The 57,671-nt window shown below is 39.7% G+C and carries 43 protein-coding genes and 1 riboswitch; of the genes, 17 read left to right on the top strand and 26 right to left on the bottom strand.

Features of this window, described 5'->3' with window-relative positions; all coding sequences use genetic code 11:
* Positions 1–187 precede the first annotated feature (187 nt).
* On the top strand, positions 188–3,775 hold the full coding sequence (locus EFY79_RS14885; protein WP_123121525.1) for a VCBS repeat-containing protein: 3,588 nt from the start codon (positions 188–190) through the stop codon (positions 3,773–3,775).
* Between the two features lie 2 nt (positions 3,776–3,777).
* Here EFY79_RS14885 and EFY79_RS14890 read toward each other — a convergent pair whose 3' ends face one another.
* The 5 genes from EFY79_RS14890 to EFY79_RS14910 form a co-directional block, all read right to left on the bottom strand.
* Complete coding sequence (locus EFY79_RS14890; RefSeq protein WP_123121526.1) at positions 3,778–5,028, bottom strand: multiheme c-type cytochrome; 1,251 nt, start codon at positions 5,026–5,028, stop codon at positions 3,778–3,780.
* A 120-nt stretch (positions 5,029–5,148) separates the two neighbouring features.
* Complete coding sequence (gene mtgA / locus EFY79_RS14895; protein WP_233578024.1) at positions 5,149–5,865, bottom strand: monofunctional biosynthetic peptidoglycan transglycosylase; 717 nt, start codon at positions 5,863–5,865, stop codon at positions 5,149–5,151.
* Positions 5,866–5,879: 14 nt separating this feature from the next.
* On the bottom strand, positions 5,880–6,431 hold the full coding sequence (locus EFY79_RS14900; RefSeq protein ID WP_123121527.1) for a hypothetical protein: 552 nt from the start codon (positions 6,429–6,431) through the stop codon (positions 5,880–5,882).
* A gap of 4 nt (positions 6,432–6,435) precedes the next feature.
* Entirely contained in the window at positions 6,436–7,077 is a 642-nt protein-coding gene (locus EFY79_RS14905; RefSeq protein WP_123121528.1) for a LysE family translocator, read from the bottom strand.
* Positions 7,078–7,145: 68 nt separating this feature from the next.
* Positions 7,146–8,672: a GH3 family domain-containing protein gene (locus tag EFY79_RS14910; RefSeq protein WP_123121529.1), complete on the bottom strand. Its 1,527-nt coding sequence runs from the start codon at positions 8,670–8,672 to the stop codon at positions 7,146–7,148.
* 504 nt (positions 8,673–9,176) lie between these two features.
* On the opposite strand from EFY79_RS14910, the gene EFY79_RS14915 reads away from it, so the two are divergent.
* Positions 9,177–9,509 carry a hypothetical protein gene (locus tag EFY79_RS14915; protein ID WP_123121530.1) on the top strand — a complete coding sequence of 111 codons (333 nt, stop codon included), beginning with the start codon at positions 9,177–9,179 and terminating at the stop codon, positions 9,507–9,509.
* 93 nt (positions 9,510–9,602) lie between these two features.
* On the opposite strand, the gene EFY79_RS14920 is transcribed toward EFY79_RS14915, so the two are convergent.
* The 3 genes from EFY79_RS14920 to typA all read right to left on the bottom strand — a co-directional run bounded on the left by EFY79_RS14920 (position 9,603) and on the right by typA (position 17,915).
* The gene (locus EFY79_RS14920; protein WP_123121531.1) at positions 9,603–11,078 is read right to left on the bottom strand and encodes a glutamate synthase subunit beta; all 1,476 of its coding nucleotides are present in this window, start codon (positions 11,076–11,078) and stop codon (positions 9,603–9,605) included.
* A 19-nt stretch (positions 11,079–11,097) separates the two neighbouring features.
* Complete coding sequence (gene gltB, locus EFY79_RS14925; RefSeq protein WP_123121532.1) at positions 11,098–15,618, bottom strand: glutamate synthase large subunit; 4,521 nt, start codon at positions 15,616–15,618, stop codon at positions 11,098–11,100.
* A gap of 488 nt (positions 15,619–16,106) precedes the next feature.
* A complete protein-coding gene (gene typA / locus EFY79_RS14930) occupies positions 16,107–17,915 on the bottom strand; it encodes a translational GTPase TypA (RefSeq protein ID WP_123121533.1) in 1,809 nt (602 codons plus the stop codon).
* A 210-nt stretch (positions 17,916–18,125) separates the two neighbouring features.
* On the opposite strand from typA, the gene EFY79_RS14935 reads away from it, so the two are divergent.
* The gene (locus EFY79_RS14935; RefSeq protein ID WP_123121534.1) at positions 18,126–18,824 is read left to right on the top strand and encodes a ComF family protein; all 699 of its coding nucleotides are present in this window, start codon (positions 18,126–18,128) and stop codon (positions 18,822–18,824) included.
* 99 nt (positions 18,825–18,923) lie between these two features.
* Here the strand turns inward: EFY79_RS14935 and EFY79_RS21620 are convergent, their stop codons facing one another.
* Positions 18,924–19,616, bottom strand: a complete 693-nt coding sequence (locus EFY79_RS21620; protein WP_233578025.1) for a TraR/DksA family transcriptional regulator — start codon at positions 19,614–19,616, stop codon at positions 18,924–18,926.
* On the opposite strand from EFY79_RS21620, the gene EFY79_RS21625 reads away from it, so the two are divergent.
* Entirely contained in the window at positions 19,609–19,956 is a 348-nt protein-coding gene (locus EFY79_RS21625) for a hypothetical protein (protein WP_199727551.1), read from the top strand. The genes EFY79_RS21620 and EFY79_RS21625 overlap by 8 nt on opposite strands.
* Before the next feature lie 2 nt (positions 19,957–19,958).
* Here EFY79_RS21625 and ileS read toward each other — a convergent pair whose 3' ends face one another.
* Positions 19,959–23,399 (bottom strand): isoleucine--tRNA ligase, encoded by a 3,441-nt coding sequence (ileS, locus tag EFY79_RS14945; RefSeq protein ID WP_123121535.1) that lies wholly within the window; start codon positions 23,397–23,399, stop codon positions 19,959–19,961.
* Positions 23,400–23,780: 381 nt separating this feature from the next.
* Positions 23,781–24,716: a helix-turn-helix domain-containing protein gene (locus tag EFY79_RS14950; RefSeq protein WP_123121536.1), complete on the bottom strand. Its 936-nt coding sequence runs from the start codon at positions 24,714–24,716 to the stop codon at positions 23,781–23,783.
* 160 nt (positions 24,717–24,876) lie between these two features.
* Between EFY79_RS14950 and EFY79_RS14955 the strand changes: the two genes are divergently transcribed.
* From EFY79_RS14955 to EFY79_RS14965, 3 genes are all read left to right on the top strand, one after another.
* Positions 24,877–25,341, top strand: coding sequence for an Mpo1 family 2-hydroxy fatty acid dioxygenase (locus EFY79_RS14955; protein ID WP_123121696.1), 465 nt, complete (start codon positions 24,877–24,879; stop codon positions 25,339–25,341).
* Between the two features lie 103 nt (positions 25,342–25,444).
* Complete coding sequence (locus EFY79_RS14960; RefSeq protein WP_199727552.1) at positions 25,445–26,755, top strand: MFS transporter; 1,311 nt, start codon at positions 25,445–25,447, stop codon at positions 26,753–26,755.
* A 39-nt stretch (positions 26,756–26,794) separates the two neighbouring features.
* The gene (locus EFY79_RS14965; protein ID WP_123121537.1) at positions 26,795–27,748 is read left to right on the top strand and encodes a 2-dehydro-3-deoxygalactonokinase; all 954 of its coding nucleotides are present in this window, start codon (positions 26,795–26,797) and stop codon (positions 27,746–27,748) included.
* Positions 27,749–27,965: 217 nt separating this feature from the next.
* Here the strand turns inward: EFY79_RS14965 and EFY79_RS14970 are convergent, their stop codons facing one another.
* Positions 27,966–30,035 carry a T9SS type A sorting domain-containing protein gene (locus tag EFY79_RS14970; protein WP_123121538.1) on the bottom strand — a complete coding sequence of 690 codons (2,070 nt, stop codon included), beginning with the start codon at positions 30,033–30,035 and terminating at the stop codon, positions 27,966–27,968.
* A 327-nt stretch (positions 30,036–30,362) separates the two neighbouring features.
* Here EFY79_RS14970 and EFY79_RS14975 point away from each other — a divergent pair, with 327 nt between their 5' ends.
* Positions 30,363–30,677, top strand: coding sequence for a hypothetical protein (locus EFY79_RS14975; protein WP_123121539.1), 315 nt, complete (start codon positions 30,363–30,365; stop codon positions 30,675–30,677).
* A gap of 177 nt (positions 30,678–30,854) precedes the next feature.
* Positions 30,855–31,706: an EamA family transporter gene (locus EFY79_RS14980; protein WP_123121540.1), complete on the top strand. Its 852-nt coding sequence runs from the start codon at positions 30,855–30,857 to the stop codon at positions 31,704–31,706.
* Between the two features lie 7 nt (positions 31,707–31,713).
* Here the strand turns inward: EFY79_RS14980 and EFY79_RS14985 are convergent, their stop codons facing one another.
* Positions 31,714–32,205, bottom strand: coding sequence for a hypothetical protein (locus EFY79_RS14985; protein ID WP_123121541.1), 492 nt, complete (start codon positions 32,203–32,205; stop codon positions 31,714–31,716).
* Between the two features lie 236 nt (positions 32,206–32,441).
* On the opposite strand from EFY79_RS14985, the gene EFY79_RS14990 reads away from it, so the two are divergent.
* Both EFY79_RS14990 and acs read left to right on the top strand, forming a co-directional pair.
* On the top strand, positions 32,442–35,429 hold the full coding sequence (locus tag EFY79_RS14990; RefSeq protein ID WP_123121542.1) for a glycoside hydrolase family 3 N-terminal domain-containing protein: 2,988 nt from the start codon (positions 32,442–32,444) through the stop codon (positions 35,427–35,429).
* Positions 35,430–35,549: 120 nt separating this feature from the next.
* Positions 35,550–37,487: an acetate--CoA ligase gene (gene acs, locus EFY79_RS14995; RefSeq protein ID WP_123121543.1), complete on the top strand. Its 1,938-nt coding sequence runs from the start codon at positions 35,550–35,552 to the stop codon at positions 37,485–37,487.
* Positions 37,488–37,520: 33 nt separating this feature from the next.
* Here the strand turns inward: acs and EFY79_RS15000 are convergent, their stop codons facing one another.
* The gene (locus EFY79_RS15000; protein WP_123121544.1) at positions 37,521–38,648 is read right to left on the bottom strand and encodes an AI-2E family transporter; all 1,128 of its coding nucleotides are present in this window, start codon (positions 38,646–38,648) and stop codon (positions 37,521–37,523) included.
* A gap of 254 nt (positions 38,649–38,902) precedes the next feature.
* Here EFY79_RS15000 and EFY79_RS15005 point away from each other — a divergent pair, with 254 nt between their 5' ends.
* Positions 38,903–40,135, top strand: coding sequence for an S-adenosylmethionine:tRNA ribosyltransferase-isomerase (locus tag EFY79_RS15005; RefSeq protein ID WP_123121545.1), 1,233 nt, complete (start codon positions 38,903–38,905; stop codon positions 40,133–40,135).
* A gap of 15 nt (positions 40,136–40,150) precedes the next feature.
* On the opposite strand, the gene EFY79_RS15010 is transcribed toward EFY79_RS15005, so the two are convergent.
* From EFY79_RS15010 to EFY79_RS15030, 5 genes are all read right to left on the bottom strand, one after another.
* On the bottom strand, positions 40,151–40,396 hold the full coding sequence (locus EFY79_RS15010; protein WP_123121546.1) for a hypothetical protein: 246 nt from the start codon (positions 40,394–40,396) through the stop codon (positions 40,151–40,153).
* A gap of 60 nt (positions 40,397–40,456) precedes the next feature.
* The gene (locus tag EFY79_RS15015; protein WP_123121547.1) at positions 40,457–40,930 is read right to left on the bottom strand and encodes a ribonuclease H-like YkuK family protein; all 474 of its coding nucleotides are present in this window, start codon (positions 40,928–40,930) and stop codon (positions 40,457–40,459) included.
* Between the two features lie 146 nt (positions 40,931–41,076).
* A complete protein-coding gene (locus EFY79_RS15020; RefSeq protein WP_123121548.1) occupies positions 41,077–42,672 on the bottom strand; it encodes a zinc-dependent metalloprotease in 1,596 nt (531 codons plus the stop codon).
* 50 nt (positions 42,673–42,722) lie between these two features.
* Positions 42,723–43,166, bottom strand: coding sequence for a hypothetical protein (locus EFY79_RS15025; RefSeq protein ID WP_123121549.1), 444 nt, complete (start codon positions 43,164–43,166; stop codon positions 42,723–42,725).
* 127 nt (positions 43,167–43,293) lie between these two features.
* Positions 43,294–43,659, bottom strand: coding sequence for a CoA-binding protein (locus tag EFY79_RS15030; RefSeq protein ID WP_123121550.1), 366 nt, complete (start codon positions 43,657–43,659; stop codon positions 43,294–43,296).
* Positions 43,660–44,000: 341 nt separating this feature from the next.
* On the opposite strand from EFY79_RS15030, the gene EFY79_RS15035 reads away from it, so the two are divergent.
* Entirely contained in the window at positions 44,001–45,269 is a 1,269-nt protein-coding gene (locus tag EFY79_RS15035; RefSeq protein WP_123121551.1) for a Gfo/Idh/MocA family oxidoreductase, read from the top strand.
* A 26-nt stretch (positions 45,270–45,295) separates the two neighbouring features.
* A complete protein-coding gene (locus EFY79_RS15040; protein ID WP_233578026.1) occupies positions 45,296–47,281 on the top strand; it encodes a 3-keto-disaccharide hydrolase in 1,986 nt (661 codons plus the stop codon).
* 47 nt (positions 47,282–47,328) lie between these two features.
* Here the strand turns inward: EFY79_RS15040 and EFY79_RS15045 are convergent, their stop codons facing one another.
* A complete protein-coding gene (locus tag EFY79_RS15045) occupies positions 47,329–47,862 on the bottom strand; it encodes a pyridoxamine 5'-phosphate oxidase family protein (RefSeq protein ID WP_123121553.1) in 534 nt (177 codons plus the stop codon).
* Between the two features lie 292 nt (positions 47,863–48,154).
* Between EFY79_RS15045 and EFY79_RS15050 the strand changes: the two genes are divergently transcribed.
* Positions 48,155–48,736: an LOG family protein gene (locus EFY79_RS15050; protein WP_123121554.1), complete on the top strand. Its 582-nt coding sequence runs from the start codon at positions 48,155–48,157 to the stop codon at positions 48,734–48,736.
* Between the two features lie 44 nt (positions 48,737–48,780).
* Here the strand turns inward: EFY79_RS15050 and EFY79_RS15055 are convergent, their stop codons facing one another.
* The gene (locus EFY79_RS15055) at positions 48,781–49,287 is read right to left on the bottom strand and encodes a CinA family protein (RefSeq protein ID WP_123121555.1); all 507 of its coding nucleotides are present in this window, start codon (positions 49,285–49,287) and stop codon (positions 48,781–48,783) included.
* Between the two features lie 164 nt (positions 49,288–49,451).
* Complete coding sequence (locus EFY79_RS15060; protein WP_123121556.1) at positions 49,452–49,886, bottom strand: DoxX family protein; 435 nt, start codon at positions 49,884–49,886, stop codon at positions 49,452–49,454.
* Positions 49,887–50,127: 241 nt separating this feature from the next.
* Positions 50,128–50,338, top strand: a riboswitch (cobalamin riboswitch).
* Positions 50,339–50,448: 110 nt separating this feature from the next.
* Between EFY79_RS15060 and EFY79_RS15065 the strand changes: the two genes are divergently transcribed.
* Positions 50,449–51,423, top strand: coding sequence for a ribonucleotide-diphosphate reductase subunit beta (locus tag EFY79_RS15065; protein WP_123121557.1), 975 nt, complete (start codon positions 50,449–50,451; stop codon positions 51,421–51,423).
* 129 nt (positions 51,424–51,552) lie between these two features.
* A complete protein-coding gene (locus tag EFY79_RS15070; RefSeq protein WP_233578027.1) occupies positions 51,553–53,229 on the top strand; it encodes a ribonucleoside-diphosphate reductase subunit alpha in 1,677 nt (558 codons plus the stop codon).
* Between the two features lie 154 nt (positions 53,230–53,383).
* Here the strand turns inward: EFY79_RS15070 and EFY79_RS15075 are convergent, their stop codons facing one another.
* The 4 genes from EFY79_RS15075 to porL form a co-directional block, all read right to left on the bottom strand.
* On the bottom strand, positions 53,384–53,836 hold the full coding sequence (locus tag EFY79_RS15075) for a PA2169 family four-helix-bundle protein (protein ID WP_123121558.1): 453 nt from the start codon (positions 53,834–53,836) through the stop codon (positions 53,384–53,386).
* A 366-nt stretch (positions 53,837–54,202) separates the two neighbouring features.
* On the bottom strand, positions 54,203–55,240 hold the full coding sequence (gene porN, locus EFY79_RS15080; RefSeq protein WP_123121559.1) for a type IX secretion system ring subunit PorN/GldN: 1,038 nt from the start codon (positions 55,238–55,240) through the stop codon (positions 54,203–54,205).
* A 20-nt stretch (positions 55,241–55,260) separates the two neighbouring features.
* Positions 55,261–56,790 (bottom strand): type IX secretion system motor protein PorM/GldM, encoded by a 1,530-nt coding sequence (gene porM / locus EFY79_RS15085; RefSeq protein ID WP_123121560.1) that lies wholly within the window; start codon positions 56,788–56,790, stop codon positions 55,261–55,263.
* Between the two features lie 55 nt (positions 56,791–56,845).
* Complete coding sequence (gene porL / locus EFY79_RS15090) at positions 56,846–57,613, bottom strand: type IX secretion system motor protein PorL/GldL (RefSeq protein WP_123121699.1); 768 nt, start codon at positions 57,611–57,613, stop codon at positions 56,846–56,848.
* Between the last annotated feature and the right edge of the window lie 58 nt (positions 57,614–57,671).

Genomic DNA, 57,671 nt, shown 5'->3' on the forward strand with positions numbered 1-57,671 from the left:
ACCAACGGTTGGAAAATCGGAGCGGTATAACGGGAGACTGTTACGTACCGTTCTAACAGAATCTCAGGCTGCGATGCCTGGGTTTACTTACTAATAATTAATACAATACTGTTTTCTTTTTTTGTTTTAAAGAGGTAAAGTGAAAGCTTTACCTCTTTATCTTTTTGTTTTGTTATAAATAATATCAATGAAATTTTTCCGGAGTTGGCTTGGCTTATTCATGATTGCAGTGATTATTTTATTAGTGTCGTGCAGAAAAAATAATACCTTGTTTAATGAATTGCCACCCAGCAGGACCGGAATCTATTTTAATAATAAAATTACAGAATCAGATACCTTGAACCCTATGGATGAAACCAATATTTACAATGGAGGCGGCATAGGTGTTGGTGATTTTAATAATGACGGATTGCAGGACTTGTATTTCGCAGGTAACCAGGTTTCAAACAAATTGTATCTTAATAAAGGCGATTTTAAATTCAGGGATGTAACGGCGGAAGCAGGGGTGGATGGCGGAGGAAGGTGGAGCAAAGGTATTTCTGTAGTCGATATTAATAATGATGGTTGGATGGATATTTACGTAAGTGTGACGATGGATAAAAATCCTGAAAGGCGGAGAAATCTTTTATATGTAAACCAGGGAGTAAACAAAGATGGCATTCCGGTTTTTAAAGAATTGGCCAGGGAATATGGTTTAGACGATACAACCTCATCAACGCTGGCCGCATTTTTTGATTACGATAATGACGGCGACCTTGATATGTATCTTTGTGTAAATGAGATTGTGCCCTCCGTTAACCCTTCAGTTTTGCGGCCAAAAGTTACTGACGGCTCATTCCCGAGCACGGGAAGGTTGTATCGAAACGATTATGATTCCATTTCGAAACATCCTGTTTTCAAAGACGTTTCAAAAGAAGCCGGCGTTACAATAGAAGGTTATGGCCACGCGGTAACTATAGCGGATTTCAATCTTGATGGCTGGAAAGACATTTTTGTAAGTAACGACTTCACACCTGCTGATCTGCTATATATTAATAACCATGACGGTACATTTACTGATAAGGCTGCTTCATATTTTAAGCATACTTCTGCAAATGGTATGGGGCAAGATGTTATTGATATCAACAACGATGGCCTCGCAGATGTAATAGAGCTTGACATGAACCCGCATGATAACTACCGGAAAAAAATGATGTTGGGCAATAATAACTATCTCACTTATCTGAACAGCGATTTGTATGGTTACCAATATCAATATGTGAGAAACACCCTGCAGCTTAACCAAGGTCCGATAGTAAACAAAAGTGATTCGGTCTGCGACCCAATTTTTAGTGATATAGGATACATGGCTGGCATTTCTCAAACAGATTGGAGCTGGTGTCCGCTTGTCACAGATTTTGATAATGACGGTTTTCGGGATATTATTATTACCAATGGTTTTCCGCGCGATATTACAGACCATGATTTTGTTGGATTCAGGATGGGGTCCTCACAGATAGCCAGCACACAATATACTATGTCTCAAATTCCGCAAGTAAAGCTTCGTAATTTTGCTTTCCGAAACAATGGCGACTGGACTTTTAGTAATCTGACCAATCAATGGGGAATCGTTACACCCACATTTGCAAATGGCGCCGTGTATGTGGATCTTGATAATGACGGCGACATGGATGTGGTGGTGAATAATATCAACGACGAAGCCTCGGTTTATCAAAATACAATTATGAATTCATCGAAAAATCCTCCCCATTTCCTGTCAGTCAAATTGTATGGAAACTCAAAAAACGTAAATGGCCTTGGAACTTTTATAGAACTTCACTATAAAGGCCAAAAGCAGGTGTACGAACAAACGCCATACAGGGGGTATTTGTCTACAATGCAAATTGAACCACATTTTGGGCTAGGGGATGTTAGCCTAATTGATTCCTTGATTGTTAAATGGCCAAATGGTAAGGCGCAAATATTAAAAAATGTAAAGGCCAACCAAATGGTGGCTGCGAGGGAGAAAGACGCAAATATACCGTACTCTTTAGAAACTACTAAACTAGATACGGAAGCTACCTTTAAAGATGTAACAAATTTTTTAAATGTGCGTTTTACTCAGCTATACAAAGATTTTAATGATTTTGCCGTCCAGGGTTTGCTGCCTCATAAATTTTCGGAGTATGGCCCTGCTCTTGCTGTTGGAGATGTGGATGGAAACGGGTTAGATGATATTTTGGTGGGAGGCGCTTTTGGATTTTCTGCACAGATTTTTTTGCAGCAGCCTGATGGCAATTTCATTCAGCGCGATTTATTGAGAGAAAATGATATTTCTTCGAAAGAAAGAGAGGATGAGGGGCTCTTATTATTTGATGCTGATGGAGACGGCGATTTAGATCTATATGTTGCCAGCGGAGGTTTCCAGGCTAAAAGTATGACAGCGGCATATCAGGATAGGCTTTATGTAAATGATGGGAAAGGGAAATTTACCGAAGATAGTTCCGCTTTACCTCCGAATTTTACAAGCAAATTTTGTGTCAAAGCCAGTGACTATGATAGAGACGGTGATTTGGATTTGTTTGTTTCGGGAAGAGTAGATGTGGGAAATTATCCTAAGCCGGTTTCCAGCTTTATTTTCAGAAACGATTCCAAGGCGGGGCACGTGCGCTTTACAGACGTAACTTCCGTGACTGCTCCCGCATTGCAAAATATTGGTATGGTAAGCGATGCGCTTTTTACAGATTTTAATAATGATGGCTGGCCCGATTTGGTGCTTGTGGGAGAATGGATGCCTGTAACTTTTTTAGAAAATCAAAATGGGGTCTTTAAAAATGTCACCATTTCTTCCGGAATCAATAATCATATTGGATGGTGGAGCTCTATAGCAGCCGGTGATTTTGATAACGACGGCGATATGGACTATATAGCAGGAAATTTGGGAAGAAATTCATTTTTTCAGGCAAGTGACAAGTATCCCGTAAAAATACTTGCCAAAGACTTTGATAATAATGGTTCTCTTGATGCAATAATGTCTTTGTTCCTTCCGACTTCAGCATCTGATACTACGCGTCGTGAGTTTCCTGCAGAATCCCGGGACGATATTTTCAGACAATTGCCGGCTTTAAGGAAAAGATACCCAAATTATAAATCATTTGCTAACAGTACCATCGATTCAATATTTCCCCTGCAGGACCGAGAAGGGGCAATAGAATTGAAAGCGAATTATTTTTCATCTGCCGTAATAAAAAATGAAGGTAAAAGTCGTTTTACTATAAATGCCTTGCCAAAGGAGGCACAAATATCAGTTTTGAATGGAATGGTAGTAAATGACTTTGATGAAGATGGCAATCTTGATGTGCTGGTCAATGGAAACGATTTTGGAACAGAACCAATTCTTGGACGATATGATGCACTAAATGGCATATTGCTCAGAGGAGACGGTAAAGGCAATTTTATTCCACTTTCTATTTTGCAGAGTGGCGTTTTTATTGGCGGAAATGGAAAAGCGCTGGTACAGTTCAGAAATAAATCTAATAAACTTTTAATAGCAGCGAGCCAGAACAAAGGGCCGTTGAAAATTTTTGAATTAAATAAGGATATAAAAATGATTCCTTTAAATCCTATGGATGAATCGGTGACGATTTATTTTAAAGATGGAAGAAAACAAAAACGTGAAGTCGGGTATGGCTCTTCATTTTTATCACAATCAGGGAGATTTATTACCGTGGGCGACAATGTAAAATCAGTACAAATAATAAATAATAAAGGACAGAAACGTTCTGTAGATCCTTAAGGTCAATCGCCCGATTCTTTCTTTTTTTCATTTTTTAAAAATTCTTTTGTTGCCGCTGGATAAATAGCAATATCATGCGTTCTTAAAAGCTGGGCAGTAGGAATTTTATTATTTTCAAGCTGGAGGACAATTGATTTTGAAGGCTGTTCCGGCATGTGGCAATCAATGCAATTAGCGCTGATAGAATTAGTTATCGGATTGATTTTGCAAAATGTTCCATGCTGTTCATTATGACAAGTCATGCATTTTTGAGAAAATAACCGGAGATTGCCTTCTTCATTTTTGTGTGGGCTGTGGCAGGTTATGCATGTCAATTGGCTGGTTTGAAAGCATTTACTTTTTTTTAAAAGACCATATTGGTTGCCATGCACATCTATCAGGTTGTTAGTGCCTAAAGTATCAAACTGGTAATATTCGCTTAGCCTGTTGCCACTCTGGAAAGAGAATGGTGGCTTTAGATTTTTTATTCTTCCCCCGTGACATACCGCGCACATGTCTAGCGACTGCGTTCTTGAAAAAGTAGACGGTTTAATTATAAACTTGCCTGATTTATCATTGGGGTTTTCCGTCTGGTAAGCTACGTGCTGCGCCGCAGGCCCATGGCATCTTTCGCAGGAAATGCCATAAATTATCTTTTTTGGATTAAACTCTTCAGGCGCATTTACCAGCCTGAATGGAATTACCTCTGCATAGCTTGTGTGGCATTGAAGGCATGTGGCGCTAACAGGGGCGTCAAAGAAAATTTGGTTGTGTTGCCCGGGATTATTGGCCCAGCTATTAGTTGAAGTGAGGTAGGAGACTGGCAGAAGTGTAAGAAGATTTCCCTGCCATGAAAGATAGGTCTGGCCCCTTTCTCCGGATCCAACTGTAATATCGAATTTTCGTGCAATTTTTCGGATACTGTCAACATATTCAACCTGGTAAAAACCACTGTCAGTTTTTTCCATAGATACATAAAGTCCCTTGCGGTAGTGAAAAGTATTTTTTCCTTCTTCAAAACTTCCTAAAATACTCTGGGCAGAAGCAGGCGTTGAGGTGGAAAAATGCCCGGTTAAAATAAAGTCGTTATACACCTGTGCATGACATTTCCGGCAAGATTCAGACCCTGCGAACTCGTTAAATTTGGTGTTTTCAATTTCGGAAGTTTCATTTTTTCTTCTTCCCCTATCAATACATTGAATCAATAAAAAACACAGGCTGATAATCGTTATTATTAAGAGATATGATTTCCGATAAGCCGGGAAATATTTCATTTGGAAAAAAAATTATGAACGTAACAGCAAAACAATACGTGTTTACAATGCAGATTGTTGAATCTCAATCTGAGGTTCAAGGTAGCATTTTTACAAAATGAATCGGTCAAATTTCAGCTATTATTTTAGCAAAGCCTGGATATCCGCATCCGCCTGTAGATTTTTCATCTGCCGGAGTATCCACGGATAACGGTAGGCTACCCGCCGGGACATCGGGTGAATGGTAAATAAAACCGGGTTCGGAAGGCAAGATGCAATCATGGCTGCTTCCTTTGGTGAAAGATCGTTGCAGTCTTCCTTAAAATAATACTTTGCGGCAGCTTGCACGCCATAAATTCCAGGTCCGGTTTGGGCTACATTAAGGTACATTTCTAAAATCCTTTTTTTACTCCAGAGCTGCTCTATCATAAAAGTAAAATATACTTCCAATCCCTTTCTAAAGTAACCACCATGTTGCCATAAAAATACATTTTTTGCTACCTGCTGGCTTATAGTGCTGGCTCCCCGCAATGACTTACTCTTCCGGTTGTGCTTCAATGCCTTTTGGATGCTTTTGAAATCAAAGCCGTTGTGATCAGGAAACAATTGGTCTTCACCGGCCATTACTGCCAGCTTTATGTTGGAGCCCATATTCGTATAATCAATATAATCTCTTCTAAGCCCATGGCCGGTTATCAAACTGTTTAACTGAGTTATTGTAATGGGTGGATTAATCCATTTACAAAACAAAATATACAGAACAGAAAGAAGAAATCCGTATAAAATAATTTTCAATAAAGTGCGGCCCAGCCTCCGAAATAAACCGCGTTTTCTCAAATAGGGCTTTTTTGATTCCAATAAAAACGATTTTGCTATTTAAGTTCTATATAGTGCAATGTATATTTTTTCCCCAATTTCATTGGTTTATTACCTGTTTTCAAAAGCAAATATCCAATCCCTGTTAAAGCCGCTGCTCCAATTACCAATTTAGGACTTGCATAATATCTCGTATTGGGTTTTGAAAAAACCCAGGTCAGCAACCCGGCCGTGGTTAGCAAGGCGCCACCGCCAAACAGCGCAGCCCCAGAACCGCTCCAATTAAATTTGTTACCTTCTTTACCCAGGGCAGTAATTTCTTTATAGTTAATTGCAAATCGATAGGAGGCCACAGTATCTGACACAAAAAGCCCTAGCATAGAAGAATACACCCTTCGTATATCGTATTGAACCAGGTAAAGCGAATCTTTTTGTATGCCGGTTATTTGTGCTTCATAATAGCGGCTATCAGTTGAAAAATCAATATTTGTTCCGGGATAAAATGATCTAACTGTTCGGTTATTTTTTTTCAGCAGCAACAAATCGTTTTGAGCAATGCAAGCCTGTGTTCCCAAGAGCAAAATCGTGAATATACATAACAGGCGCATAAGATTACATTTTTTTTACAAAAAACAAAACTCCAAAAAACAACACAGTTCCAAAAATTACCAATATCAATCCGGAAATTTTATTAATTAACCGGATATTTTTTACGGTTAATTTTTTTCTCAATTTCCCGGCCAGCGTCACTTTTGCAACATCAGCACACATATTTAAAAGCAAAGCCGTGGCAAAAATTATGATTCGCTCACGAATGGAATGGGAAACTGCTATGGCTGTGGCAGCCGTAAGCCAGAAAGCAATCACTGCAGGATTAAGGGTATTCAGAAGAAACCCTTGCAAAGCTATTTTTGCGTGGTCGCTTGTTTTCAAAGATATTGACACCTCTTCAGGATGGACGTGCACCTTTTTAAGAAAAATATAATATAGTCCCATCGCAATAAGAAAAATGCTGCCGGCAATCCCGATTTGCATTTCGAAGCTCATTACTGTGGTTACCAAGGCTGAAAAAAGATTGCTTAAAACCACCAATAAAAAATCACTTATCCAAACGCCAATTACAAAACTGAAACCACCACCCCTCCCATTATTGATGCTTTGTTTTATTACCGTGAATATTACCGGTCCCACGGAAATCACAAGTAACAATCCCATTGCTATTCCTTTAAGTATTGCTTCAATAACCTCAACCATGTAAAGGGAACAATTTTATGAATATAATATTAAAATAACGAATAAAAGTGCTTTTACTGTATTTGATGTCATGCTTTCACTTCTTCTAAAAATTTTAACCACTCTTCCAGCATTTTGCCTTTTAATACGCGGGGGAATTTATGCTGTCCGCCTACTTTGCCTTTGGATTTCATAAAGTTCATAAAAGTTTCCTCACTTAAAATGTCCACAAAAATTTCCTTTAAGGCATGATTTCTTTCCACTTCATAGTCATCATTTAATTCTTTTAATTTTTTGTCAATCAAGATTTTAAGTGATTCAGAATTTATTGAATCATCAGTGCCAATATACCATTGATGCGCAAAAAAATCTCCATAGGGAATACCGGCTACTGCAAATTCGCTTATGGAGATGTTTAAATCGTCGCTCACCAGTTTTATCGCTTTGTTCATATTGTCTACACTTAGATGTTCACCCACGAGGCTCAGGAAATGCCTGGTGCGGCCGGTAATGATAATTTCTGATTTTTCCACATCCACAAATTGAACAGTATCGCCAATCAGGTATCTCCAGGTGCCGGCATTTGTGCTGATTAAGATAGCATAATTTTTATCCTTTTCTACCTCGTGCACCATCAGCGTTTGAGGATTTGAAACCAGGTTGCCGTCGGCATCAAAGTTATTTTGGTCAAAAGGAATAAATTCAAAAAAGATATTATTGTTCGTGGCCAGCTTCATGCCTTTTGCATTCTGCCGGTTTTGAAAAGCCAGAAAACCTTCGCTTGCAAGATAAGTTTCAATGTAAGTTATCGACTTTCCCAAAAGTTTGTCGAATCCTTTTTTATAAGGTTGAAGGGCAACTCCTCCATGAACATAAAATGCAAGATTAGGCCATATTTCATGGATATTTTTCAGGCGATATCTTTCTATCACTTTTTCCATGCATAGCTGCACCCATGCCGGAACTCCTACCAAAAAAGCGATGTCCCACTCCGGCGCCTTTTCTACAATTTCATCCAGTTTCTTGGACCAGTCGCTTACTTTAGCAATTTTTTTGCCCGGCTTATACATGCCCTGAAACCAGAAAGGAATATTCTTTGCCTGTATGCCGCTAAGGTCGCCGGCATAAAAAGTAGCCGATTTCTGAAGATGCGTACTTCCCCCGAGCATAAGCCATCCCTTTCCAACGTATTTTTTGGGCACATTGTTATAGGAAGCAAGGCTTATCAATTGCCTGAAACTGGTAAGCGTATTGGCCCGGATTAATTCTTTGGTAATGGGAATGTATTTGCTGGATGCATCGCTGGTGCCACTGCTTAAAGCAAAAAATTTAATAATGCCGGGCCAACACACATCGGGTTTGCCTTCCAGCGCCCTAAACCACCATTCTTTATAAATTTTTTCGTAAGAAAAAATGGGAACTATTTTTTGAAAATTTTTAGCAGGATGCTTGCTTAGCAGAATCTGATCAAACAAATACTTTTGACCAAATTCAGTAAATCTTGCTCTTTTTAATAATTTTTGTAAAACTTTTAATTGCTGTCTTTTGGTAGAACTTACAGGAATGTGCAACGCCCGGTATAGTGATTTAGGAAATTTTATATCGATAAAAGCCATTCCTGAATAAGTTGTTGACGATAACAAATTTAGTGAATAGTTAATCTAACGCCGCCACAAATTTCACTTTATAGTTTTGAAAGTGAACTAAAAACGTACGGCACCTGTTGCTAATCCTTATTATTTTCCTGCCAATCAATCATTAAAATGCACCACCAGCTAAATACTGAAAGATAGTAATAAAAAAAGATTGAAATTTAAGCTCGCATCAAAAGCCCCAAATTTTTAAAGGTAATTCTTCAATAATAATGTGTAGTTTTTAATCAGGTAATCCTCCGCGATGGTTTGTGGGGGATTTTTTTTGTACCATTTTTGACACGACATTCCTTTTGGCTGTAAAAATTTGTATGTTTTAATTAGATGATTTACAATGAAAAAAGAGTAAATTTTTTTCCTGATAAAAAATTTACTTTAATTTTAACCGCAAGGCGGTAATTCTTATTCGTTTTTTGGCGCCAGGCCCCCGGAAGCTGAAGCCCTCCTTATATTAAAACCACTATTTAAATGTACACGCACATCTGGAAAAAGTACTTGCCAATTATCAGGATTTTATTGAAAAAATCAATCACTGAGTCGCAAGTGCTGGATCTTAACCGCATTGATTTTGAACGCGCAGGAACAGCAAGGAAAGCCGGATATAAATTTAAAATTGAATTTACAGGCGGCAAAGTCGGGAATATAATTAGCAGCTCAACGCTGGCGATGCAATTGGCCCAGATTATGATGGAAGATGCACCCACAATGGATATCCTGAATGAGCATAATTTTGAAATAGCGCTCAATACCAAATTTCAATTAGCTATCAAAAGCGCCACTCTGGAAGAGTCTTCCGATTAATTGGAGGCCGGATAACTGCTATTGCAGGCTCGCCATAGTAAAGCAACAAATAAGCGGATTTTTATTTTTCAAAAGAAATCCAAAAGGTTTTAATTAAACCACCTGGTGCAAAATATTCTGATCTTTTGAAGGCAGCAAAGAGTAGCCCATCAAATATTCATCAACTTTTCGTGCACATTCTCTTCCTTCACTGATAGCCCAAACCACCAGAGACTGGCCGCGCCTCATATCGCCTGCTACAAATATTTTAGAAATATTAGTATGGAATTCTTTATCAGATGCTTTTACATTGCCCCTTTCATCCAATTCTACATCTAATTGGGTTAATAATCCTTCATGTTGCGGATGGATGAAGCCCATTGCCAGTAAGGCAAGCTCACACGGAATTTCTGTTTCGCTTCCGGGTACCTCAACAAATCTTGCAGGCTTGTTTTCCTCGGTAAATTTCCATTCAAGATCCACGATTTTCAGCGCTTTCAAATTTCCTTTTTCATCGCCGATAAATTCTTTTGTTGCAATGGCCCAATGACGTGCAGCGCCTTCTTCATGCGAACTTGTGGTTTTAAGAACCATAGGATAAGTAGGCCATGGCATATAGGGAGTGCGTCCTGCGGGTGGCTTTGGCAACAATTCAAATTGTGTTATGGATTTTGCCTTTTGCCGGTTTGAAGTGCCTACACAATCGCTCCCTGTATCTCCACCGCCAATTACCACCACATTTTTGCCGGTTGCGAAAATGTCTTCTTCTTTTACCTTAATATGAGAGACTCTTTTATTTTGCTGTTTTAAGAAATCCATGGCGAAATGAATGCCCTTTAATTCGCGGCCTGGAATACTTAAATCGCGTGGAATAGTAGAGCCGCCTGCCAATACAATTGCTTGGTATTCCCTCAAGATATCATTGATACTTACGTTCACACCTACATTGGCATTGCACCGGATTTCTATGCCTTCTTCTTTCATAAGATTGATGCGCCTCTCCACAACCCATTTTTCCAGTTTAAAATCAGGAATTCCATAGCGGCATAAACCGCCCGGTTCGTCATCTCTTTCAAAAACCGTAACCGAATGGCCGGCCCTGTTTAATTGGGTGGCGGCTGCCATACCTGCAGGTCCTGAGCCAATCACGGCAACTTTTTTACCAGTCCTTACGGCCGGAATTTGTGGAGTTATCAGCCCTTTTTCAAAGGCAATTTCAATAATATGCTTTTCTATTTCTTCAATAGTAATCGGCGGCTGATTAATACCCAGAACGCACGCAGACTCGCAGGGTGCAGGACATATCCTTCCGGTAAACTCAGGGAAATTATTGGTGGAAGAAAGTATTTCGTAAGCTTCCTGCCAGCTTTGGCGATAGACAGCATCATTAAACTCAGGAATTAAATTGCCGACCGGGCAACCATCGTGGCAAAATGGAGTGCCACAATCCATACACCTGGCTGCCTGCTGATTCAGCTTTTGTTCTGAATACATCGCAATAAATTCCTTGTAATCATTTACTCTTTCCTCAGGAGGTCTTTTGTGAGGAAGCTCTCTTGTAAATTCCAGGAATCCTGTTATTTTTCCCATTCCGTAACTATTTCTTGATTTATTTATTGGTTACCACTTCATTTGCGGCAAAGTTTGCCTGCAACGCTTTTTTGTAATCTTTAGGAAATACCTTCACAAAAGATTTAATCTGATTTTCGAAATCATTTAGAATGAATCTTGCAACTGTACTGCCTGTAAGGCTAAATTGCCTGTTTATCATTTCATGAAGGAATTTTTCATCATTGCTATCCGGCGTATCTAAATCAACCATTTCTTTATTGCAAAATGCATCAAAATTATGCTGGGTGTCATAAACATAGGCAATTCCTCCACTCATACCTGCTGCAAAATTACGCCCGGTTTGGCCAAGAATAATTGCGTTGCCTCCCGTCATATATTCACAGCCGTGATCACCGACACCTTCTACCACAACGTTTGCCCCTGAATTTCTGACACAGAAGCGTTCTCCTGCTTTTCCCCTTATAAAAGCCTCGCCTGAAGTAGCTCCATAAAAAGCTACGTTACCTATGATAATATTTTCTTCAGGTACGAAACCCGCCTGTTTTGAAGGATAAATAATTATCCTGGCGCCACTCAGTCCTTTTCCAAAATAATCGTTTGCATCTCCTTCGAGCTCCATTGTCACCCCCCTGGTATTAAAGGCAGCGAAGCTTTGGCCTGCAGTTCCGGTAAATTTAAAATGTATGGTATCATCAGGAAGGCCGGTGCCTTTGTATTTTTTAGAAATTTCGTTTGATAAAAGCGTACCTGTAGCTCTGTCGGTATTTGTAATGTCAAAAGTTCCTTTCACTTTTTTTCCTGAGGTAAGTGCAGGCTCGGCAAGCTTTAATAATTCCCAATCGAGAATGCCATTCAAGCCATGATCCTGTTCTTCTGATTTGAATAATCCTACAAATTCTGACGCAGGCTCTTTATATAGTATGGGGGATAGATCGAGGTTTTTAAACTTCCAATGGCTTATGTTTTCTCTTTTTTCCAGAAAATCCACCTGACCAACCATTTCATTAATGGTTCGGAAACCAAGCTCAGCCATAATTTCTCTTAATTCCTCGGTAAGAAACTTAAACAGGTTTACCACATGGTCGGCATCGCCGGTAAAACGTTTCCGTAATTCAGGATTTTGAGTAGCTACCCCTACAGGACAGGTGTTTAAATGGCACTTGCGCATCATAATACAGCCTTCCACAATTAAGGCGGCGGTGGCTACTCCCCATTCTTCAGCCCCAAGCAGCGTTGCGATGGCGATATCTCTCCCTGTCTTTAATTGCCCGTCGGTTTGCACCACTACACGGCTACGAAGTTTATTTTTTACTAAAGTCTGGTGCGTTTCGGCAAGTCCCAATTCCCACGGAAGGCCTGCATGTTTTATGGAACTTATAGGTGACGCTCCTGTTCCGCCATCATGCCCGGAAATTAAAACCACATCTGCTTTTGCTTTTGTAACTCCGGCTGCTATGGTTCCGACTCCGGCTTTTGAAACGAGCTTCACATTTATCCGTGCACTCCGGTTTGAATTTTTTAAATCAAAAATTAATTGCGCCAGATCTTCAATAGAATATATATCATGATGGGGCGGAGGAGATATTAATCCTACTCCCGGAGTAGCATGCCTTACTCTTCCTATCCATTCGTCTACCTTATGCCCAGGCAATTGACCTCCTTCGCCAGGCTTAGCTCCCTGTGCCATTTTTATCTGAAGTTCATCTGCTTCGCTCAGATACCAGCTTGTAACACCAAACCGTGCGGAGGCTACCTGTTTAATTGAACTTCTCATAGAATCTCCATTCGCAAGCCTTTGAAAACGTATTTCGTCTTCGCCGCCTTCACCCGTATTGCTTTTTCCTCCAAGCCGGTTCATAGCAATAGCTAAAACAGTATGGGCTTCCCATGAGATACTCCCAAATGACATTGCACCGGTGGCAAATCTTTTATAAATATTTTCTGCGGGTTCTACTTCTTCAAGAGGAATAGATGGCCGGTTCTTTTTGAATTGAAACAAGCTTCTTAAGGTAACCGCCTTTTCGCTTTGTTCATTTACGGCCTTAGAATATTTTTTAAAGATTTTATAATCCCCCATCCTTGTGGCGTGCTGAAGCAAATGAATGGTGATGGGGTTAAATAAATGGTATTCGCCCCGGCGTTTCCATTTATAAAGCCCACCCACTATCAGGCGGTCGAATGAAATATCTTTTTTACTAAATGCGAAGCCATGCTTTGCAAGTGTTTCTTTAGCTATTTCATCCAGGCCCATCCCTTCAATCCTTGAGGTGGCTCCAATAAAATATTTATTTATTACTGATTTATTGATTCCCAATATTTCAAATATCTGGGCTCCCTGGTAAGATTGGAATGTGGAAATGCCCATTTTTGAGAACACCTTGAGCAATCCATTATTAATGGCGGTTTTATAATTCTTTTTCAGCGCATTGGAATCCAGTTCGTTCCCCAGTTTTCCCTGGATCCTCAGATCCCGAATGGTTGAAAGCGCCAGATATGGATTGATGGCCGTAGCGCCAAATGCGATAAGGCAGGCAAAATGATGTACTTCCCAGACATCGCCCGCTTCAATAATAATTCCTACTTGTCCGCGCAGGCCTTTTTTGATTAAGTGGTGATGAACAGCAGAGCAAGCCAGTAAAGAAGGAATAGCAGCATGCTCAGAGTCAATTGCCCGGTCAGATAAAATCAAGACTTCAAAGCCATCCTCTACTGCTTCGGCTGCATACCGGCAAAGACGCTCAATGCCGCGCTGAAGAGAACCGGGCTTGCCATCGGCAAGGAAGTAAGTTTGCAGCGTGTGCGCCTGAAAGATGCCAGTGTCAATACTTCTGATCTTTTCTAATTCAGTATTGGAAAGCACAGGATGTCTTAAGGCAACAGTATGGCAGGATAGCGGATCATCCTCAAGCAGGTTTCCATTATTTCCCAAAAAGGTGGCTAACGACATTACTAATCTTTCCCGGATAGGATCGATAGGCGGATTTGTTACCTGCGCAAAAAGCTGTTTGAAATAGCTGCTCAGGTGCTGAGGTTCATTACTCAAAACTGCTAACGGAACATCATTACCCATAGACCCAATCGGCTCCTTTCCGGTTAGCGCCATTGGCGAAATCAAGAGCTCAAGGTCTTCAGTTGAATATCCAAAGGCTTTTTGGTATTTAAAGATTTGGTCGTGCTCCAGGTGGGTAAACATAACACGCGGCGCAGGTAATTCTTCCAGCCGGATTTTATATTTATTCAGCCATTCTCCGTAGGGTTTTTGAGAACAAATTTTTTGTTTGATTTCCTCGTCGCTAATGATGCGCCCTTCTTCCAGGTCTACTACAAACATTTTGCCTGGTTGCAGCCGGCCCTTTTCTTTTATCATCTTTGGGTCTACGGGCAGAACTCCTGTCTCGGAGGCCATGATTACGCGGTCATCAGTGGTAATGCAATACCTTGAAGGACGAAGGCCATTCCTATCCAGCGTAGCGCCTATGACTTTGCCATCTGTAAACGAGATGGAAGCAGGCCCATCCCAAGGTTCCATAAATGAGGCGTGAAATTCATAAAAAGCTTTTTTTACGGGGTCCATCTGTTCGTTGCCGTCCCATGCCTCAGGAATCAACATCATCATCACATGAGGTAACGATCTGCCACAGAGATGCAGCAATTCAATCATATTATCAAGACACGCGGAATCTGATTGACCCGGCGACACTACCGGCAAAAGCATTTCCATCTCCTCTTTAGAAAAGAATTGTGTTATAAAACTCTTTTCACTGGTACGCAGCCAGTTTAAATTGCCCTGTAAAGTATTTATTTCACCGTTATGCGCAATGTACCTAAATGGCTGGGCCAATTTCCACGAAGGAAAAGTATTGGTAGCAAAGCGTGAATGAATCAAACCAAAAGCGGAAACGATTTTCTTGTTACTTAAATCAGGAAAATACCCGCGAACCTGCGTACTGGTAAGTTGTCCCTTATATATAATTGTTTTATATGAAAGAGATGCGATGTAAAAACCAATCGGATCTTTTTTTACTGTATTATTAATAGTTTTTGTAGCATAGTTCCTTAATACAAATAGTTTTCTTTCAAATTCATCAGGATTATGAATATGGTCGGGACAGGCGATGAATACTTGTTCTATCTCCGGCTCTACAGATAGTGCGGACTTGCCAATGCCTTCCGTATTTACGGGAACACGGCGATATCCCATTACTTCGAGGCCCAGCGTTTCGGAACAGCGATTGAAAATGTCGCGGCATTCCTCGCGAAGGCGAATGTCTTTCGGGAAAAATAATACGCCTACACCATACCTGCTATAAGATGGCAAATGGATTCCCAATTTGAGGCACTCATCAAAGAAAAACTCATGTGGCGTTTGGATCAAAATACCAGCACCATCGCCTGTGTTCATCTCACAGCCACACGCGCCACGATGTTCCATTTTTTCAAGAATAGTAAGTGCATCTGAAACAATGCGGTGGCTTTTGTTACTTTTAATATTTGCAACAAACCCGATACCGCATGCATCATGTTCAAATTCCGGAGAGTATAAACCTTTATTTTGCATAATTGATTAGCTCGATTGTTTCATTTCTTATTCACTACAAAAAACCAGAAGCTCATAAGATAGTTTAAAGTTTATTATTTTATTTAATTTGTTTTTGAGGCAAATGCTGATGAAATTATTTCTAAATCGTTGGTTGATAAAATAAAATATCACTTAATTCTACAATTGGCAAATAGTTTTGTTTATTTTGAAAGGCTTTACTGTAAAGCGTTCTGGCAAACAAAACTTACAGTCTCCAAACGGGCCTAAATGTCAACCGGGCGGGCCAAGATACGGCTTAAAAATAAAAATATGGGCGATTTTTTTGTTTACTGGCGTAAAAACTATACTGTTGAAAAAAAAATAGCAGATGCTTTGTAAAATAAATATTCTGCTTATTTGTTGCTTCGCTATTGAGTTACAGGATAAAATTTGAAATTAAAAGAAGATTAGGTATTGCAAAAAAAATCCAGCCAACGGAGCCAGATTTTTCGCATTTAAATAAATTATCAGGCTTCCACTTGCTGCATCTTTTGCGTTTTCTTCCTTTCGTCTTCATTTAAAATCACTTTGCGCATACGAATAAATTTGGGCGTTACTTCTATGCATTCATCCTGCTGAATATATTCCATGCACTCTTCCAAAGTCATCAATGTTTTTGGCGCAATGCGTGAAGCATCATCAGCGCCGCTCGCGCGGTGATTGGTTAATTTTTTAGGCTCGGTGGCATTCACAACCAAATCTCCCGGCTTAATATGCTCTGCAATGATTTGACCAACGTAAACTTCTTCTCCGGGGTCCACAAAAAATCTTCCCCTGTCCTGCAATTTATCAATTGAATAACCGGTTGTTTTTTCCTGGTTTTTCGAAATTAAAACGCCATTACTTCTTCCGGGAATATATCCTTTCCATGGTTTATATTCCAGGAAGCGATGCGCCATCACGGCTTCACCCGCGGTATTAGTAAGCATATTGGAACGAAGTCCTATCAGCCCTCTTGAAGGAATTTCAAATTCAAGATGCTGCATTTCTCCTTTATTTTCCATAATCAGCATTTCACCTTTGCGCTGGGTTACCAAATCAATAACCCGACCGCTATGTTCAGTAGGCACATCCACTACCAAATTTTCATACGGCTCACACTTTTGACCATCAATTTCTTTAGTGATTACCTGTGGCTGTCCTACGGTTAGTTCATAGCCTTCGCGGCGCATAGTTTCCACCAAAATGCTGAGATGTAAAATGCCGCGGCCGTATACCATAAAACTATCCGCACTGCCGGTTTCAGAAACGCGCAAAGCAAGATTCTTTTCCAGTTCTTTTTCAAGCCGGTCTTTTAAATGGCGGGAAGTAACAAATTTGCCATCTCTTCCATAAAAGGGCGAATTATTAATGCTGAACTGCATATTCATTGTAGGCTCATCCACATTAATCAATGGCAATGCTTCAGGATTTTCAAAATCTGCCAGCGTTTCTCCGATATTAAATCCTTCGATACCTACTACTGCGCAAATATCTCCTGCTTTTACTTCGCTCACTTTCTTTTTGCCCAAACCTTCAAAAACATACAATTCTTTTACGCGACTCTTTTGAGCGGTTCCGTCTAATTTCATCAAAGACAATGGCTGATTTTCTTTTATCACACCGCGGGCTACTTTTCCGACAGCTATCCGCCCCAGGAATGACGAATAATCAAGCGAAGTAATCTGCATTTGCAAGGTTCCTTCTTCTGCTGAGGGAGGCGGCACTTTTTCAAGGATTGTATCTAATAAAGGAAAAATATTGTCAGTTGGGGTTAGCGAAGTATTCATCCATCCTTGTTTGCTTGAGCCATAAATTGTGGAAAAATCCAATTGTTCTTCAGTGGCATCCAGGTTAAAGAATAATTCAAAAACTGCATCATGCACCTCATCGGGACGGCAATTTGGCTTATCCACTTTATTAATCACAACAATCGGGCGGAGGCCTAATTGTAATGCCTTTTGTAAAACAAATCTTGTCTGTGGCATGGGACCTTCAAACGCATCCACCAGCAAAAGTACCCCGTCTGCCATTTTTAATACTCTTTCTACCTCACCTCCAAAATCACTGTGGCCGGGAGTGTCTATCACATTTATTTTAACTCCTTTATAATTAACAGAAATATTTTTACTGAAAATAGTGATGCCTCGTTCTCTTTCAAGATCATTGCTGTCCATAATCAGTTCTCCTGATTCCTGGTTTTCGCGAAAGATATTAGTGCTGTGTAAGATTTTGTCAACAAGGGTGGTTTTGCCGTGGTCAACGTGTGCAATTATTGCGATATTTCTGATATCCATATTTTAATTTAAGCATCCGGATAAAACCGGAAAATTTTTTGAGGGTGCAAAGTTACTTCAATTCAGTTTCTTAGCAAGGGAGAATGAGAAAGTTATACTTAAATCTAGTTAAAATATTTCGCGGCACCTTATTCATATCTCTCTGTTTTTTGATTATTTTTATTTATTAATTACCGTATCTTTTTCCGTTATTACTAAAACTGCTTCAAAATGAGAATTTTATCTTTCACCCTCTCTCCGCTTTTCAATCTTTTTTACCCGCACACCTGTATTGGTTGCGGTAGCGATGTAATTGAAAAAGATAACTTTCTTTGTCTTGAATGTCTCAATGACTTGCCACGGACTCATTTTGCTATGCATAAAAACAATCCTGTAGAAAAAAAATTTTGGGGAAGAATAGCGCTCGCCTCAGCAATGAGTGAACTTTATTTTGCCAAAGGCTCAATGGTTCAAAATATGATTCATGAATTCAAATACCGCGGTAATAAAAAAGCCGGATTTTTTTTGGGCACTATGATGGGTAACAGTTTATTGAATAGCAACCGGTTTCGAGTCGATGCATTAATTCCTTTGCCTTTATTTGAAAAGAAAGAGAAAACTCGGGGATTTAACCAGTCAGAAATTCTTTGTCATGGAATAGCCGCCGTCCTTGGGACGCCGGTCATTAAAAATAATGTGATTAGAAAGATTTTTACAGAAACACAAACTAAAAAGCACAGGGTGGAGCGCTGGAAGAATGTTGACGGAATTTTCTTTATAAAAAACCCGGAAGAGCTGGAAGGGAAGCACATTTTGCTGGTGGATGATGTAATTACTACTGGTGCTACAATTGACGCTTGCGGTACTGAAATATTAAAGCTTAACAACGTGCAGCTTAGTGTAGCTTCGCTGGCTATCGCTTCAAATTAAAGTGCAGTAAAGCAATGAATAATTCAAATTTTTATTTTGTTGCAATATAAAAGGGAACCGGATTCCCCGATTCCCTTTTTCAATCTTTTTCAGGAAAATTTATTTAGCCGTTCCCATTTTTGCCTCAATAGAAAGCGTAGCGTGGGGAACCGCTCTTAATCTTGCTTTATCAATAAGTTTGCCTGTCACGCGACAAATACCATAAGTTTTATTTTCAATCCGCATCATGGCTTTTTCAAGATGATCAATAAAAGTTATCTGGCGGCTTGCCATTTGGCTCAATTGTTCTCTTTCCATGCTGAGGCTGCCATCTTCCATGGTCATATACCGGTTATCACTTTCATCCCCGCCCATCTGGTCCTTACGGGTTATCAAACCCTGCAAATAGCCCAGTTCCTTTTTGGCGGTTTCTAATTTTCGGGTAATCAGGTCTCTGAATTCCTGTAATTCGCTATCGCTGTATCTCATAGTAGGGCCGTTGTTTTCAGGTGGATTTTGATCCAGCACAGATTTTGTGAATTCTGGCTCATATTTTCTCGCTTTTTCCGTATTTGTTTTTGGCATGACAAATTGCTTTTTTGTTTTCTTTTCTTCCTTATCCTGCTTTTCTTCTTTTTTTACTTTTGCAATTGCTTTTTTCAATTCGTCCTTATGTTTGTCAGCGTTGTCCTTCAACGAACCTTTTGAAAGCGATTTAGAATTTACAGATTTTGTATCAGAATTATTTTTAACCGGTGCCAGCTTTTTTTCCGGGGTTTTTTCTTTTTTTATTGGAGTTTTTTTCGTGTTCACAATTGGTTTTTTTTCGATCGGTTTAGTTTTTACTGCTTTTTTATTTGAAGCTATTTTCCTGGCCACAGGTTTAGCAGTTTTTTTCGCCGCGGGCTTTTTTGCATTGCTCGGCTTTGATGCCTGTTTTTTTGGTGTAGTTTTTGAATTTTTATCCGATTTCGCCGGGACAACTTTAGCTGGCTTTGCATTTTTCTGCATTGCCTTTTTCGTAGCTGGTTTCTCCTTCGGCTTCACAGATTTCGCTGTAGCTTTTTTTGCAGGAGCTGACTTTGGCGCCGCGGATTTTCCAGCTTTAGATTTTGATGCAACAACGGTTGCCTTTTTCTTAGTTGCCATATAGATTTAATAGCTTTTTTTAGAAATTTTTACTGTAAAAGTGTCATTGTTGACATCTATTTTTATGCCATTCAAAATTTCGGGGGAATATTCAATACTATCTGCCAAAATTTCGGCGCAAATATACTCATTAAATTCAGTAATTATATCTTTAAGGCCTTCTTTTTCCTGCACTTTTAGCAGTATTTTATCAGTTAGCTCAAAATCATTTTCTTTACGCAAATTTTGAATCCTGTTTATAAATTCGCGGGCAAATCCTTCCTTTTTTAGCGTGTCAGTCATTTGAAGATCCAGCGCTACTGTCAGGCTGCCTTTTACAGCTATTTCAAATCCCGGAATTTCATTCGTACTCACTTCGATATCCTCAGACGAAATTGCAACTGTTTCATTTTCATCAAGTTTGAGCATGAAATTCCCCTGCTGTATGTTGTTAATTGAAGCGTCATCCAGGTTTTCGACGGCTTTAGCCACCACCTTCATTTTTGCGCCCAACCTTTTCCCCAACGTTTTGAAATTTGCTTTGGCCTTCTTTTTTATAAAATTATTCCCACTTTCAAGAATCTCAACCTCTTTTATATTTGTTTCAGATTTAATAATGTTTTCGACCAGCCGGATTTTCTTTTCGAAATCAGCATCAACAGCGGGAATTATTACTTTTTGCAGTGGCTGTCTCACTTTAATATTTACTTTTTTGCGTAATGACAATATCAAAGAAGAAATATCCTGGGCCAACTGCATCCGGTCTTCAAGCGGCAAGTTTATATCTATTTCCCGGTAAACAGGAAAATTTGTCAGATGAACGGAGCACTCAGTATTCTTTTTTGTTACTGAATTTAAATTGTTGAAAAGCCAATCTGCGAAAAACGGTGCAATTGGCGCCATAAGACCGCTTAAAACCTCCAGGCAATAATAGAGGGTCTGGTAGGCAGAAATCTTGTCGTTTTCTCCTTCGGGATTATTAGCGCTCACTGGTTTCCAGAACCTTCGGCGCGAAAGCCTTACGTACCAATTACTTAAATGTGCATCTAAAAAATATTCAATTGCCCGGCCAGCCTGAGTAGGCTCATAATCATTAAAGGCAGAGTTAACTTCTTTTATTAACGAGTTAAGTGAAGATAATATCCATTGATCCAGTTCGGGCCTTTCGTGAACCGGAATAGGTTGTTTTCCAAAATTAAAGCCGTCAACATTGGCATACAGGGCAAAAAACTGGTAAGTATTAAATAATGTGCCGAAAAATTTACGCTGAACTTCCTTAATGCCTTCTGTATCAAATTTCAGATTATCCCACGGTGAAGCATTGGTAATTAAGTACCATCGTGCGGCATCGGGGCCGAAAACTTCCAGCGTTTCAAAGGGGTCTACCACATTACCCACCCGTTTGCTCATTTTGTTTCCGTTTTTATCTAAAACGAGGCCATTACTTACAACTGTTTTATAAGCTACGCTATCGAATAAGAGAACTGCTAAAGCATGCAGTGTATAAAACCATCCTCTTGTTTGGTCTACTCCTTCTGCAATAAAATCGGCGGGAAAGTTTTTTTCAAACTGTTCTTTGTTTTCAAAAGGAAAATGCCATTGGGCATAAGGCATGGCCCCACTGTCAAACCAAACATCTATTAAATCAGGAACTCTTTTCATTGGTTTGCCTTCGGAAGAAACTAGTATTATATTATCTACATACGGTTTGTGCAGGTCAGAGACCATTTTATCAATCTGAGATTCAATATTTGTGTCGTTTTCAAGAAGTATAAATCCTGCATCAAAAGATTTTTTTATCTCACTTTTTAATTCATCTATCGAGCCAATACATTTTTCTTCAGTGTCATCTTCGGTTCGCCACACAGGAAGAGGAGTTCCCCAAAAGCGGCTACGGCTCAGGTTCCAGTCTACCATATTTTCAAGCCAGTTCCCAAATCTTCCGGTTCCGGTAGAAGCCGGTTTCCAATTAATGCTTTTATTTAGCTCTATCATTCTATCCTTAACAGCAGTGGTTTTTATAAACCATGCATCCAGCGGATAATAAATTACAGGCTTATCGGTTCGCCAGCAATGCGGATAATTGTGCTCATATTTTTCTACTTTAAAAGCCCGGTTTTCTTTCTTTAATTTAACAGCTATATCCACATTTACATCCGTGTAACGTGGGTCATCCTTATAATCCTTCACATACCGGCCGCTAAATTCCCCAACGCCGTCAATAAATTTTCCCTCTTTATCTACCAGAATTAAAATTCCAAGGTTGTTTTTCTTTCCAATTTTAAAGTCATCCGCGCCAAATGCAGGAGCAGTATGAACTATTCCGGTTCCATCTTCTGTAGTCACAAAATCACCTAAAACCACTTTAAAAGGTTGTGCGCCGGGAGTAATTTCCTCAATTCTTTCCGGTGAATTTGCTTCAAATGGCATCAATTGCTGATAACTTAATCCCTCCAATTCGTTTCCTTTGAAAATGGCAATTTTTTGCCACGGGATCAATTTATCGTCTTCTTTATAATCAGCGAATGACCCATTTTCTCCTTCCGCTTTAAAATAATTGGAAATTAAAACGGTAGCTAGGATAACATTAATGGGTAAATGCGTATATGGATTAAAAGTTTTTACCAGTGAATAGTCAATATTGGGACCGACAGTTAACCCGAGATTGGAAGGTAAAGTCCACGGAGTTGTTGTCCATGCAAGAAAGAAGACTTCCCCTAAGTCCTCTCCAAGGGAGGGCACTTCAGAAAATTCTTTTATTGCTGAAAATATTTTTGTTATTGCAGGATGTTCTTTCTCCCCTCCTTTGGAAGGGTTGGACAGTGCAAACATCACGGTTGCACTCGTATCTTTTACATCCTTATACGTACCGGGCTGATTCAGTTCATGAGAACTTAAACCCGTGCCGGCAGCAGGCGAATAGGGCTGGATACTCACGCTTTCATATAAATACCCTTTTTTGTACAATTCTTTCAAACACCACCAAAGCGTTTCGATATAATCATTTTCAAAAGTGATATAAGGATGTTCTAAATCGACCCAATAGCCCATTTTTTGTGTTACTTCATCCCATTTATCTTTGTATTTAAGCACCTCGCGCCGGCAGGTGGCATTATATTCTTCAACGGAGATTGATTTTCCGATATCTTCTTTGGTGATACCCAGCAATTTTTCAACGCCTAATTCCACCGGCAGGCCGTGCGTATCCCAGCCACCCTTGCGCTTTACCTGGAAACCCTTCATGGTTTTATAGCGGCAAACTAAATCTTTTAAAGTCCGGGAGATAACGTGATGGATGCCCGGCATTCCGTTAGCACTTGGAGGGCCTTCATAAAAAACGAAAGGTGGATTTCCTTCCCGGTTAGAAATGCTTTTTTGAAAAGTATCATCTGCCTGCCACGCTTCCTGGATGTCTTTTGCAATTTCAGTAAGTTTCAACTGTTTATATTCCGGATATTTTTGCTTCATTTCTAATCTGCTCCGTTAATTTAAAAAGGATGCAAAGGTAAAGATTTTTGAGTGCAGGATACGGCGCGCCGGTTTTGAAAAATATTTAATAAGGCAGAAATTAAGATTGATGTAGTTTGTTAAAAGCAGCAGATTTTTAATGGATTTAAATTGTTTACCCGTCCGGATAGCTTTGGCACTGTATTTCCTATTATAAGGTGTAGCCGTTGCAATCTGAAAAACACCATTTTAGGTATTGAAGAATTAAAATTAATGCATAATACCTTTGCAACAGGCAACAAAGAAGGCGAAGTTTTACTTCGCCTTCAACATTTAATTTGACAGCGTTCTTTTTTTAAAAATGCAGTGAACCAGAAAATAACTTAATTTTTTATTTTGCTATCACCTGAAAAGCAATTCACATGGCTTAATGCCGGTATGCTTTTTAAATGCGGTGGAGAAATGGGAAATGGAAGAATAACCCAGAGAATCTGAAACTTCTGTTACAGTCAGGCCTTTTTCATACAAAAGATATTTGGCGTGTTCCATCCGCTGGCTTTGGAAGAAATCAAAAATGGTAGTGCCATACATTTCTTTGAAACCCTTTTTTAGATAGCATTCATTAATAGCTGCCTTGCGGCTTAATTCCTTAATGGTAAGGGGCTCATTTATATGTTCGAGTAAAATTTTGCGGGCAAGGGAAATTTTTTCCCGGTCTGCTTCATTTGTCAAAAATTTGCAACCTATACTCTCCTCTTCTTCGCCACACATACATTCGATGCTATATAGAAGGAGCATCTGTGTTTGGGCATTTACAAAAATGTTTTCAAAGCTATCAGAGTACCGGTGGTTCATCAAATCTTCCAACACCGTTCTTGTTTTGCTACAAAGCGGGAGAGTCCTGGTAAATGAGGTGGTATGCCTGAAATTCAACACATTTTCTGAAAAGTTGCTTGTCCTCATCCCTTTTACAAACTGGCAAAGATGGTCAGCATTGAAACGGAAATATCCTACATCCACGGTATCTACAAGCTCATTACACAAATGAGATTGTGAATGCTTGCAAAAACTGCACTCCGTATCTTTTACCTTGCAATACCTGTTTCCTTCCATGCAAAAAACTAACTCCAGGTTTCTTGATTCATGATCATCTTTGTGATAATTATAAATCAACATACCAGTCTCTTCAAATTCGAATTCCGGCATTTTCCGATACCGGTTAATAATATATTTAACTGAGCCGGGAATATTTTGAGAATTTTGTTGCACTAATTCTAACTCGTCATGTTCTACAGGCTGGCCCAGCGCCAGCGATAAAATATTTTTTGAAGACTCCATAATAAAAAATATTGGAACGCAAAGATACTTCATTCAGCGCAGAATGTAAACAACGGCATTATGCAAAGGCTTTTGATTGGGCCAAAACAATCGCGGCCGGTTTGCAAAAAAAATTATTTTTGTATAGCCTTTCAATTATTTGTATATAAAACTTTTTGTGATGAAAACCGTCAATCAATGGTTGGAAGAATATGGCGCCAGCCATCAAAACGAAACTAATAAATCAATTCACCGGATATGTGTGCCGGCAATTTTTTTTTCTATCGTTGGATTGTTATTTAGCATCAAACTGCCGGTCAGAATCGACGCGCATACGCTTAATGTTGCCTTCGTCGCCCTCTTTTTGATTTTTTTATATTACCTGCGGCTTTCAGTGGCGCTTGGGATAGGGATGTTATTATTTGGTGTGATTTGCCTGGTAATTTGCCATTTTATTGAAATGTATGTTCCTGTTCCTTTGTGGTTGATCTGCCTAATTATTTTTGTACTGGCATGGATTGGCCAGTTTTATGGGCATAAGGTGGAAGGCAAAAAGCCTTCTTTTTTTAAAGACATGCAGTTTTTGCTAATAGGCCCTATGTGGCTGATAAGTTTTATTTATAAGAAAATGAAAATTAATTATTAAAGCCGGCTTAACGGGCAGGAAGTGTTTTTTTATCTGATAAATAAATCAGTTTCTCCGGAATTATTTTTATCCTTGCCTGGTTTAGATTTATCGGTTCACAATTATGATGAAAATACAATCGCAAAAGCCGACACGTGTAAGATTCTCAGTCCTGGCTGCGATATTCATAAATGTGGTAATTAATTATATGGACCGGAGCAATATCTCGGTGGCTGCGCCGATGATTGCTGACGAATTTCATTTATCCACTATAGAACTTGGTTACATTTTTTCTGCATTCGGGTGGACCTACGCATTATTGCAAATTCCCGGAGGCATTCTTACTGACCGTTATGGGCCAAGAATTATTTACACATTCAGCCTGATTCTGTGGTCTGTAGTCACCATAGCGCAGGGATTCGCACGGGGCTTCGTTTCATTATTTGGTTTAAGAATGGCTGTGGGCGTATTTGAAGCGCCTTCCTATCCGGCAAATAACCGGATAGTGACCAGTTGGTTTCCTGATAAAGAAAGAGCATCTGCAATTGGCGTGTATACTTCAGGTCAATTTATCGGGCTCGCTTTTTTAACGCCTTCACTTATTGCACTGGAATATTATGCCGGCTGGCAGGGCCTTTTTATTACCACGGGAATCGTGGGCGTGTTATGGGGCATCGCCTGGTATATTTTTTACCGCGATCCGTCAGCGTCATCAAGAGTGAACCAGGCGGAACTGGATTATCTCCGCGAGGGAGGAGCGCTGATTGATCTGGAAAACAGGATGCAGAAAAAAGAAATGAATAAATTCCGATGGAAGGATCTGAAAGAAGTTTTTAGCCATAGAAAATTATGGGGTATTTATCTTGGCCAGTTTGCTGTTGGGTCTGCTCTTTGGTTTTTCCTGACGTGGTTTCCTACTTACCTGGTTAAATACAGGCATATCGATTTTATTCAATCCGGCTTTCTCGCATCTATTCCTTTTCTTTCTGCCTTTGCAGGCATTTTACTGGCAGGTTTTTTATCGGATTATATGATTAAGAAAGGAGTATCCATGAGTGTAGCACGAAAAACGCCCATCATCGTCGGCCTGCTGCTCACTATAAGCATTATCGGCGCTAATTATGTAAGTAGCCCGGGGTTGATAATTTTATTTATGTGCATCGCCTTTTTTGGAAATGGGTTTGCGTCAATTACCTGGGTGTTTGTTTCTACGTTGGCGCCTGAACATTTAATCGGCCTGACGGGTGGTGTATTTAATTTTTTTGGCGGCCTTGCCGGAATTATCGTGCCCGCTGTAATTGGTTATATTGTAACAGACAGCAATTTTACTCCGGCAATTATTTTAATTGGTGTGATGGGAATTTTGGGTGCAATGAGCTACGTATTCCTGGTGGGCAAAGTGGAAAGAGTAAAAACTGATAATAATGGCAGGTAGCCTGCTTAAGACATTCTTACCTGAACAAAAATTTTTACAATGGCTAATTTCATTAGTTGTGATTGGGGTACTTCTGCTTTCAGGTTGCGCCTGGTTGAATATCCGTCGCTTACCATTTTAGCCGGAATTTCATCTGATGAGGGGATAGCTCGCACTTATGAATTGATGCAAAAAGGTAACTCGGAAAGATATCCATTTTACCAGGCAATTATTGCAAAAGGTATTGAAAAGCTGGCAGCGGAGAGCGATATGTTATTAACGGGGATTCCACTCATTATCTCGGGCATGGCGAGCTCTTCATTAGGGATGATGGAACTTGAATATAAGATGCTTCCGGTTAAAATGGATGGCAGTGATTTGTTGGTTCACATCGACGGCCAGTCGGCTGATTTTAAACATCCAATGGCGCTTGTATCCGGCGTAAAATCTTCCAACGATGCAATGCGGGGCGAAGAATCGTTAGTAATTGGAAGCGATTTAGAGAAAACCGGTAATGAGCAATTAGTCATTTTACCCGGAACGCATTGCAAGCATGTAATTATTAAAAACGGGCTAATTACCGGTATCAAAACTTATATGACCGGTGAACTTTTTGAGTTGCTTGTATCCAAAAGCATATTATCAAAATCAGTAAAAACTTCGGATAGATTTTCAGCAAATAATCAACTTTGGTTTGAAAAAGGCGTGCAGGAAGGTGCAGAAAATAATTTTTTAAATGCGATTTTTCATGTGAGAACTAAAAGATTATTTAACGACATTTCAGAAGAAGAAAACTTTCATTTCCTCAGCGGATTAGTCATCGGTACTGAATTGAACGATATAAAACATAAACCTTATGAAAAAATATTTCTAATTTCAGATGCACGGTTTCTTTCTCTTTATTCAGCCGCCTTTCATTCGCTTAACATCCATCAGCCATTTAATTATCAGGAAGCCGAACTTGCATTGGTGAAGGGACAATCCTTCATTTACGAAAAGTATTTTTCAAATTGACCGGAGTTTTTTTTGACTCTTTTTCAAAAGAGTCCGGTCAATTTAAATCCCCGTAAATTACACGAATGAGTTTAAAACGATAACCACCAGGTATCAGGAGAAAATAAACATCTTAAATATTTATTGCTTTACTATGCTTTCCGGAGTAGTCTTTCAAAAAGATTGCTAAAGAAAAATATTGCGCAAATTTTAGTCTCTAAATCTTTTGAATTTGAAATTATTCTTTTACAAATTTTATAGTAGAAATTTTACCTTCAGTTTCTGTTCTTAAAATATAGATTCCTGCTGCAAGGTTTGAAATATTAATCTGTACAGTTTTATTGGGGCTTGCTTCAGTCTTTTTTGTAAGCAAAGTACGGCCATTCAAATCGCAAACCTGCAAATTAGCATTATTTTTAAGGGGGAGCGAAATCCTCAATATATCATGTGCGGGATTTGGGTGGATAGACAGTTTCATTTCAGGATTCCTTATAGCAACTTTTACAATTTTGGATAAAACATGTCGCTCATCTTTATCGATCGTATTCAAACGGTAGTGCAATACAAATGAATTTTGATCAAATGCAGCCGGATCAATAAAATCATATCGTAATTCGGACGAAGAATTGCCAGCCGCTGTTACGGATCCTATTGCAGAAAATTGTTGCCCATCTGCACTACGCTGTATTTCGAATGTTTTAGTGTTAATCTCTGAAAATGTATTCCAACTAAGCTTTACCGATTGATGCTCTACGGTAGCATTAAATGCTCCGAGCGTTGCAGGCAGCGGGCTATATGGCCCCTGCAATCTGAAGAAATCAAAAAGCCCATCCTCACCACCATTACCGTCATCGGCGCTTAGATAAACATCGCCATTCCAAACGAAATAGAATTCAGGATTACCGTCACCGGAAAGATTGATATCTGTAATTGCCCTGGTGCCAGCACTGCTGCCATCGCTGATCCACGGCTCAAAGCCTGCCATGCCATCATTTCCTGAAAAAAGAAATCCTGATTTAGTATATAAATATCCCGCACTTGCGCCATCGCCTTCGCCCGGATTAATATCCTTAATGAGTGTAGTTCCTGCCGCGGTTCCATCGGTTTTGTAAAGCTCAGTTCCATTAGTGCCATTATTAGCAGTAAAGAAAATAAAACCGTTATAATTGGCAGTGCGGTTATAAAAACCAGCATTGTCAAGTGATGAAGAAAAATCTGTGAATGATCTTGTAACAGGCAGGAGAAAGGGATCAGATCCTTCTTCATTTGCAACGTTAATATCCTTCAGCATCACAGTGCCTTTTTCAGTGCCATCGGTAGTCCAGAGTTCCATACCTGAATCCGTAGTAGTGGCAGCAAATACCAATTTATTGTTCAATACCACACTATTTATCAGCAATGGGTTAGAACCTTCGCCGCCCGGGTTGATATCTTTCACCATCTGGGTAATATTGCCATTAGTTACCCATAATTCATAATCTAAACCAAGAGCCGCAACTGTAAAATAAATTTTATCATTCCAAAAAATCGACTGAGACGAAAACATACCCGAAAAAATTCCGCTGAACGCCTGAACCAAGGTGGCGTTGCTTCCCCCCGTTGTTTTGTAAATCCTTAAGCCGTTTGAGCCGTTGGTCATAAAAATAAAAAGCACATTGCCAATGGCATTGTAGCTGGCCAGATTGTAGCCCGCAGGAAAATCAAAAACCTTCTGCACATTAAGGCCGTTAAAACTATATAACGCCTTGCCTGAAACATTCATCGCATCGAAAAATAAGGTATTGTTTAATACATAATAAATTGGTGAATCAAAACTGCTTCCCGCACCTGCTGTCAGATCGGTCATCGCTTGTGCGCTCCCTGTTCCCGGATACATATAAAGCTCCCGGCCGATACCCGGTGTGAAGGCAGTAAATAATAATTTATCCTGGTACACTACAAAATCATCCGGCATTGAGCTGTCAGCTCCGCCTCGGATATCGCTCACTAGTACAGTGCCCGATGCAGTTCCATCCGTGCTCCAAAGCTCACATCCGTTGGCAGCGTTCATCCCGGCGAAATAGATTTTGTTTTTCAAAATGGCGTAACCATTATTGCCCGATTTTATGGAGGAAAGTTGCTTCGTACCATTCGGCGAGCCGTCGCTTATCCAAAAAGTGCTATCTGCTTCGCTGGTTAAAATGAGTTTGCCATTTAAGGGTATGCCCGAAAGATTATGATTATCATCCAGCCTGATCGCCTGTGCGCTTACTTTTTGAAAAGCTGCGAATACCATAAATGACAGTATAAAAGTGTAACAATTTTTCATATCTGAGTTTTAAATTTAAATTTTAGATTCATTGAGTTTGCGGTATTTCCTCAACGGATGCGACAAATTTTATATCGCTAAAATAGAAAAACACTTACGCTGGTTTTTTCTCAAATGTTTGAATTGTTGTTTCTAAAGGATGATTTGTCTATTGTCCGGATAAACCTGAAAATGAAACCAAATTGGCAGAAATAATTTCAGGCCAAAGAAGAAAAATTGCATCTCAACAGGCAACTAAATTGTTTGTGCGCCATTTTTTGTGGCCAGTATGGCATGATATTGGGAAATAGAACAAATATCCAAACCATAGAAAAATAAATAAGCGCCATGAAAGCACTCAAATCAGTGATGATTTCGGTCATCATCCCACTCTTTTTTTCTTTACATGCCAAAAGCCAGGATACATTAAAAATTAGCAGAGTTCGTGTTTCCAAAACAGTTTTATTAAGCCCTAAAACCAATCGCATCATCAAAGCGTGGCCGCATTGGGTGAAGGTGGAGGAAGGATATATTGTTCGTAACCACGGATTTTATTATTTCAACGGGCAATACTGGCATGCAACTGAAGATGAAAACAGCAATCTTTTGGCGATAACTCCTGTTAGCGACAAAGAGCTTATTGCCGCTGATCTTAAAAAATAAGCTAACAGTAAACCGGCAAATAACGGCATTTTCTTTTTTGTGGATGCCGGGCAGAAAAGATACGCCAGCGATAGAGCAACACAATTTGCAGCCTTTATCAAAAATTTGTTTTAGGTAAAAACGCTGAAAAGTTTATTTTAGCCTCACCGCGCCTGCTATTGAATCGCGGACTAAAAGATGGTTTATTTATTTATCAGCATTTTGTTCAGTGTTTCGGTTGGAATATTATTCAAGCTAATCAAAGCCAGAACTACTATAAATATTTTTCTAATTGCAGTGAATTATTTGTGCGCAATTGCCGCCTCGTGGATTTTTTTCCGGCCGGAAATCGAACTGCGCGCTATCCCCTTCAATCTATACCATCTTTCTCTTTCCATTTTGCTGCCGCTCATCTTTATTTTACTCAGCCTTTCCATTCGTTATTCGGGTATTATCAAAACTGACATCGCACAGCGCATTTCCTTGGTGATTCCGATAGCCTGCTCCTACTGGATTTTTAATGAAACGATACCGATATTGCGCTGGCTGGGAATTGTGATTGGCTTTATTGCTATGTTTTTCATTTTAAATAAAGCGCAGACTTCACGCGAGAAGAACGCCGTTTTTTTGCTGCTGGTATTTTTGGGATACGGCATCATCGACGTCCTTTTTAAAATGGTGGCTTTGCAAAAATCCATCCCTTATACCACTGCGCTCTTTTATATTTTCTGTGGAAGTTTTGTTGTAGCGGCGGTTATTACGCTATTTTCTATGATTAAAAATAAAATTGAAATCACGCGAAGCACTTTCTTCTATGGACTATTGCTTGGCCTGTTCAATTTTTTAAACATTTATTTTTACCTGAAAGCTCACCAGTATTTTTCAGAAAATCCTACTACAGTATTTGCCACTATGAATTTTGGCGTAATACTCCTTGGCACCGTGGTGGGAGCTGTTTATTTTAAAGAAAAACTTTCTTCGAAAAATATTTTTGGATTGATAATGGCAGTGATTGCTATTTTGCTGGTGGTAGTATCCCAGTTAGATTAAAACATGCTCAGCTTGTACTTTTTGAATCCATCTGTTCAATCTCCATTTCGCTAACATGCAAGTCGGAGGCAGCTTTGCTCAATGAAGGCCTGATGGTTAAAAAAAGACCAATTAAAAAAATAGCAACTACCAACAACTCAGCCGCCCCTGTAACAAATACCATTATGATTGAAAATAAGGTGGCAAATTCAGAAAGCGCCCAACGGGTGATGCTTACACCCCGGTAATCATTAAACTTTTCCATAAGGGATTTGGGAGAATTGTTGAGTTGCTCCAGCTTTTTGCGAAATATCGAAGCTCCTGCAAAGTAGCCTGCAAGCCCAATTACAACGCACACAATGATTATTTGAATTAAATATTTACCAAGGGAAAAATCAGTTGAAAAATTTCCGGATAAAATAATTACGGAAGTTATTATAAGGAATAATACTTGCCCAACAAGAAGGGCAGTATACAGAATTTGCAGCGCTTTGATTTCAGAAGGTTTGGTGGGTTTCATAGCTTTAAAGATTAATTGATTTTGATAACGGCAGATTTTGCATCGAATTGTGCCAACACCAATTTTTTAGGCTGCCGTTTTGATACCACTCCGGACGCAGGCAAAAAATAAAAATGAATTATTTGCTGATTTACTAATTGCATTTAATGGTATTTATTTTAAAAGACGGCTAAATTTTCCAGAGAAAAACTTTATTCTTTAACTTGTGTGCTCTTCTTAAAATCGTATTTATTCTGATGAAAAAATTCCTGGTCACTTTTTCACTCGTTGCCTGTATAAAATTGATAGCTTTTTCACAATCTGTTACTGATGCTTCAAGGCATTGGACAGACAGTGTTTTTAATTCGTTAACCGACGAACAACGAATTGCTCAATTGATCATACTGCGCGAAAGTAGTTTTACAAAAGATGGCCCTGTTTATTATGATTCAGCCATCACAGCGGCGATAAAAAAATATAACATTGGAGGCATTGTACTTTTCCAGGGAACACCGGTGAAGCAGGCGGATTTTATCAACTATTTTCAAAGTATTGCCCAGACGCCTTTGATGGTATGCATTGATGCTGAATGGGGCCTGGGCATGAGGTTGGACAGCGTGACGCCTTTGAACCACCAGATGATGCTTGGGGCAATGAATGATTCCGCTTTGATTTATCAATATGGAAAACTGGTAGGCCGGCAATGCAAACGGATGGGCATACACGTAAATTTTGCCCCGGTGGTTGATATCAACAATAATCCTGAAAACCCTGTTATTAACGATCGTTCCTTCGGAGAAAATAAATTTAAGGTGTCCCGCTATGGAATTGAATACATGAAAGGAATGCAGGCTGAAGGGATTCTTTCATGTGCCAAGCATTTTCCGGGTCATGGCGACGTTTCTGTAGATTCCCATTTGGATCTTCCGATCATCAACAAATCGATGGCGCAGTTGAATTCTCTTGAATTGTATCCTTTCAAACAAATTTTCAAAGCTGGCATTCCCAGTGTGATGACTGCACATTTGTATGTGCCTGCGATTGATTCAACGCCTAACACGGCCACCTCTTTGTCGGAGAAAAATGTGACCGGCTTATTGCGCGATCAACTTCATTATGATGGTTTAACTTTTACCGATGCACTTGGAATGAAGGGCGTGGCTAAATATTTTCCGGGCGGACAAATAGCCGTGCAGTCGATCGTTGCCGGCAATGATATCCTGGACATGCCGGAAAATGTAGATTCTGCAATTGCAAAAATCAAACAGGCGATTGACAGCAATGTGCTTAGCTGGAATGATATTTATGAAAAATGCAAGAAGGTGCTTTTGTATAAATATGAATATGGAATGGCGCATCCTGAGCCAATCAATATAGATAATCTTACGGAAGACTTAAACAAGGGAATTGATGAAATGAAAAAACTGGTTGCTGAAAACGCAATCACTATTTTGAAAAATAAGGATAAACGATTTTTGCCGCTTACCACTGAAAATAAAAAAATAGCATTCGTAGGCATCGGCATCGACAGCGCCAATACCTTCGCTTCGCGTATTGAAAATGATTTATTAGCCGATGGGTTTTATTTTAATTATAAGGAAGAAGCAGGGCGCATTCCTACGTTGGTGAATCTTATCAAAAGCAAATACAATACAGTAGTGATAAGTGTTCACAACTACAACCGGTACCCAAAAAATAATTTTGGCATCACGGATTATGCATTTGATTTTATTAATCAATTACAAAAAGCCGACAGTGCGGGGTACAAAACCATCTTATTTGATTTCGGAAACCCTTATGCGCTCAAACATTTTTGCAACTCAGACAATCTGGTAGCGTGCTACGAAGATGATTCTATTACCCAATCTGTAGCTGCCGATATACTGGAAGGAAAAATATTTGCGAGGGGCACTTTGCCTGTTACAGTTTGTGCTGATTATAAATTCGGAAGCGGCATTCTGCCGAAACGGGTATTGCCAGTTTCAACGCCCGACGCACAAGGAATTAACGGCCTGCAAATGAGCCACGACATTGATTCTATTGCCAATCTCGGAATTACGCAAAAGGCATATCCCGGTTGCGTGGTCTTGATTGCGCGGAATGGAAAAATTGTTTTTGAAAAAGCATATGGCACTTATAATTATGATACACCGCAGCCTGTAAACCTGAATTCAATCTATGATATGGCTTCAGTTACAAAAATTTGCGCCACTACGCTCGGCGTGATGAAGCTGTATGATGAAGGAAAATTAAGGCTGGATAAAACCCTCGGTACGTATCTACCATGGGTACGAAAAAGTGATAAAGCCAATTTAAATATAGAAGATATTTTGCTGCACCAGGCGCGCCTCGTAGCGGATGTGGTTTTCTATAAAAAGACGGTTGATCCTGAAACAGGAAGGCCTTTGCCGAAATATTTTCAGCCTGATTCTTCAGCAGCTTTCAGCGTAAGGGTTGCACAGAATTTATATTTAAAAACCGGCTATGATAAAATAATGAATCAAAGTATTGTTGACAGCAAATTGCTTCCGCCTAATAAATACGTGTACAGCGACAATGATTTTATTTTGATGGCCGATGTGGTGAAAGCGCTTTCCGGACTTCGCATTGATAAGTATGCAGACAAATATTTTTACAAACCCATGGGTCTTCATTCTATTGGTTTTAATCCGCGGAACAGGTTTGATACCAATCTTGTGGCACCCACAGAAATCGACAATTATTTTCGACTGCAACATCTCCACGCAGACGTGCACGATGAAGGGAGCGCAATGTTTGGCGGAGATGCAGGCCACGCAGGGCTTTTCAGCAATGCGGAAGATATAGGCGCTATTCTGCAGATGTTTTTAGACGGCGGAAAATTTAAAGGCAAACAATATATTAAATCATCAACACTTAATTTATTTACGGCTTACAATTCAAGCATCAGCCGCCGCGGAATTGCTTTTGACAAACCACAGAAAGATAATTATACCACAACAGACCCTCATCCTTATCCATCAAGGTTTGCATCGCCCTTAACCTTTGGACACACAGGATATACAGGCACTTGCATTTGGGTAGACCCAAAATATGATCTTGTTTATGTACTTTTAAGCAACCGCGTGAATCCTGTAAGAAGTGATAATTTGTACAAGTATAACATAAGAGGCGCTATACAGGATGCAGTGTATAAAGCAATGGTGCCGGCCATTCCCGAAGTGGTAAAAAGAGAAGAGATGGAAAAACAATTGAATGAGAAATGACTGATAAATTATAGTGAAGCAATAAATAATAAGATTTTTAATTTCGCGATAGAAATTATTTTCTAAATCACCACCAACCTGGTCAAAAACATAACGTATTAACCAATAAACTTTTCAATTATGGAATATCCTTATCAGATTAAAACACAGGAAGAATATGAACAAGCCTACAAAAAGAGTATAGAAAATCCTGAAGAATTTTGGGCAGAAGTGGCCGAAAATTTTTTGTGGAAAAAGAAATGGGATAAGGTGTTGGACTGGAATTTTACGGAACCAAAAATCGAGTGGTTTAAAGGCGCTAAGCTAAATGTGACGGAGAATTGCATTGACCGCCATTTGAAAACCATGGGCGAAAAACCAGCAATAATCTGGGAGCCAAATAATCCGGAAGAAAGGACCAGGATTGTTACTTACACAAGATTGCACAAAAGAGTTTGCCAGGTAGCCCAAATGCTCATTAACAACGGAGTAAAAAAAGGCGACCGGGTTTGTATTTACATGGGAATGGTGCCCGAGCTGGCTTATGCGGTGCTGGGCTGCGCGCGAATTGGTGCGATACATAATGTAATTTTTGGCGGCTTTTCGGCCCAAAGCATCGCTGACAGGATTGACGATTCCAAAGCAGAATTCATCATCACCTGTGATGGCGCTTATCGCGGGACGAAAGATATCCCTTTAAAAAGCGTGATTGACGATGCGCTGATAGGAAATAAAACAATTAAAAAAGTGATAGTGTATACGAGGACAAGACGGCCGGTTTCTATGATAAAAGGCAGGGATGTATGGTGGGAAGATGAAATGGACCATGCATTGTTCCAGATTGAAAAAAACAACGAAGTAAGTTTTCCCGCTGAAGAAATGGATGCAGAAGATCCTCTTTTCATTTTATATACATCGGGCTCTACAGGCAAGCCCAAGGGAGTGGTACATACGAACGCAGGCTATATGATTTGGACCACGTACACTTTTGTAAATACGTTTCAATACAAACCGGACGACGTCTATTTCTGCACGGCCGATATTGGCTGGATTACCGGCCACAGTTACATCGTTTACGGACCGCTTGCCGCAGGCGCTACCAGCCTTATGTTTGAAGGAATACCCACATGGCCGGATGCAGGAAGATTTTGGGACATCGTAGATAAATACAAAGTAAATATTTTATATACTGCGCCCACAGCCATCCGCAGCCTGATGAGCTTTGGCCTGGAGCCTCTGCAGGGAAAAGATTTATCTTCCCTGAAAGTGCTGGGAAGTGTAGGCGAGCCTATCAACGAAGAAGCGTGGAATTGGTATTATGATAATATCGGGAAAAAGAAATGCCCGATTGTTGATACATGGTGGCAAACAGAAACGGGTGGAATTTTAATCTCTACCATTGCAGGAGTTACACCCGCCATTCCAAGTTGGGCTACGCTGCCTTTACCAGGCGTGCAGCCGGTTTTGATGGATGAAAATGGGAAAGAAGCAACGGAGAAAGATGAGAACGGATTGATAAAAGGAAATCTCTGCATGAAAGCGCCATGGCCGGGCATATTGCGTACCACGTATGGCGATCACGAACGTTTCCGGAAAAATTATTTTTCAGCTTACCCTGGTTTTTATTTTAGCGGTGATGGCGCTCTAAAAGATGAAAAGGGCAATTACCGCATTACAGGAAGAGTAGACGATGTACTTAATGTGAGTGGCCACCGCATTGGCACAGCAGAGATTGAAAACGCTATCAACCTGCACGCGGGTGTGGTTGAAAGTGCAGTAGTTGGCTATCCTCATAGTATTAAAGGTCAGGGAGTTTATGCGTTTGTAATCACCGAGAAAAAACATCCTGAAGACGAACGCTCCAAGCAGGATATTTTAGAAACCGTGGCAAGAGTGATTGGGCCGATTGCCAAGCCTGATAAAATCCAATATGTAGATGGCCTTCCTAAAACAAGAAGCGGAAAAATAATGCGCCGCATTCTTCGCAAAATTGCCGAAGGCGAATTAGAAAATCTTGGAGATATCACCACCCTGTTAGACCCCGGAGTAGTGGATGAGATTAAGAAAAACAGGATATGAATTTAAACTAACCTTTTACACAACAGGCAGGCCTCAAGCCTGCTTGTTGTCTTTATTGCCATTGGCTACCGAAGTCGACTCATTCTTTTTTTCCTGTAGGCTTTGAGGCTTTACTTCTTCATCGCCTAATAATATTCCGAGTGATTGAAGATTTTTGATCCTGTCGAAAATAACTTTGGCAATGGCGAGGTAAGGAATTGATAAAAACATTCCCGGAATGCCCCACATTAATTCGCCCGCTACCACGCCCAACACTACCATCAATGGATTAATTTTTACCTGTGAGCCAACAATTTTTGGCATAAGCAAATTACTATCGATTAAATGAATGCAAACCACCGCAATGGCAACATACAACGCATGTGTAGCATCAACGGTTGCAAACGTGATGATGGTGCTTATTGCAAGCGCAGTAAAAATCCCCACATAAGGAATAAGATTAAAAAATCCTACGATAAGCCCTAACAGAAACACATATTTAATTCCCAAAATCCAGAAGACAAGGCTGCTAATCCCAACAAGAATCGCCAGCTCAAAAAATAAACCTGTGATATATTTCCGGATTATATTTTTTATATGTTCCGAAATATCATAAATCAATGCTTTATGCTTTTCAGTAAAAGCGGCCACTAAAAATACCATCCAGCGATTGCGGTAAATTAAAATAAACAACGTATAGATAATGACAAAAACCAACATAAGAAGAATGGAAGAAATCGACAAAACAGTTTTTTCAAGGATAGTCCCTCCTGAGTCTAAAACCGTCTGTGTGCTTTTGTGCAGGTATTCCGTTTGTTGTTCCACGTTTACATGAAACGTACGTGAAAGCCAGGCTTGCGCATCATTAAATAATTGCGTAACCTGAAGCTTTAACAGCGGCCATTCTTTTCCCAAATCAGCGATTTGCGAACCGAGCGCATAAAATATTAAACAAACCGCTATCAGCAGAAGTACCACCGCTACTATCGATGCTATCGACCTGGAAAACCTCAGCTTGTTTTCCATAAAATTGCAAACGGGCAATAACAGCAGCGAAATCAAAAAAGCGAAGGATAATGGCAGTAAAATCTCTTCGCCAATAATCACCAGGTAGCCTCCGCCAATCAGGATAATGATAATGCAGGCAAGTTTTAAATAAGCCGAAAGCACCATTGTTTTCATAAAATTTCTATTTAGGATGAATTACAACACACAGCAACACAGATGCAATTTAAAATTTATGGAAAAGAATCATAAAAAATTAAACCGTTAACATTTTCAACACAGTAAATCAACCTGCTACCGGCAGGTAGACAAATTATCGTGGTTTTTATTTTGCAAAAAAAAATTACACCGCCAGAAATAAATGGGAAGCGGATTTTGTTCATTCAAATGTGAAGCTCATTTTAAAATAATTTTTTTGTTTCCTTTGCACCATGCATCCAAAAGATTTGACAATAGAAGATTTTAATTACCACCTTCCTGAAGAAAAAATTGCAATCTATCCTTTAGCCCAACGAGACCAATCCAAATTACTCATTTATAAAAATGAAAAAATTTCGGAAGACATTTATAGAAATGTAGCTGAATATCTGCCCCGAAATTCTTTTCTTGTTTTTAATGATACCAAGGTAATAAAAGCGCGAATTCTTTTTCAAAAGCCAACAGGTGGTGTGATAGAAATTTTTTGCCTCGAGCCGCATGAAAAAATTAGTGATTACGCCGTAGTGCTGCAGCAAAAAAAATCAACAAACTGGAAATGTATGATTGGTGGGGCGGGAAAATTGAAAGAAAAATTTCTTTTGAAAAAGTTTTTTATTGGAGAAAATGAAATCACATTAAAGGCTTTGCTTATTGAAAAATTAAGCGATGCTTATGTGGTGCAGTTATCGTGGAATCCGGGCGGTTATTCTTTTGCCGAAATCATGGAACATGCAGGCCAAACGCCGCTTCCGCCTTACATAAAAAGAAAGGTAGAAGAAAGCGACTCGGAAAAATATCAAACCATCTATTCGCATTATGAGGGTTCTGTAGCTGCACCCACGGCAGGTTTGCACTTTACCGAAGAAATATTTTCTTCATTAAAAAGTAAAAAAATTGGAACCGGATTTGTGACGCTGCATGTAGGCGCAGGCACTTTTAAACCGGTGAAAGCAGATAAAATGGAAGGCCACGAAATGCATGCCGAATGGATTGACGTGTCTGCAAAATTTATTGAGCAATTAATTCAACATATTCCGAACGATATTGTTTGCGTGGGAACCACCTCAGTAAGAACGGTTGAAAGCCTCTACTGGATGGGCCTCAAGACTTTCCTGAATCCTGAAATCGAATTTGAAAAATTGAAAATCAATCAATGGGAAGTGTATGAGGGTGAATTATTAAAAATGAAATTGTCTGCCAAAGAATCATTAACTTCTTTATTGAATTATTTAATTATTAAAAAAACAGAAAGGCTTCTTATTCAGACTCAAATAATAATAGCTCCGGGATACGAATTCAAAATTATGCGGTGTATCATCACCAATTTTCACCAGCCTAAATCAACCTTGCTCTTGCTGGTTTCGGCTTTGATTGGAGAAAACTGGAAAAAAATTTATGAATATGCGCTGAGCCACGATTTCAGGTTTTTAAGTTATGGCGATGGCTGTTTAATTTTTAAGGATTAAGTAAATCCACGGTAGTTATTTGTCTATCATTTTTTTCAAATTGTCTCCAAAATAAGAAAGGCCACCAACAGAAATGGCAGCCATAAAAATGTTTACGGCCAGGCTAAAGCGATAGCTGAAAAAATAGAAAAAGCTTCCCATAGAAATTGCAAACCAGGCAAAGCGGATAAGAAAGGCTGTTTGCGCATCTCTGTATTTATTAAACAATATGAGGAGAGAAAAACAGATGAATACAAAAAGAATAATCAATAAATTCTTCATCGCTGTAATTAAACATTTTCATCGCGCTAAGCATTGAGCCTTTTGCCTTCAGCTTTCCGCCTAATTCACCATCTTATCTGCGCAGCAACTGCTGGCAAAGGCTTCCGGCTTGGCTTTGAAAGCAAAACCCATTCCCAGGATGTATCCCATTGCTTCGCGTAAAGCTTCATTGCTCCTGAAATGGGGGTTGGTATTGATGTCGGCATGCACTTCCATATCCACATCATAAGTGGTAAACAGATCGCATAGTTCATAAGCGATTTCAATGCTTTTGGCCACTTCTACCAGCATGCGTTCTTTGATGCTGTACTTCTGTTCTGTTTTTTCATTATGAATAAACATAAAGCCTCCGCGGCCTTCGCGAAGGAAAACAATTACTGTGGCAAATTCGGTTTCTTTACTTCTTACCTGGCTGTCGGTGCCAATGCAGACTTTTAGTCTGTGGCCAGCTTCAGTTTCTTTTTGGATAGCTTTTTCAACAGCAGTTTTGATGGGAAGTTCGATTGATTCTCCGTTAAATTTTCTCCATAGCATAAAATAAGGTTTATTAAAAGTACCGATATTTTATAAATGTTGATTCACTATTTATAGTAAACTGATAAATTTTTAGAATTTTTTTTCTATAAAAACAAAAGGGGACAGCCCCTAACGCTGCCCCCTAACTTACACATGAATCTACCTTACAGTTTTAAAACTCGTTGTGTTGTTTTCCGGGAATTACAAATGATTTGAAGGATATAAATTCCGTTGGGAGAATTTTTAATATGGATATTTGAAACACCGGCTTCGCCTTTTCCAGTCTTTATGATGCGTCCGCCCATGTCTGCAAGCTGGTATTGATAATTTTGCGAGGCATTGATGGTGATATCAGAAGTAACGGTTGATGTTATGTTTATCAAGCTTCCTTTTGCTTCTGTTCTTTTTAAAGGCACAATATTGGAATAGCTTTCCTGGCCTGTTACTGAAATCACTTTAAGCCTGTAAAAAATATTTTCATTCAATAATGGTTCATAGCTGAAACTCTTTTCTGTGTTGGATAAATTAGTAAGCGTGTTAAAGATTGCACCATCAGAAGAACTTTCAAGCGTCAAAGATTTTATTGGCTCGTCTGCAATGATGCTCCATTTTAATTCATGCTTATCTTTTTGAACTTCGCCAGAAAGCAATACCTGGCTAATAGGCGTGACGCTCAGCGGCGAATAGGTGCCTGCTAACCTGTAGGAACCAAGGCTTCCATAATTGCTCGTATTGGCATTGCCGGATCCATTTACCACAATGAAGTAATCACCGGCCATCAATGTAGTATCAACTGATACGTCAAGTTTTTCTTGCGGGCTATACACCTGTACTACATTCATATCGCTGTTAAGCAATGTTAGTTCTATATCCAGATCTGCGCCTTCATTATTTGGGCCTACTGCATAAGGACTTGCCTCTATTTTTACAAGGCCATTTTTTGGTAGATTTATTTTGAAAGCATCTTTGTCTGTATTTGTAGTAATAATTCCATCAGATGAAAATTCAGTATTCTTTACGGATAATATCGTCGGATTATCGGCTGGATTATTACCATGATCATCTTGCCGGTAAGTGAATCCGTTTCGGGAAGTAATGATTGAAAGATTGTCCTGGTCTGAGGTGCAGCCATAAGGTGTTGGGCCGTTATTCCATCCGGATAAATTACGGTAATAGCTGTTTCCCATTACCGGCGCCCAGCTTGTTTCGCCCAGCCCGGTTCCCTCATTATAAGTGGAAACAAGGTTGCAGTTATCACTGTACTTGGCCTGGTGAGAAAGGCCCACTGTATGGCCGCTTTCGTGTGTACAGCATTCTGCAATTAATTTAGGAACATTTCCAAGTTTATTAGTGAAAACAAATCCGGGCGTGTCATCTCCCCAAACAAACGAGCCTGTGAAAGAAACGCCACCGACATTTCCGGCATACCAATCGCTGCTTGGCGTCACAATAATTCTGATTCTTTGCGCCAGCGGAGCCGCCAAAAACACTGAAGAATCGGTAGTAATATTAATATTGAAAGGGCGATAGTCTTCAGAAATACGGTTAAAAATATTGGTGATTTGGTCATCAGTTAACACTGCCGGCTGGCAATAAAATGTAGCCCCTCCGTTCCACGAAGTGCCGGTCACAGTTTGGCCATCAAAATCGAAATAGATGGTGGCTTTGGCCGAAGGAAAACTGCTGAGCTTGGGCAATGAATAGGTTTTGAAAGAAATTAGAAAAATTGGGATAAGGGTTAGAGGTAGAAACTTTTTCATGGTAAGGGATTTTTTTATTTTACCGTTGTTAGGGCAACGGATATAGGGTTTTAAAAATCTTCTATCAGTGCATCAGTTTGAATTTTATGCATGGCATAAGCGCCATTATCTTCTTTTTTTAATTGGTATCCGTCGGCAGAATTGTTATTAATCAATCTGCCTACATAGATGATGGATTTATCGCTGTTAATTCTTCTGGAAATAGCAAGGATCGTATTGTCCAGCGCGGCGGATTTTACAATCACGGTGTGCAGGCTGTCATATCTTTTTATGGAAGAGGTTACAATTCCGTTGAAGGCGAAACCGCCAAAATTTAATTTTACTTTGCTTCCTTCAGTAACTGCAAACGCTTTGCTGAGTTCCTCGTCGGGAGTTTGTAGTCTCGATGCGTATTTATAAAAGTAATTATGCTTGCCTGGCGCTGGTTGTGAATAGCTGCAGTATGAAAGCATCATGAGCACAGATATAGCAGCCAATTTGTACATGATTTTCATAGTTAGGGTTTTTTATTTTTAAAATCCTGGATGCAATAAAAACGGTAATCCATCCAAAATATTACACTAACTATGAAAAAATCATTGATATGCTGAAAGTTGCGTGAAAATACTCAGTGAAAAAGTATTAATACTGGCGGGTGCTTAGTAAAACCAACGTGCATGCGTGTTGGGTATCTATATTATTTTCCCTTGCGAGTTTTTCCAACTCATCATTTTCTGCGCCGGGATTAAAGATGATTCGTTTTGGCTTCTGGGCGAGAATATAATCGTAATATGGCTTTTGATTATTGGCATTCAGGTAAAGGGTCACTGTATCAAGATTTTCAACCTGAACCTGTTGATTAATTACTTCTATATCCTTTACGGTGCCGGTGCGTTTGCCAATAGCTACTACATCGTGGCCCTCATTGCGAAGCTTATTAATCGCCAGAAAGCTGTATCGCGAAGGATTTGAAGAAGCGCCCAATACCAAAGTCTTTTTGTTTTCCATATTGTTAAAGCCTTCTACAGCCAGGGTTTACGGGTCTGTTTCTATAGAAGCATAAACGAATTTACTAAAATTATTTTCGATTTGGATGATGGAACCGGTAAGCGAAAAACACATAGACCAGTAAACGAAAAAATAATTATGATTTTTATTTTACGTATCCTATTTGATAGAAGACAATGTATCAGCAGCCATCAAGCCGATTTTATTCAATGATGTTCATTCCCTGCATCAGCCAAATGAAAGAAAGATATGTTGAATATTAAGGCGCTCTTGTTTTCGCCAAATCGTTTTCATTATATTTACAGGAATAACTAAGCTTGAACTAATAACTATTACATAGGATGAAATCTTCAGAAAAAAACAGTCGGCGCCGTTTTATAAAAAATGCTGCTGCGGTAGCTGCTGGTATTTATATTGTTCCCAGGCACGTTTTAGGCCGCGGGTTTATAGCGCCAAGCGATCAATTGACGAAGGGAATTGTAGGCGTAGGCGGCATGGGTCGTGGACATATTCCTTACGCCGGAACGCGTGTCGTAGCAATTTGCGACGTGGATAAAAACCACTTAGCCCAGGCGGCAAAAATGATCGGTAGCGGCGTGAAAACATTTCATGATCACCGCGAACTTATTGCTTTGCCTGAAGTGGATATTGTGCACATTGCAACGCCGCCCCACTGGCATGGTCTTATTTCAATTGATGCCGCCAATGCAGGAAAAGATATCTGGTGCGAGAAACCAATGACCAGGACGATAGGAGAGGGCAAGCGAGTGATTGAAGCAGTGCAGCAAAACAAAAGAATGTTTCGCTTAAACACCTGGTTCAGGTTTGAAGATATTTTTTATGGGATGGGTACAACCGTGCGGCCTATAAAAAAGTTGGTGGAATCCGGCCTGCTGGGTTGGCCGCTGACCGTAACCATTAGCAAGACCACGGGCTTTGACTGGAAGTTTTATTGGGTAGGCAAAACAAATTTAGAAAAAATGCCGGTGCCCCCGGAATTGGATTATGACCGATGGCTCGGTCCGGCTCCTTACAAGCCATACAATCCACACAGGGTGCATCAGACTTTCCGGGGATACTGGGATTATGATGGAGGAGGCCTCGGCGATATGGGGCAACATTATATCGATCCTGTCCAATATTTTTTGGGCAAAGACAATACGAGCCCTGTATTAATCGAAGTGGACGCGGAGCAACAAAACTGGGATGCAGTCGGCACTTTCCGAAAATTGACTTTTACGTACGATGATGGTTGCAAAATTATTTTAGATGGAGAGGCTAAAGATCCTGATGCGGCGTACATCTCAGGGCCAAAAGGAAAATTATTCAAAGGTTTTAAATCAGACATTCCCAACCTGGACCAGAAGCTGGCTATGATGCCTGATCCCGAGCCACAAGTGACTAACTTTTTAGACTCAGTAAAATACAGGAAAACGTTTGCGCTCAACGAAATGAATGGTTTCCGGTCATGCTCAATAATTAATTTGGGAAAGATTGCCTTACGGCTTGGAAGGACTTTGCATTTTGATCCGGAGACTCAATTATTCATTAATGACAACGAAGCTAATTATTTGATAAATCCGCCGATGCGCGGCCCATGGCATCTTTAAAAAAAATTACTGCAAAAATTATTTGTATGAAGAAATATTTTTCCTTTTTATTAATTGGAACTTTTCTGCTTTCAACTGCTTATTATTCGCAGGCGCAAAAACAGAACGAGGGCGTATTGTCAACAATCGAACTTTTTCCTTTTCAGCAGATGGCTAATGCCAGCGATGCGGTAAAAGTTATGGATACATGGAAAAAGAAAGATTGGAAAAAAGCCATCAAATATCTTGACGATGATTCTCTTAAGGTGAAGGCAAGCTATGCGATTAATGCGTATGTGAATGCATCTGCTTTGGATGAGTCGAAAAAAAATTCATTGATTGCTTTGTTGAAGAAATATTCGTCTTCCGCCAAGACCGAATACGCTAATCTTTTTATTCAATCGCAATTGAAGTTATTGACAGATAGTGTACTTGTTCATCGCCAAAATACCTCTTTACCAAAACTTCCGGAGATAAGACCAACGAAGAAGATTGCTTCAAATGATGTGCAACAATTATTGAATTTAGAAGATGAAATCGCAAAGGCCGTAAATCCGTTACAGAAAAAAGATATTCTATGGGAAACATCGAAAATCCCAGGATTCAGCAGTTTTATATTGGCAAGTAAATCCTTAAAAGATCCGGATGTTGCTTCCCAGGCCGCTTTAATTGTGGCCCGCCTTGCATTGAACGGTGATAATATTAAAGGCCCCGTGGTAAGAGAAGCACTGGAAACAGCCTTGCCTCTGATTAAAGGAGAAGACAGTGCAATACTTGTAAACCGTTTGCAACAGCATCTTGTAAAAATGCCATACGATTATGGTTTTGTAAATCTGTTCAATGGGGAAAATCTTAATGGATGGAAGGCCCTTGTTGGAAATCCGATTACCAGGTCAAAGATGACTGCTGCACAGCTACAGGCTGCGGAAGATTCTGCCAACGAAAAAACGAAGGGCGATTGGATAGCGAAAGACGGTCTCTTAATTTTTACCGGCCATGGTAACAACCTGGTAACCACCAAACAATATGGCGATATCGAAATGTATGTAGATTGGAAAATAGAACCCAAAGGAGATGCCGGCATTTATTTAAGAGGAACGCCACAAGTGCAGATATGGGATACGAGTAGAAGAGAAGTGGGCGCACAGGTTGGGTCTGGAGGATTGTACAACAATCAGAAAAATGAAAGTAAACCACTTTCTGTAGCTGATAATAAAGTGGGTGAATGGAATCGTTTCCATATCATTATGAAAGGCGACAGGGTAACGGTTTATTTAAACGGTATATTAGTTACCGATAATGTTCCGCTTGAAAACTATTGGGATCGTTCTATGCCTCTTTTTCCAAGAGAACAATTAGAATTGCAGGCTCATGGTACAGAGGTAGCCTATAGAAATATTTTTGTGAGGGAGTTGCCGACAAATACGCCTGATACCTTAACCCCGGAAGAAAAAAAGCAGGGATTTATTTCTTTGTTTGATGGCACTGATTTGGATCAATGGACGGGGAACAAATCAGGGTATGTGGTAAAAGACGGTGCTATAGAAGTGAACCCGCAAGATGGCAGCGGAGGTAATCTTTATACGAAAGATGAATTTGACAATTTCGTTTTGCGGTTTGAATTTCAGTTGAGTCCCGGGGCCAATAACGGCATTGGCATTCGCGCACCGCTGGAAGGCGATGCCGCCTATGTGGGTATGGAAATCCAGGTTTTAGACAATGAAGCTCCGAAATATAAAGACCTTCATGTTTACCAATATCATGGCTCAGTATATGGCGTGATACCTGCAAAGCGGGGATTTTTATTGCCTACAGGCGAATGGAATAAAGAGGAAATTATAGCGAACGGAAATAAAATAAAAGTGATTTTAAACGGCCATGTGATTTTGGATGGTGATATTAAAGAAGCTTCAAAGAATGGCACTTTGGACCATAAGGAACACCCGGGTTTGCTTCGCAAAAGCGGCCATATCGGGTTCCTGGGGCACGGTGATGTGGTTAGGTTTAAAAATTTAAGGGTAAAGAGATTATAAAAATCTCGCTTTTTTGAACTGACAAAAGCTTTCCTAAATAAGGTATCTCAAACTTTTAGAGCGCCCTCGATAGAATCATCCATTGTTTTACCTATAAGAGCGCCCGCAGCCACTTTTAGCAACGCAATTGCATTTCCATGTTTATTATCCCAATAGTATCCCCCGTCGCTTGCAATTTTGATTACGGAAATTCTGGGATCATTTTCGCCTTCAGTAAACCATGCTTTGGCAAGTGGTTCCCAAAGCTCTTTAATTAAAGCTTTATCGTCCGAGATGGTGGCGGTTCCATAAAGAGTTAAAAAGTCTGAATGTGCTGAGCCCTGGAAAAACAACTGCACTTTAGGGTTCACTGCTATGTCGCGGTTTTTGTGGCTATCCTTTGCACTTAAAAAATAAAGATTCCCCTCATCATCGACTTTTTGCACTGACATCGGCCGTGTATTTAACTTTGTGCCTGTAGCAAGGTTCGTGCAAAAAAAGCAGGTGTTTTTATTTGCCAGCTCTTTGATTTTTTTAGCAGCTTCTGCGTTTGAAAGATTTTCTTTATGAGTTCCATCCTGGTTTTTGTTGATGCTGTCCATATATATGTTTTTTGTTAGGGTATAATTTTATCAAAAAATGGGATAAAAATCATGCCATAAGTTATTTCGCTTTAAATCATCCGGAGCAGATCGCAGGAAAGTAAAGCAACAAATATTGACAGTTTCTATTTGCAAAACGTCAGCTTATTACCATCCCGCTGAAGCTGGTGTGAAAAAATATTGAAGTTTACTTTTTTGAGTGATTAAGAATCGGATTATTTAAAATTCAAAATGCTTAAAATACTTTCGCGGTAGCAATAGAATTTGGCAATGACAAAAAATAGAAAATCAAATGAAAAGAATAACCGTTTTTTGCGGCTCCAGTTCCGGTTCCGAAAGCATATTTGAGGAAATGGCGTATCAATTGGGAAAAACGTTAGCCAAAGAAAATATTGGTTTGGTTTACGGAGGAGCCAAAGTGGGATTGATGGGTGTTTTGGCAAATGGAGTTATTGAAAACCATGGCGAAGCTATCGGAGTATTACCGCGGTTTTTAAAAAACGTAGAAATAGCTCATGAGCATCTTACCGAATTAATTTGTGTTGAAACCATGCACCAGCGAAAGGCAAAAATGGATAAGCTTTCAGATGGCATCATTACGCTTCCCGGTGGATTTGGAACGCTCGAAGAATTCTTTGAAATGCTTACCTGGGCGCAGTTGGGATTGCACCAAAAGCCTGTCGCTATTTTAAACGTGAATGGTTTTTTTGACGATTTATTGTCTCTTTTTCATCTGATGGTGCAGAAAGGTTTTTTAAAGCAAATCAACCTGGATATGGTAATTGTAAGCGATGACATTGATGACTTATTGCAAAAAATGAAAAACTATCAGGCGCCATTAGCAGGGAAATGGATTGATAAAACGCAAACATGAACCATTAATACTATCGCTGCTTTGTACTTCTCACTTTTAGATTTTTATGATTTATTTATTGGCGACTGAAGCGCTTCAATTAATATTTGAAGGACTTTTTGCGTAAAGTCCATCTGCGTATCTGGCGGTTTTTGATGTGAGGAAATTATCTTCTTTGATTGAATCAGTGTATTTCCTTTTACAATAGCAACATGAGCGAATAATTGCTTAATATTTTTTTCTGGAACCGGGCTGGCATAGCCCGTAATTCCAATGCCATAATCTGATTTAAATAAATTGCATACCTCCTTAGCCATTTCAATCGAAACTTTTTCGGAAACACAATTTACCGCCAGTGCATGAATAGGTTCAACAAGCAGATGCCTGCATTTTTGACCAATGTTGTAAGCGGTAATGCCACCCTGGAAAAAAGTAGTTGCATTCATAGCCAGCGAAAAGGCGGCTTGTAGATTTCCTGATGTTACACTTTCGGCCACGGCGATAGTCGCCTTTTTCTTCTGCAGAAGCCCGCCCGCCTTATCTATTAATTTTAAATAATCCTTTTGTTCCATACTTTTTAGGAGAATCGTTTAAATAACTCAATAAAAATATTTTCAGTTCTATTGCTGAAAGTCAAAACAAAAAATATTCCATTCCTTCTCCAATGGCGGTGTACCTGCAAAACAAAAAATATGTGTATTTATTTGTTTACTGCGTTGAAGAAAATGCAGTCGGATTATTTATAAAAAATACTCTTCCTTTTGCTGAATAACAACTGGTCGAGCGAAATCCGGCCCGGCCCGGTAAAAAGTAATGCCAGAAAACAACAGAGATACAATAAACGCAGCTCCAATACATTAAATCCGTCTTTTGCGACAAACGCATGGAACCAAAAAATAACCACAAAATTGATGGCTAAAATAAAAGAGGCGAATCGTGAAAATAAGCCAACCAAAAGAAAGATTGCGCAAATGCCTTCGGCAAAGGCTGCAAGAGAAAAAGATAATTTAGCGCCAATGCCAATCGGATCCATAAAATGTATTTCCTGCCCGCCAAAAATTACCGACAATTTACCAAACCCATGCCCATAAAATAAGGCAAAGGCAAAAGCCACGCGGAGAATAAGTAAGCCTATATCTTTTCCGATTGTTGAGTCATTATTAAGCTTCATACTTGAAAATTTGGTGCCCGGCAATGATACGTAAATTATTAACTCATTTAAGATATGTCAACCCATCATAATGTTTCATTCTCAGCGTAGGAAATGCAAATTAAGAAGTGCCGTGCCAAAATTAATTTGGCATATTTAACTTATAAAAATTTTATTGCCGAACCCTTATCCATGCAGTATTATCTTAATTTTTCAACAGTAGGTGAATAACAATTTCAGACTATTTTTAAATTCTAAACTTACTTTACAAAAGAGTTCTGGTTGATAATTTCCAAAAAGAAATTTCATTAAAAGGGAATCCGGTGCAAACCCGGAACTATCCCCGTAGCTGTAATTCCGATGGATAACCGAATATTATTTTCAGCAATAGAAGCCACTGTTTGCCAATTGCATATGGGAAGGCTGCTGAAAAATGGAAGAGTCAGAAGACCTGCCAGTATATAAATTGAACAAACTTTCGGAGGAAAAGTAAGTCGCTGCCTTTGCTGCAAAGCTTTTGTATCATCGTCTTGACGTCTCATCTTTTCTTCAAAATATTAGATCATCTTAAATATATTTTGACATGGGATTATTTGATAAAAGAATTAATTATAAACCTTTTGAGTACCCTGAAATTTTACAGTTCACAGAAGCGATTAACCGCTCATTCTGGGTGCATTCCGAAGTGGACTTTACGGCAGATACCCAGGATTTCCAATCGCTGTTGTCGGCAAAAGAACAAAGCGCAATCAAGCGAAGCCTGCTGGTAATTGCGCAGATAGAGGTAGCTGTAAAATCTTTTTGGGGCAGCCTTTATTCGCATTTTCCCAAGCCCGAACTCAATGGGCTGGGCAGCACATTTGCAGAATGCGAATTTCGTCATTCAGAAGCGTATTCACGGCTCGTGGAAGTGCTGGGGTATAATGATGAATTTGAAAAGCTGGTACAGGTACCGGTAATAAAAGAAAGAATTAATTATTTAACCAGGGCTTTGAGCAATACCAAATCAGCCGACAGGAAAGAATACAGCATGTCGCTGATATTATTTACTATATTAATTGAAAATGTATCGCTATTCAGCCAGTTTGCGGTTATCCTTTCTTTTCCCCGTTTTAAAGGTTGGATGAAAAACGTAAGTAACATAATTGCGTGGACTTCTATTGACGAACAGGTGCACGCAAATGCAGGCATTTACCTCATTAATAAGATTAAGGAAGAATATCCCGAAGTGCTGGATGCGGCAACCATTTCAGACATCACAAATATGGTAAAAGAATCTATCGAAATAGAAACTCAAATCATTGATTGGATTTTTGAAAAAGGGGAAATAGAAACGATTCATAAGAGTGACCTGGTGAATTTTATAAAATTCCGGGTTGACGAAAGCATGGTTAAGATAGAATTACCTGAGCAATATTTTATCACTATGGATCAATATCAACCTATGAAGTGGTTTGAAGAGGAAGTTTTTGCCAACAGCCTTGATGATTTTTTTGCCAAACGTCCGGTAGACTATACCAAACACGATAAAAGCATTACAGCAAACGATTTATTTTGACGAAGTGAGCAATTATTAGGCAGCGGCATTTTTGTGTTTGGCTGGTTTATAATATTCCTGTTCCCCAGCTGGAACATTTTAAATTGTCTGAAAATGTCTGCATAAATAATCTTAAAAATTTGAATAAATATGGAAACTATATTTGAAACTGCCCCGGTTATGGAAAGGCTGTGGTGGAAAAATGACGAGAGCGAACAAAACCTGAACCGTGGATATCTTTTAAAAGGTGAAACAGTCGAAAAAGCAATAGAGAGGATTTGTAAGGCCGCTGCCCAAAGATTATATAAGCCAGAGCTTACGGAAGCCTTCCAGGAAATGATAGAACGCGGCTGGATGAGCCTGAGCTCGCCGATCTGGGCTAATATGGGCACAGAACGGGGATTACCTATTTCTTGTTTTAATGTTCATGTTCCGGATAATATAGAAGGCATTACCCATAAGCTCGGTGAAGTAATCATGCAAACCAAGCTGGGAGGTGGCACTTCGGGCTATTTTGGGGGGTTGCGTGGCCGGGGAAGCGCGGTGACTGATAATGGGAAAAGCAGCGGGGCCGTAAGTTTTATGCGTCTTTTTGATACGGCTATGGATACGATTTCACAGGGAGGTGTCAGAAGGGGAGCTTTCGCAGCTTACCTGGATATAGATCATCCTGATATCATGGAATTTCTTCAAATTAAAAACATTGGCCATCCAATCCAAAATCTTTTTTCGGGAGTTTGTGTGCCCGATTATTGGATGCAGGATATGATTGATGGTGATACTGCCAAAAGGGAAATTTGGGCCAGGCTGCTGGAATGCCGCCAGCAAAAGGGATTACCTTATATTTTCTTTTCAGATAATGTAAACAAAAACAAGCCGCAGGTTTATAAAGATTTATCTTATACCATCCATGCCAGCAACCTGTGCTCAGAAATAATGCTGCCTTCCACAGAAGATGAATCGTTTATATGTTGTCTTTCGTCAATGAATCTTGAAACGTATGACGAATGGAAAGATTCTGATGCGGTTCGTCTTGCGATATTTTTTCTCGATGCGGTTTTGCAGGAATTTATCGTAAAAACGGAAGATAACCACTACCTGAAAAATGCCAATCGCTTCGCTACGAGGCACCGGGCATTGGGTCTTGGAGCATTGGGCTGGCATTCGTATCTGCAAAAAAACAATGTTCCGTTTGAAGGAATGCGCGCAAAGCAACTCACCTCAATCATTTTTAAAGATATTCGCGAAAAGGCGGATAAGGCTTCGCAGGAGCTGGCCAGAATTTATGGTGAGCCGCCTTTGCTGAAGGGCTATGGAAGAAGAAATACTACTGTGATGGCAATTGCGCCTACTACCTCTTCTTCAGCTATCCTTGGCCAGGCATCTCCCGGCATCGAACCCTTTAGCAGTAATTATTATAAAGCAGGGCTTTCCAAAGGAAATTTTATGAGAAAAAATAAATACCTCAAAAAAGTTTTGGAAAAAAAAGGCATAAATAATGAAGACACATGGCGAAGCATAATGCTTCACCATGGAAGCGTGCAGCATCTTGCCGAACTTAGTGATGAAGAAAAAGCAGTGTTCAAAACCTTTAAAGAAATTAGCCAGCTCGAAATCATCCAGCAGGCATCTATCAGGCAGAAATACGTGGATCAATCGCAAAGCCTTAATTTGAATATTCCTTCAGGCATGCCTGTGAGAGAAGTAAACAAGCTTATGATTGAAGCGTGGAAGCTTGGGATAAAAACGTTGTATTACCAAAGAAGCCAAAGTGTTTCAAAGGAATTGGTAACCAGTTTGGTAGAATGCAAAAGTTGTGAAGGATGATATTTCATCATTCATTTTTTGAGATAAAATAAAAATTGCTGTTATTTCCTGGTTTACTGCCAGGGCATCCAATTTTAAAACGCATTACTTTTAGGGAAATCAAAATGCCCCAAAAAAATTTTCGGGGCATTTTGATTTCATTCGAAATAAAAAATTAAGCATTATCTCTCAATGCCTTCACCTGGTTGTGCGCTTTCAAAATTTCATCGTACTGATTCTTTATTGTGGCCGCTGCCTCAGGAGTCAGGTTGCTTTTATCCTCCAATACATTTTCGTAGGCTTTTTTGGCCACATCCTCACCATATTCGCAAGAGGAAAGAATTTTTTTGCGATCACCAGCGTCAATTGCATTTTTCACGTCCATCCATGCCCGGTAAAACTTTCCGGAAAGCCTGGTTTCATCACGAGCCGGCGCTTCTTCCGTAGGTACCAGTGAGCGAAGAACAGAATTGTTTGACTTGCTTTGATTACTAAACGTCGAAAACAGACTTTTTAAGTCTGCCTCTTTTGCTTGGTCCATTGCCTTTTGGTAACCTTCGTAGCGGTCATTATTAATAATGATAAGGTCATTTAAGGCTTCGGTTGTTTTTTCAATAGTTGTTTCCATAAAATAGGTTTAAATTAAATAGTTAATGGCTAAAATATTTCAACAAGTATACCAACCTCATTATATTGCCAATTTGTTGCTCGGATTTTAACCCGCCTATAAGTTTGTGGAAAAGAATACTTTAATCCGGTAAGAGAATGCCCACCTGGAACCGTTAAAAAATAACTATTCATTATATCGGTGGTGTGGCATTAGGCTACTCTTTAAACCACCTCGCAGTATTTTACGGCGCTTGCAATTTCCCTGAGCGTACAATTCGTTTTTTGAAGATATCTGTATTTGAAGGGTATAAAGTAGTTCACGACAAATGTCCACAAAAAAGGAGCCCTAAAGGCTCCCTTATATAATTCTTAAATAAAAATAATTTTAATAACTCCAGAGATTCTGTTCGTAATTAAATATTTCATTTTGAATTTTTTCTCCCTGTAATAACTGGAGAATAGGCCTGTCCTTTAACCCTGTCTGATTCTTCAGATAAGTATCGAATGGATTATCGAGCGTGCTTTTAATAATTCTTCCATGAAACATTCTTGATTCAAACAGGTCTTCCCAGGTCATACGGGCTCCGTAGTTCTTTCCGTTATACACATAATACTTTGCGAAAATCGGGCGCATATCAGGATAATATACCCAGAAAAGTTCAGTCTCTCCAAGATCTACCCCGGAAGCGGTTATCACTCTTTTTACTGGAGCAATGCCAAGGATTCTCCAAAACAATCTTGAACTTTGTTTGTCAAAAATTACTTCTTCCTTAATATGAAACTTATAGAAAGAATCAAGGTTAACCTCCTGTGTGGTTTCTTTATTGCCAATTACGTTTCCAAGTGAATCATAAATTGGAACAGTAACCGTCCCTCCGGAAATAGCTTTTGCTACTTCGGCTTTAGTCATTGGTGTGGTGAAACGATCGTCAATAGCATTAAAAGCCGTAACCCCGCCATTGTCCGGCCCATCCTGGATGGCTTTTAGAAGAATAGATATGAATCTCTGGTTTCCGTTATCCTCATTTGCTGAGTAGCGGAAAGGAAGGTTGATCTTTTCACGGGTATCTATTTCACGCCACAACCTTTCATCGTATGCAGCATCTTCTTGTCTTAACTGCTGATAAGGAAGCGGTGTCCTTTCCGTAATCAATCCGTTGTGAATGTCGAGAGCTGTTTCAGGCCGTAAAGAGGGCTTTACAGATTCGATAGGAAGACTGTCAACCGGAGGTGGAGGAGGCGCTATCACGGTGGCTGTATCAACTAAGGTTGGGTTGATAGTAGCGTTTGATTTTTCCGAGGTGGTTTTCTGCGCTGTAGCCCGTTTTTTAACCGTGCGCTTCTTTGCCTGGCCATTTGCAACATTGGATAATATTCCAAAGGAAAGCACCAGCATCAGAATTCTTAATGAGATAATTTTCATAGCCTTTTATTTATTCTATTTTAGTACAATATAAACCCTGGTCCCGGAATACTTCTCACTACGCCATCAGGCCCCTGCACTTTTACATTATCAAAGGTTACTGAGGTACCGGGAATGCATCTCTGTAAAAAACCTTTCACAGCCTCCAAACTTCCTCCATGTATTTCTGCTGATTGCGTATTTGGAAAGTTAGCACCTGTAAAATACATTGTTGCGCTTACAATGTTAAAATGTGCGTCGAAATCAAAATTTTCTAAATCAGCACGGGCGAAACTCTGGTTTTTGAAAACCACTGATTGAATTCTTCCGCCACCGCTTGGGCCTACTTTTACAACCGGGTCAGGAATTCTTTTTACCCTGAAGTCGTAGGTGCTTGCTTTTCCATCGGCATTTACTGTGATAGATGCCTTTCCAACCTGGCTCACTTTTACAGTGTATTTGCCTGGTCCTCCGGCAGCCGTCAATGAACCGCCAGCCATAGATACTTTTGTTTTGTCCCAACCAGTTCCTGATGAAATGGTTACCGGGTTTGGAACACCGATGTAAAATACATTCATTTTATCCAACATCACCGCTGCACCGCCTGGAGTTCCTACGGTATAGGTTAATGTTTGATGAACCGGCACTGGTTTGCCATCCTCACCAATGAACGAACCATTAATCTGTATAGAATGGTCGCCGGCTCCACTTACTGTAGTAGTGTAGGTGCCCTGGCCGTTTACCATATTTACTGGTTGTCCATTAATAGTTATATTACTCTTCACGCTGGAACTGTATGCTCCTACGCCCGCTGTAACTTTTAGTTCCTGCCCGGGCATTAAGTAAGTTGAATTAGCACCAACAATTACGCCCACCTGGTCCATATGAACTTCCACCGCTCCGATTTGGGAATGGCAATAAGTTACCACCATATTTTCAGCATTTTTGATACTGTTTTGGAACTTACTAAGCATAGTAAGCGCTGCAACAGTAGGAGTCATGTGAAAATACATTTGAGTAAAATCCTTGTGTTGTCCTTCCCTGGTTTTAAAATCTTTGGTTTCGGTATTTACCGGAAAATTGTTTTCAAATTGCTTTCTGATTGCGGGATCAATGTTTAGCATGTTTTGCTTATAAGCATCAAGTCTTGCCTTTAATCTTTCCCCTTCTTTATTTGTTTCAAAAAGACGGGTGGAGGCGTCGAGGTTATCTTCCCTGTAATCTTCGGTTCCATCTGGTTTAATACGAAGGTCCGCTGCCTTTTTGAGAGCCAGTTTCAAACTGTCGAGATAAGACATCATATCAGATGACAATTGTTTTGCCGTCATTGCCTTTGGCTCCCAAATTCCTGCCTTTTCTTGAGATTGAGGCTCTTTAAGTTTCTCTTCAAGTGATTTATACAAAGTATTATTGGATCCGGCTATAATTTTGTTAGAGGCAATTAAGCTTGTGTCAACAACCTTAAATGCATTAATCACCTCGTTTGATACATTCAGGGCAAGTATGGCTGTAAGTACCAGGTACATTACATTTATCATTTTTTGCCGTGGATCTCTAGGTAGTCCTGCCATTTTTATTTATTTTTCTGGGTGGTTTGGATTTTAGAATTTTGGATTATTTATCGGTTTACTGTCTTCCCTGCATTGCGCTAAGCATGTTTCCATACACCTGGTTTAATTTACCCAAATTATTGGCAAGGGCATTTATCTGTGCTTTAGTAGCTTGCGCGTCATCTACTGTGGCAACCATTACTTCACTGGCTTTGGCCATTTTTCCATAAAAGCTGTTCAAAGTTTTCAGATGATTGTTGCTTTCAGTAAGCTCCAGCTCATAGATGCTATTCAGTGAACCAAGATTTTTGGTCAGCACCTGCACTTGCTCATGAAATCCTTTTGCGCTGTCTGCTGCACTATTAAAGTTGCTCATGGTATTCGCAGAATTGGTATAAGCATCTTTCATTAATCCAAGCGCATTAGTAGCTTCTTTGGTTTTTGCAGAAAAATCACCGGTACTTTTTACAACATCACCTACTTCGCCAATCTGGCTAACGGTGACTCCGAGCTTTTGGAAATTTTCGCTAAGCCTTTTCATGTTTGCAGGGGTGATGTCGGCATCTTTCATCATTTTTTCCATCGATTGTAATGCAGGATTTCCTTCGGAAACGGCATGCACTGCAGGCGCGTGAGCTACATCGTGCGGTTTTGGTTTTACCCACTCAATAACGGCATATACCAGGAATATGGCGGTTTCAGTCCACATACCTACCGTAAGCATCGTGTCTGCATAGCTTTGATGGGTTAGTTTTGCCCAGGCGGCGAAAATTACTACTGCTGCACCGGCACTTACCAGTACGTCTATCAATGTCAGGAAATTTCTTTTAGGTTGTTGAATCATAACAGGGTTGGGTTTTTTAATTTTAAGGTTTTGTTTTTCTTTGTTGGTTCGCACAAAA

The sequence above is a fragment of the Hanamia caeni genome (genome assembly GCF_003721595.1).
GTDB classification, from domain to species: domain Bacteria; phylum Bacteroidota; class Bacteroidia; order Chitinophagales; family Chitinophagaceae; genus Ginsengibacter; species Ginsengibacter caeni.

What these genes read in the sequence shown, in the direction of transcription:
- EFY79_RS14885 (WP_123121525.1), top strand. Translation starts at nt 188, where the DNA reads ATGAAATTTTTCCGGAGTTGGCTTGGCTTATTCATGATTGCAGTGATT.
- EFY79_RS14890 (WP_123121526.1), bottom strand. Translation starts at nt 5,028, where the DNA reads ATGAAATATTTCCCGGCTTATCGGAAATCATATCTCTTAATAATAACG.
- EFY79_RS14900 (WP_123121527.1), bottom strand. Translation starts at nt 6,431, where the DNA reads ATGCGCCTGTTATGTATATTCACGATTTTGCTCTTGGGAACACAGGCT.
- EFY79_RS14905 (WP_123121528.1), bottom strand. Translation starts at nt 7,077, where the DNA reads ATGGTTGAGGTTATTGAAGCAATACTTAAAGGAATAGCAATGGGATTG.
- EFY79_RS14910 (WP_123121529.1), bottom strand. Translation starts at nt 8,672, where the DNA reads ATGGCTTTTATCGATATAAAATTTCCTAAATCACTATACCGGGCGTTG.
- EFY79_RS14915 (WP_123121530.1), top strand. Translation starts at nt 9,177, where the DNA reads ATGTACACGCACATCTGGAAAAAGTACTTGCCAATTATCAGGATTTTA.
- EFY79_RS14920 (WP_123121531.1), bottom strand. Translation starts at nt 11,078, where the DNA reads ATGGGAAAAATAACAGGATTCCTGGAATTTACAAGAGAGCTTCCTCAC.
- gltB (WP_123121532.1), bottom strand. Translation starts at nt 15,618, where the DNA reads ATGCAAAATAAAGGTTTATACTCTCCGGAATTTGAACATGATGCATGC.
- typA (WP_123121533.1), bottom strand. Translation starts at nt 17,915, where the DNA reads ATGGATATCAGAAATATCGCAATAATTGCACACGTTGACCACGGCAAA.
- EFY79_RS14935 (WP_123121534.1), top strand. Translation starts at nt 18,126, where the DNA reads ATGAGAATTTTATCTTTCACCCTCTCTCCGCTTTTCAATCTTTTTTAC.
- ileS (WP_123121535.1), bottom strand. Translation starts at nt 23,399, where the DNA reads ATGAAGCAAAAATATCCGGAATATAAACAGTTGAAACTTACTGAAATT.
- EFY79_RS14950 (WP_123121536.1), bottom strand. Translation starts at nt 24,716, where the DNA reads ATGGAGTCTTCAAAAAATATTTTATCGCTGGCGCTGGGCCAGCCTGTA.
- EFY79_RS14955 (WP_123121696.1), top strand. Translation starts at nt 24,877, where the DNA reads ATGAAAACCGTCAATCAATGGTTGGAAGAATATGGCGCCAGCCATCAA.
- EFY79_RS14960 (WP_199727552.1), top strand. Translation starts at nt 25,445, where the DNA reads ATGATGAAAATACAATCGCAAAAGCCGACACGTGTAAGATTCTCAGTC.
- EFY79_RS14965 (WP_123121537.1), top strand. Translation starts at nt 26,795, where the DNA reads ATGGCTAATTTCATTAGTTGTGATTGGGGTACTTCTGCTTTCAGGTTG.
- EFY79_RS14970 (WP_123121538.1), bottom strand. Translation starts at nt 30,035, where the DNA reads ATGAAAAATTGTTACACTTTTATACTGTCATTTATGGTATTCGCAGCT.
- EFY79_RS14975 (WP_123121539.1), top strand. Translation starts at nt 30,363, where the DNA reads ATGAAAGCACTCAAATCAGTGATGATTTCGGTCATCATCCCACTCTTT.
- EFY79_RS14980 (WP_123121540.1), top strand. Translation starts at nt 30,855, where the DNA reads ATGGTTTATTTATTTATCAGCATTTTGTTCAGTGTTTCGGTTGGAATA.
- EFY79_RS14985 (WP_123121541.1), bottom strand. Translation starts at nt 32,205, where the DNA reads ATGAAACCCACCAAACCTTCTGAAATCAAAGCGCTGCAAATTCTGTAT.
- EFY79_RS14990 (WP_123121542.1), top strand. Translation starts at nt 32,442, where the DNA reads ATGAAAAAATTCCTGGTCACTTTTTCACTCGTTGCCTGTATAAAATTG.
- acs (WP_123121543.1), top strand. Translation starts at nt 35,550, where the DNA reads ATGGAATATCCTTATCAGATTAAAACACAGGAAGAATATGAACAAGCC.
- EFY79_RS15000 (WP_123121544.1), bottom strand. Translation starts at nt 38,648, where the DNA reads ATGAAAACAATGGTGCTTTCGGCTTATTTAAAACTTGCCTGCATTATC.
- EFY79_RS15005 (WP_123121545.1), top strand. Translation starts at nt 38,903, where the DNA reads ATGCATCCAAAAGATTTGACAATAGAAGATTTTAATTACCACCTTCCT.
- EFY79_RS15010 (WP_123121546.1), bottom strand. Translation starts at nt 40,396, where the DNA reads ATGAAGAATTTATTGATTATTCTTTTTGTATTCATCTGTTTTTCTCTC.
- EFY79_RS15015 (WP_123121547.1), bottom strand. Translation starts at nt 40,930, where the DNA reads ATGCTATGGAGAAAATTTAACGGAGAATCAATCGAACTTCCCATCAAA.
- EFY79_RS15020 (WP_123121548.1), bottom strand. Translation starts at nt 42,672, where the DNA reads ATGAAAAAGTTTCTACCTCTAACCCTTATCCCAATTTTTCTAATTTCT.
- EFY79_RS15025 (WP_123121549.1), bottom strand. Translation starts at nt 43,166, where the DNA reads ATGAAAATCATGTACAAATTGGCTGCTATATCTGTGCTCATGATGCTT.
- EFY79_RS15030 (WP_123121550.1), bottom strand. Translation starts at nt 43,659, where the DNA reads ATGGAAAACAAAAAGACTTTGGTATTGGGCGCTTCTTCAAATCCTTCG.
- EFY79_RS15035 (WP_123121551.1), top strand. Translation starts at nt 44,001, where the DNA reads ATGAAATCTTCAGAAAAAAACAGTCGGCGCCGTTTTATAAAAAATGCT.
- EFY79_RS15040 (WP_233578026.1), top strand. Translation starts at nt 45,296, where the DNA reads ATGAAGAAATATTTTTCCTTTTTATTAATTGGAACTTTTCTGCTTTCA.
- EFY79_RS15045 (WP_123121553.1), bottom strand. Translation starts at nt 47,862, where the DNA reads ATGGACAGCATCAACAAAAACCAGGATGGAACTCATAAAGAAAATCTT.
- EFY79_RS15050 (WP_123121554.1), top strand. Translation starts at nt 48,155, where the DNA reads ATGAAAAGAATAACCGTTTTTTGCGGCTCCAGTTCCGGTTCCGAAAGC.
- EFY79_RS15055 (WP_123121555.1), bottom strand. Translation starts at nt 49,287, where the DNA reads ATGGAACAAAAGGATTATTTAAAATTAATAGATAAGGCGGGCGGGCTT.
- EFY79_RS15060 (WP_123121556.1), bottom strand. Translation starts at nt 49,886, where the DNA reads ATGAAGCTTAATAATGACTCAACAATCGGAAAAGATATAGGCTTACTT.
- EFY79_RS15065 (WP_123121557.1), top strand. Translation starts at nt 50,449, where the DNA reads ATGGGATTATTTGATAAAAGAATTAATTATAAACCTTTTGAGTACCCT.
- EFY79_RS15070 (WP_233578027.1), top strand. Translation starts at nt 51,553, where the DNA reads ATGGAAACTATATTTGAAACTGCCCCGGTTATGGAAAGGCTGTGGTGG.
- EFY79_RS15075 (WP_123121558.1), bottom strand. Translation starts at nt 53,836, where the DNA reads ATGGAAACAACTATTGAAAAAACAACCGAAGCCTTAAATGACCTTATC.
- porN (WP_123121559.1), bottom strand. Translation starts at nt 55,240, where the DNA reads ATGAAAATTATCTCATTAAGAATTCTGATGCTGGTGCTTTCCTTTGGA.
- porM (WP_123121560.1), bottom strand. Translation starts at nt 56,790, where the DNA reads ATGGCAGGACTACCTAGAGATCCACGGCAAAAAATGATAAATGTAATG.
- porL (WP_123121699.1), bottom strand. Translation starts at nt 57,613, where the DNA reads ATGATTCAACAACCTAAAAGAAATTTCCTGACATTGATAGACGTACTG.